The sequence below is a fragment of the Pseudoflavonifractor phocaeensis genome, assembly GCF_016901955.1.
Classification (GTDB): Bacteria; Bacillota; Clostridia; order Oscillospirales; family Oscillospiraceae; genus Flavonifractor; species Flavonifractor phocaeensis_A.
Genome location: NZ_JACJLC010000016.1, coordinates 1 through 51,281 on the forward strand (window position 1 = coordinate 1; position 51,281 = coordinate 51,281).

The window sequence follows — 51,281 nt, forward strand, 5'->3', positions numbered from 1 at the left end:
ACTACTGCTTAGGCTTTTAGCATAACTTCATTTTTCGCCCGCTTTTAGGGGGCGTGGTCTTATGCGCTCTTTTTCGGAATGGTACTTAAATCACAATGTTTCAACCTTCATCACCTCCTTATGTTTGAGGGATTTGCCCTCTCGATGGGTCTATCATAGCATGAGCCAGCGGAATACCCCATGCCGGAAACGGCAAGGTTTCTTGCTTCAACAGCAACCCTAAAATGGGAGGGTAAATTGTTCGGGTGGATCGTCGTTTTCGATCTCCCGGACCCAATCAGGAGTTGGTTTAGGCGGGGGAAATATGTAGTCCAGGGCGGGGCCGTGGTCCGTGGGAGGCTTGTCCTGATGATATTCAATCACATGGTGAATTCTACGAAGAAACGCTTTCCAGGTGGCCGGTTCATTCTCCTGCACATTTTTGTATTGCTGAGAGAGGTCTATATTTGATATGAGATAAACCGTGGTGTAACAGGCTTGACGCTGGGAATATCTGGCAGGTAATGCCAGCGGATACCCGTCCAGGTAGTCCAACATATCACCGACCATAAGAGAGGAGCGAAATTCATCGAACAATAAAACCGGCTCCTGAGCATAGCGGTCAAATGGGTGGGTGTAATCTGTCACCCGGTAGACATTGGAATAACCATGCTTTTCCATAACCCCTCTGGTTTTGCCGGTTGCAGTGGGGCCGAAAATATAGGTCACATCCAGTTGCCGAAATTCGTCCCGGTATCTGGCCTCTAAAATATCCTGCCTGATTTTATCCATACGGGAGATATGGATTGCAAGGTCTGGATTTTGAGCCATGATCTCGGCGTTGCTAAGACCGTCTGAAATCATGTGGTAAAGCTGGGCTATGTCTGAGCGGTAGCCTTGGCCGGGTTCGTCTGGCAGCTCTCCCCACTCCTCAAAGGTGCCGGGGGTGCTGGTGTCGGCCTTAGGATCATCAGCCCACCGACCTGACTTGGCGATATAGTCCCGATTTTCTGAGGGAGAACCGTGGGCCTGTTCTATATGTGCGTCAGGGAATAGCTTTTTGATACGACTGAATTTAGCGGGGGATTTTAGCTGTATGAATATATGGGTGTGAGGAGTATGGCTTTCTAGCCCGACTTCATCAGCCATGCAATAATAGACGGCTGATTTTAACTGCCCCAAACACAGCTTGATCTTGTCATGGTCAAACTGCTTGTCCTGAGGGTTGTTTATCGTGATCTGCCACTTGCGGGCTTGTGGGTCTTTCATTGGTATCACCTCCAATCTGGTAGGTATAGTGCAAGTATAAGTTGAGTGTTGGAGATAGGTAATGCCAGAAACGGAAATGTAAATATATAGAAATAAACTACAAAATACAAAGGTAGCCTAGAGGTAATACTTGCTCTAGGCTACCAGGGCGGCACATTCCCCGCCCTACGGGCGGAAGTTCCACACAACGACAAGAGCAGCCGCCTCCGCTTACGCTCCAGCGTCCGCCCTTGCCGTCGGCGGCGTTTGGAACGCCGCAGCGGTTAGTTGGTTATATTGGTGCCGCCCTTAAGTAAACACGCTGACATAGACATCATGGAAGTTCTCTAATGGCGTGCTTTTACCTGTCCCATCCACCGGATCAAAACGGAACACCTGAGACGGAAACTCCTCGATCCCATAGCAATGCGGCTTAACAGAATTGCTAATCTCAGAATAATGGTTCATGAGACGGCAAAAATCGTCCTTCGGAAACGCCTCGTCATCTCTAAGGCGTATAGCAAAAGAATAAATTGTATGCGGCCCACAACGCTGGATATACCCAGGCTCAGACAAGTCCAAATCTTGGATTCTAAAACCCAGATTAGATATGGCAAGCCATGTCATGGCGATAACAGTGATGTCCTCAGTCGATAAGTTATTCATGATAAATACCTCCTCAAATTGAAATGGTAAGGGATATCCTGCCGTTGCTTGCATCACGGGCGTCTACAATATAGGCAGGGGCAAGCCCAAGTGCAACGCAGTAATTCGGCAACGTCGAATTGAGCTTACGAACGATTTGCTCTATTGGGGTTGAATCATAACTAAAATTGCCAATGCCTCCGTTCATGCTACATCTTCTGTCAAAAAAGTACGTAAAGAAAATTTTTCTGTTTTCACAGATGATTCCTTGACCATCCGGTGCCACGTGCTGAGGGAGGTCCCCAGGACGGCACAGTCCACAACTTGAATAGTTGTTGCCCACGCACCGGATAAGGGCACGCAGATATCCCCCATAAAAATCCCAATCCTGAGGGGTAGGGATAAATATGATCTGCTGATTCTGCTTGGTACCAATGTGAAACCGGTCAGCAACATAGGCTGCTGCAACCAACGCTGCAATCAGCACCAGTGGAACTATAATGATAAAAGCAAAAAATTTCATAGCATTTTTTCCTCCTTAATTTTTACAGTGACTTTTGTACCGTGGTCATGGACAGCGGTCACAGAAAGGCCGTCCGGGAGAACGGCGTTAAGGGCCGCTTGCACAGCCACAGTGTCAATGTGCGGCAGCGTTTTGGGACGAGGCCCTCTGTGCTTGTACTCGTTGCCGTAGGGAGCTAAATTGACTGTGATGGAGTTATCTGGGTTAACTTGCGGGCTTAACTCCCTGGCCGGGTATTTGATGTAGGCCAGAGACCGGAGGGCCAGGGGCCTGGTGGGGGCGTTGATAACCTCCACCAGGGCCCTTACAATTCGGTCACTCAATGATGATGTCATCATCGAGTTTGATAGTGGCAACCTTACCATAGCGATTGTAAAAAATTGTAATCTCTTGGCCGACAGCGGGCGTGAATCCCAAAGCTGCTAGCTTGGCAGCGGAAAGGAAAATACGCTCGGAGCTCTCTCCCTGACCTCGCTTAGGGTCAATGGGATCAGAAACAAAGATGGTGGTTCCAGATACGACAGAACCATCAGACCCCTTAAATGATGTGGTTGACACTCCGATTACTTTAGACATGGTTTTCATTCCTCCTTATATGTAATATCCCTTGGTGAGTTCCCTCCCTTGCGGGAGGTCTTGCACCGGGAGGGAGAGGGGGAGGCCCCGGAGGGCCTATCCCGTTCTCCACGATACCATTGTCCCATACTAATGGCCTATTAGCATTGCCGGAACCGGCAACCTTGTAGTTAAGAGGCCATCAAGTCATCCACCAACTTGTTGAGGTCCAGGTGATATACATACCGAAGAGCGACCATCAGTTTCAAGTTGACATGGCGCTTGTCCTTTCCAGACTTAGCAAGGATTTTCGACAAATGCGCTTCGTTACGGATGATAGGGTACAGCCTTTGAGCAACACTTGCCTGAGTGTCAGTTCTGATAACAACATCCTGGATAGCTTTATCAAGGACCTTTTGAATACTGTTGATTTTTTCGACCTCCCTATCCTCAAAACCATTGATGATATTGCGACCTTGATGGAGACGGGCGGTCTCTCGCTTTTCCTCATGAGCCTGTGTATTGTTAGTAGTACAAGAATTGTTAGGATTTCGGGTGTCCATGGTGGTACATGACCACCGCCGGCGGGGTTTTTCTCCTTTTCAAATGTTGTTCAACGTTGTGATTACAGTATACGCTTTTCGTTTTTCGCAATTTTTAGACACGTATCCCTTCATTTGGCATATACGTTCTGAATAATTTTACTGATGTACCCGAAGCTGTAATGAACGTATTAAAAAGAAAGGCTGTCAATACTGGAAAAATGACGAAATTTGGGAACAAAAAAGAGGCCCCCGGTTAGGGAGCCTCTGAAAGGTGTGTATATCGTTTTACGGAGTGTGCGCCAGTTGCGCCAAGGGCGCACAGATGGGCGGGGCGAGATCAGGAGGTTAGAAGCAGTCAGAGGACTGCCAGCGTTCGCAAGTTTAACACCTCCTGTTTTAAATGGTTGGAGAGGGCTGACATAGCAGCCCTCTCCTGTATTTCTTGGTTGTATTAGGGGACCCACATACCTCCATTATCAAATATGACTCCACCATGCTGCTCAATAAATTCTATATTTTTTTCATAAATTTCCTGTTCCTCAGGAGTTATGTCACTACTAGGGGCCTGTGTGCTTGGCGTCTGAGTACTGGGAGTCTGTGTGCTTGGAGTTTGTGTGCTGGGTGTCTGAGTACTTGGTGTTGATGTATTAGGTTTGCTAGTCTGACCACTATTGCCGCTGCTGGTGTTACCGCCTGTACTGGGCTTGGTGGTTTGACCACCACTGCTCTGATTACCACCGCTGCTAGTGTTGCCACCTGTACTGGGCTTGGTGATGGTCAGATAACTGCTATTCACATATGCCACGCTGTCCCCATAAACAATCCTTGACCAACCGTTGTCCCCAACTCCAGTACGGGTAACAGAGGCACCAGCAGAAAGGCTTCCCACCTTATCACTGTCAGCAGAGTAGCTAGAGCGTACATTGACCGAAGTGGTAGCGTATACCGTTTCGTTGACCTCTGTGAACTTGGGGCCAACCTCCTCAGGCACAGGCGTTTCCTCTGGTGTCTCTTCCTGAGGCTGGGCTGTTTCGGGTGTGGTTTCAGGCGTTGTTTCCTGGGTGGTTTGGGCGGTGGTCTGCTCAACCTCGGGGGTGCTGGTGTCCACGGGCTGGGTGACTTCCGGGGTGCTGGTGTCCTGGCTGTTGTCGGCGGCGTTGTCGCTGGAACCACCGCAGGCGGTCAAGGACAGGGCCAGGGATAGGGACAGGCCAAATAGTAAAGCCTTTTTCATGATGGATTCCTCCTGTGCCGTCAACGGTGACGGTTTTTATTTCCTCTCAACGGTCCGGCCCGCTGGGGGTGGGATTGCTCCCGGTCCCCCGTTGGGCGTTTCCGCCGAGATAAATAAAAGCGGTGCAGGTTTCCCTACACCGCATTGAGGTACGACACAAAGCCCATTAGAACCACCTTGTAAAATGGACCCAAAGCGGCTATAATGAGAAAAGGCGTAGCGAAATGCTATTGTGTGGGAGGACCTATCTCCTGCATAGGGGCATGGGGAGGTGCGAACTCTCCATGTCCTGCCTCTATTTATCTCGATGGCACTATTTTACTCCATAACGGGAAAGATTGCAAGGTCATTTGAAACGGTCCGAAATGGGCCGTTTTTTGTTGTTCAGAGGGTGGCTGTGTGTGGTGACGGCGGCTGGGTGGCCCGCCACGGGTGGGGTCTGGGTGCTGTACGGAAAGCTGGGTGCAAGGCGGGGAATAAGGTTGGTTCCGCTCCATGGAATATCCCCGCTGTGGGTTTAGGGAGAGATGGGAAAACTGGTCCCCGTGGGATATTCCGTCGCTGTGATCCCCCGAGGGGGATAGGGTTTTGAATGTGCACTTTCAAGATTCTTCTTTTTCACCGTCTGCTTCCAACAGGCTAATGATATAGGCGTTTAAGCTCATGCCATGGGCAGCGGCTTGGGCCTTATACTTTTCTTTCTTTTCCTTCTTCAAATCTAAGCTGATTCGAGCGTAACTCTCTTTTCTATATTTGAGGGTTGCGTTTTTTTGTGCCTCAGAATATGCCATAAAATCACCTCGTTTTTCATAGTTTATCATATACGGCGGTATATGTCAAGGTGCACAATTACGGTGGTATATATTCTGCAGAAATATATACTGCGGTATATTTACTTTTTATATACGGTGGTGTATAATTAGGTATAGAAAAAAGGAGTTGATCCTATGAAACAGACCACAAAAATGAGCCGGGCCGTCAGCCAATTAGAGCATATCTATAACGCATTGAATACAGACTTTTTTCAAAGTGAGCTGCCTATCCCCATTATTACAGTACAAAGCAAACCGGGAACCTACGGACACTGCACCACCAGCAAGGTATGGCAACGCAAAGACGGCGGTGCTTATGAACTGAACATTGCCGCCGAGGTCCTAAACTATCCGATTGAAGAAACCCTGGATACCATGCTCCATGAAATGGTCCATCTGTATTGCCGGGAAAACGGGATTAAGGAAGTCAGTCGGGGAGGGAAATACCACAACAAGAGATTCAAGGCCGAGGCTGAGCGGCGGGGGCTTGTCTGCATCCCCTGTGGACAATACGGATGGAATACCACCCCAAGCGATAAGCTCGTTGAATATGCACTTTCAAAAGGCTGGAATGAAATCAAAATTGGGCGTGGCAGTTTACCCCCCATCATTCGCACAGGGGCCAGCGGTACAGCCCAAACCGGAGCGGAAACGACCGGCGGCGGAAAGCGACCCAGCAGCACAAGGAAGCTGCAATGTCCGAAATGTGGTTGCAGCGTGAGAGCCACAAAAACAGTCAGAATCATGTGCATGGACTGCATGGAACAAATGATAGAAATTTGAATGTGCACTTTCAAAAACTCCTCAGGGAATCGCCCCCTGGGGAGTTTAAATATAAACAAAAAAGACCGACACCCAAATCAAATGAGTGTCGGCCTTTCTGTTACCGTACTAGTAGCATTCCCGTAAAAACATTGTGTGTAAACGGTGTGTAAGCTCAAAATAATTCAAACTTTTTCGCTAAATAATGGTGAAATTTTATAGCGAATCAACCGATTCTATCATATTCTCACGGGATTTATGCCTGTTTTTAGTACATCCCGCCCATGTCGGGAGCAGCGGGGGCGGGAGCGGGGGGCTGGGGCTTGTCGGCCACCAGGGACTCGGTGGTCAGCAGGGTGGCGGCGATGGAGGCGGCGTTCTCCAGGGCGGAGCGGGTCACCTTGGTGGGATCCACGATGCCGGCGGAGATCATGTCCACGTACTCCTCGTTGTAGGCGTCGAAACCGTAGCCGGTCTTGTCGGCCTTCTTCACATTCTCCAGCACCACGGAGCCGTCGATGCCGGCGTTGGTGGCGATCTGACGCATGGGCTCGGTGAGGGCCTTGGCGATGATACGCACGCCGGTCTTTTCGTCGCCCTCGGTCTCAGCCAGCAGCTTCTCCACAGCGGCCACGGCGTTCACGTAGGCGGTGCCGCCGCCGGCCACGATTCCCTCTTCCACAGCGGCACGGGTGGCGTTCAGAGCGTCCTCGATGCGGAGCTTCTTCTCCTTCATCTCCACCTCGGTGGCGGCGCCCACCCGGATGATAGCCACGCCGCCGGCCATCTTGGCCAGGCGCTCCTGCAGCTTCTCCCGGTCGTAGTCGGAGGTAGTGGTCTCGATCTGGCTACGGATCTGGTTGGTGCGGTTCTTGATGGCCTCGGAGGTACCGGCGCCGTCCACGATGATGGTGTTCTCCTTGGAGACCTTCACCTGGCGGGCCCGGCCCAGCATATCCATGGTGGCTTCCTTCAGCTCATAGCCCATGTCGGCGGTGATGACGGTGCCGCCGGTGAGCACAGCGATATCCTCCAGCATCTCCTTGCGGCGGTCGCCGAAGCCGGGGGCCTTGACGCACACCACGTTCAGGGTACCGCGCAGCTTGTTGACGATGAGGGTGGACAGGGCCTCGCCCTCCACGTCCTCGGCGATGACCAGCAGCTTCTTGCCGGACTGCACCACCTGCTCCAGGATGGGCAGCAGCTCCTGAATGTTGGAGATCTTCTTATCGGTGATGAGGATGAGGGCGTCGTCCAGAACAGCCTCCATCTTCTCAGTGTCAGTGACCATATAGGGGGTGATGTAGCCCCGGTCAAACTGCATGCCTTCCACGACCTCGGAGTAGGTCTCGGCGGTCTTGGACTCCTCCACGGTGATGACGCCGTCATTGGACACCTTCTCCATGGCCTCGGCGATCAGCTTGCCCACGGTCTCGTCGCCGGAGGACACGGTGCCTACCCGGGCGATGTCGTCGGAACCGTTGACCTTCTTGGAATTGGCCTTGATGGCCTCCACAGCGGCGGCGGTGGCCTTGGCGATGCCCTTCTTCATGACCATGGGGTTAGCGCCGGCGGCCAGGTTCTTCAGGCCCTCCCGGATGATGGCCTGAGCCAGCAGGGTGGCGGTGGTGGTGCCGTCGCCGGCCACGTCGTTGGTCTTGGTGGAGACTTCCTTCACCAGCTGGGCGCCCATGTTCTCAAAGGGGTCGTCCAGCTCGATCTCCTTGGCGATGGTCACACCGTCGTTGGTGATGAGGGGAGCGCCGAACTTCTTGTCCAGCACCACGTTGCGGCCCTTGGGGCCCATGGTGATCTTCACGGTGTCGGCCAGCTGGTTGACGCCCCGCTCCAGAGCGTGGCGGGCCTCCTCGCCGTAGCAGATGATCTTAGCCATAATACATTACCTCCAATTTGAGTCGGGCGGAAGCCGCCCGGAAGATTTCATGTCACAGAGGACGGACGCACAATGTACGCCCCTACAGGATCAATTACTCGACAATCGCCAGGATGTCGCTCTGACGAACGATGGTGTACTCCTCGCCGTCGATCTTGACCTCGGTTCCGGAGTACTTGCTGGTGATGACCTTGTCGCCCACCTTCACGGTCATGGTGACTTCCTTGCCGTCCACCAGACCGCCGGGGCCCACCTCGATGACTTCGGCCACTTCGGGCTTCTCCTTGGCGGAGCCGGTGAGGATAATACCGCTCTTGGTCTTCTCCTCAGCTTCCACCAGCTTGAGGACCACACGGTCGGCGAGAGGCTTGAGTTTCATAATGGGTTCCTCCTTACATGTATGACTAGATTTTCTTAATTAACCGATTTAAGCTTTAGCACTCATTTTGTCGGAGTGCTAACTACGTGTATGATAATACCCCTCTCCGCAAAAAAAATCAACCCCCTTTTTTGAGAAAAGAGGGTCGTTTTTTAAAAAGTTTAATTTTTGTTCACAAACTCGCGCATGGAGTGCTAATCTTATGCTCCCCTACGACTTCCCCACCTGTCGGAACCCACAGGATATCCGGGGGATAAAAGAACCACACCTTCTTTTCCGACAGACGGACGGAGACCTCCGTGCCCGTCACCAGCTCCCCGTCCACATTCACTTGGGTGGTCCGGTCACACAGCACCCGCATCTCCCGTCCTCGGCGGAGGATGACCCTTGGGATCTCCCCCACCTTCCCCCGGGCATACTTTTGGATGAGGGCTAGCACGGTGACCCGGGACACCGCCGGCACCACAATGAAATCCAGCAGCCCATCGTCGGGTCGGGCCGTGGGGCTTGGGTTAAACCCACCCCCATAGTACCGGCCATTACAGGCGCACAGCAGGGTGAATCGGCCTCCGGGCAGCATCTCTCCATCAACGGTCACCCGGTAGGGCAGGTGGATGCCTCTGGCAATGGTCTCCAGAGCGGACAGCCGGTAGGCCATGGAGCCGCTGACCAGAGGAAGGTTCTTGAACTTGGCCGCTCCAAAACCGATGCGGGCATCAAAGCCCACCGAACATACGTTGAGAGACAACCTACCATTACAGTCAATGAGATCCATACGAATCTGGGGGCCATGGGTCAGCCGGTCCGGCTGGAAAAGTCGGACGGCCTCCGCCCCAAAAATCCGCAGGAAGTCATTGCCCGAGCCCAGGGGCACGTGGGTCACCGCCACATGGTCCAGCCCGGCAGCCCCGTTGACCACCTCATTGAGGGTGCCGTCCCCACCGCAGGCATACACCCGCAGGGGGTCCCCCAAACCGGCGGCCTCCTTTACCAGCCGGGTGGCGTGGCCGGGGCCGGCGGTGCATACCGCTTTCCAGGGCTCTCCCCGGCCCGCCATGGCCCCCCGGGCCAGCTCCGCCATCTCCCGGCTGCGGTCACGCTTGCCCGCCCGTGGATTGATGATAAACAGGTGTCGCATGGCTCCTCCTCTCCGGCGGATGCCGTTTCCCTTACCGGCGGCGATCCACACCGTACTGGAATAGGTCGCATTTCAGCATTCCGTTGTACAGCTTGCGCTTTTTGTCCGCGGTCTTGCCAAAGGTACGCTCAAATTCCGTGTGGGAGGACAGGACGCTGACCTGCCACCCCTGGGGCAGGGCGGAAGCCGCCTTGCCAAAGGCCTTGTAGAGCTCCTCCGCCTCTTTTTTCTCCAAAATCCGTTCCCCATAGGGAGGATTGGTGACCACCCGGCCAACAGGGGCATCCCGGTGAAACTTCACGGCGTCAGCCACTTCAAAGCGTACCACGTCCTCTACATCGGCTTTCACCGCGTTATCCCTGGCAATGGCTACCGCCTTGGGGTCCATGTCTCCCCCCCAGATCTCATAGTTACCGCAGTACTCCTTGTCCATGGCCTCGTCGGCGGCTTGTAACCACAGGTTGCTATCCAGCCACTTCCACTTCTGGGCGGAGAAAGCCCGGCTCAGGCCGGGAGCCCGGTTTTTGGCAATGAGAGCGGCCTCAATGGGAATGGTGCCTGAGCCGCAAAAGGGGTCACAGAAGGGATCTCGCCCCCGATAGTGGGAGAGGATCACCATGGCGGCGGCCAGGGTCTCCCGCAGGGGAGCAGTCACTCCCACCGCCCGGTAGCCCCGCTTGTGGAGCCCGGCACCAGAGGTGTCCAGCATCAGGGCCACCTGATCCTTCATGATGGAGAACTGCACCTGGTACAGCGCCCCGGATTCGGGCAAGGTATCCATGCCGTATTTCTCTCCCAGTCGGGCAGCGATAGCCTTTTTCAGTACCCCCTGAATGGCCGGCACCGCATGGAGCTGGGAGTTGAGAGAATAACCCTTTACTGGAAAGGCCCCCTCCCGGGGAATAAAATCCTCCCAGGGCAGTGCTTTCGCTCCCTGAAACAGGGCCTCAAAATCGGTTGCCTCATACCGGCCCACCACCAAGAGAACCCGTTCTCCGGTGCGCAGGTTCAGGTTGGCTCGTGGGATGTCCTCCGGCCCTCCCTTGCAGCACACCCGGCCGTTCTCCGCCCGCACCTCCGGCAGCTCCAGCCGCCGCAGCTCGTTGGCGCACAGGCCCTCCAGGCCGAACAGGGTGGGGATCATCAATTCCAGTTCTCTCATAGCAGGCTCCTTGTCATATCCAGTCATTATGTGAAGTATACCCCATTTGCCTCCGGATGGCAAATCCGGAAACGGATTTTCCTTTTCTTTTTTACAGAAGTATGCTAGGATACGGAGTATAGAAAGGAGGGCGCCTATGCCCATACCAAGTATCTGTTGGCTCGCTGCGTTGATCGTCCTGATCCTGGTGGAGGCCGCCACGGTGGGCCTGGTGTCCCTGTGGTTTGCCCTGGGGGCCCTGGCCGCTCTGCTCACCTCCTTCTGGGTGAACAGCATCTGGGTGCAGCTGGGGGTCTTTCTGGCGGTGTCCCTGGTGACCCTGCTGGTGATCCGCCCTCTGGCCCGCCGGTACATCACCCCCCGGCAGGTGGCCACCAACGCCGACCGGGCAGTGGGGGCCGAGGGGATCGTGACCCAGGCCATCGACAACCTGAAGGCCAGCGGCCAGGTCTCCGTCCTGGGCAGTGTGTGGACCGCCCGGGCCCAGGGGGACGTATTCATTCCCGCCGGGACCACCGTGAAGGTGCTGCGCATCGAGGGGGTCAAGCTCATCGTCTCCCCCGTCCGGGAGGAGGTCCCACAGTAACCCATCCGTGTACTTTGTCTTTAGGGAGGAATTAGGTATGCCGTTGTTTGAGTCCATTCCCGTGATCCCCATTATTATTGTGCTGCTGGTGGCTCTGCTCATCGCCATTCTGGCCGCCAACCTGAAAATCGTCCAGCAATCCAAGGTCTACGTCATTGAGCGGATGGGCGCCTTCCACGCCGTGTGGGGGGTGGGCGTCCACTTTAAGCTTCCCTTCATCGAGCGGGTGGCCAAGGTGGTCTCCCTGAAGGAGCAGGTGGTGGACTTTGCCCCCCAGCCTGTCATCACCAAGGACAACGTGACCATGCAGATCGACACGGTGCTCTACTTCCAGATCACCGACGCCAAGCTGTACACCTACGGGGTGGAGCACCCCATGAGCGCCATTGAGAACTTGACGGCCACCACCCTGCGCAACATCATCGGCGAGCTGGAACTGGACCAGTCCCTCACCAGCCGGGATATCATCAACTCCAAGATGCGATCCATCCTGGATGAGGCCACCGATCCCTGGGGCATCAAGGTCAACCGGGTGGAGCTGAAGAATATCATCCCGCCCCGGGAGATCCAGGACGCCATGGAGAAGCAGATGAAGGCCGAGCGGGAGCGCCGGGAATCCATCCTCCAGGCCGAGGGCCAGAAGCAGTCCCAGATCCTGGTGGCTGAGGGTGAGAAGCAGTCCCTGATCCTCCGGGCGGATGCCGCCAAGCAGGCCGCCATCATGAAGGCCGAGGGCGAGGCTGAGGCCATTCTGAAGGTACAGCAGGCCACCGCCGAGGCTCTGAAGCTGCTCAACGAGGCCAGCCCCACCGAGCAGGTACTGAAGATCAAGGCCCTGGAGGCCTTCCAGGCCGCCGCCGACGGCAAGGCCACCAAGATCATCATTCCCTCGGAGATCCAGGGCCTGGCGGGGTTGTGCGCCTCCGCCAAGGCGGTGTTGGAGTCCGCCTCTGATTCCGCTAAAGCCTGAGCCATTCCACCCACCGCCCTGCCGCTGCCCCGGCAGGGCGGTTTTTTGTCCCTCCTCCGCCGGCCGCTGCCCACAAAACGCCCCCTGCGTCCCGGCTGGTACCGGGACGCAGGGGGCGGGCTTTCAGCTATCCGATTTCTCTTATTTGCACCAGGTGATATTGTCCCTCTCCCGCTCCGGGGCGGCGGGACGTTCCCCCGCAGCATAGCCCAGGGCCACGCCGATCAGGGGCTCATAGCCCTCCGGCAAACCCAGCCGGGCCCGCACCTCCGGATTGGCAAAGGCAATCATGGGCCCCATGAGGAAACAAGACCCCAATCCCAGCTCTGTGGCAGCCAACATCATGTTTTCTGCTGCGCAGGACACATTGGCCATATTAAAGCCCTTTTCATCGTTGCCGCCGGGAGCGGAGAGCACCACCAGGACAGGCGCGCCATACAGAGGATGGAACCCCTCCTGGGCGGCCAGATTTTCCAGGAAAGGCACGCCGGAGTGCTTCATTCCCTCTACCGCCGCCCTGTCCACAGCCTGAATCTGTGCCTGCCCTTCAAAGACGCTCATATGGAACTGTCCGAATATAGGAGCCTGGTTACCTGCCCGGAGTACCGCCTCCACCTTTTCCCGCTCCACGTCCCACGCCTCATAGGCTCGGATGCTCCGGCGGGTCTCAATCGCTTGCTGTACATTCATTGGTAAATACCCCTTTCTTTTTTTGTGCTTCTGGATATAATTATAGGTACCGGCAAAAAAAGCACAAGTACGCAATATTTTTTTACCCAGTAAGCAAAAACTTAGTAAGGAGGGATATCCATGGAGGGTTGCCCGGTCAGATTCGCCTTGGGGCTGGTGAGCGGCAAATGGAAGCTGCGCATCCTATGGGAATTGAACCAGCAGGAAATCATTCGCTTTAACGAGCTTCAGCGCAGGCTCCCCGGCATCTCCAGCGTGATGCTCTCCAAATCCCTGGATGAGCTGGAGCAGTGCAGGCTGGTCCATCGGGAGCAGTACCCGGAGATCCCGCCCAAGGTGGAATATTCGCTGACTGAACTGGGCCGCTCCATAGACCCTGCCTTAAAGGCTCTGGGGGCCTGGGGCGCTCAGGCCTACGAGCAGATCCACGCCAACTGATTTCTGCCGGCACGCAGAACAAAAAAACACAAGGCTGTCGCGGCAAACTGCGACAGCCTCGTGTTTTTATATGTATATGTAGCCGAATTTTGTCAGAATTCCTCTTCCTCTTCTCCCCCAATAGGCGGCGGCACAGTAGGATTGTCCCGCTCAAAGTTATCAAAGTAATCCACATCCTGGAGCTCTGGCTTGCGGTGACGGATGGCTTCGGTAATAATGGGATAGAGCACGATGGCCAGCAGGCCTCCGGAAAAGCCATTATTATACAGGTTAAAGCCCTCCACCGGAGTGCCTGCCCGAAGCACCACTGAGGAGTGAAGGAATCCGGCCAGGATTCCAAAGGGCCAGCCGAAATAGCCCGAAATGGGAGCCAGGGTGGTACCGAACAGCAGCGCCAGTTGGACGCCACTGTCGTTGATATGCCAGTGCATACAGAAACTACCCAGCACCACGCCCAGCATAATGGGGATGATATTACGGGCGTGCTTACCAAATCCGGAGAATCCCATGATAGTGAAAATGCCCCCTATGGTTGGTCCGTTGAGATCTCCGCCGGTGGCCAAGATAAAGCCCATGCCAATGAGCCCGTTGATCCCCATGCTGATAAGGGTGGCGGGAGCGCCCAGCATCCGCAGGTAATCGCTGGGGGCCCGGCCGGTGGTGAGGAGCAGCCGGCGATAGCCGGCCCAGGCGGCCCAAGCGGGCCGGCCGCTGAAAAACAGACCCACTACGATGAGCCCCACGCACAGCACGCCCAGACAGATGCCCAGCTGGGCGTTGTAGCCGGTGGCCCAATGGTGGGCTACCGTGGGGTTCGCCCCCAGGGAGGTCATCACCGGCACCAGGATGGTGGCCAGAAGGCCGCAGGCAAAGCCCATATTGTACAGGTTCATACCATTCTGGATCTTATATGTATAAGCTGACATGGGGGGCAGCACAAAGCCGATGACCGCCCCAATGAGGATAGCCCACCAGATATTGCCCCAGCCGTTGTCCAGGGCCACATAGCTCACCACCGGCGAAAGCGCGGTAGCCAACAGGGACACCGAGGCATATTTACCGAACTCTTCCCGCCGTACCTTGGCGTACAGGAAGGTGCCGCCGATGATAGGCCAGATGTTGGCAATGTTCTTGCCGAAGAGGGCAAACCCCGCCATCAGGCCGATCTCTACCAGCGTAAACCCGTTGAGAGGATCCTTACTCAGATGGAGGATCCCCAGACTGATGAGCACCACCAGAGCGGCATTGACAAAGGCGGCCCCAATGCCGGCAATCTGGATATAATCGGTGATAAGAGCGTCCTCCGTGAGGATGATCTTCCACAGGCCAGGCAGGATAGTTGCCGGATCTCCCAGGATCAGACCGATGGCCGTCAGATAACAGGCAAAACAAATGGCTGCGGGATAGATCTTGTGGTAACGCATGGTGTTCCCCTTTCCTGCAGTCGTTCCCGCTCCTACAGCCCGGCGAAATAATCCCGGGTCTGTTGGGCGTTGCGCATCACTTCTTCTTTCAGGGCGGGAAGGCTCTCAAACTTCCGCTCCCCCCGCAGCCGCTTGTAAAACTCCATCCGCACGGTCTGGCCGTATAGATCTCCGCTGAAGTCCAGGATGAATCCTTCCACAGTGACCCGATTTCCATCGTCCACCGTGGGGCGCACTCCCACATTGGTCACCGCCAGACGATGATCCCCGTTTTCAAACCACACTTTTGTGGCATACACCCCGTAAGCTGGGATGAGCACCCCAGGCTGGAAGCGCAGGTTTACCGTGGGAAACCCCAGCGTAGAACCCAGTTTCTTCCCGTGGGCCACCTGGTCGGTTAGGGTGTGGGGATGGCCCAGGAACTCGTTGGCCCGCTCCATCTCCCCCTGGGCCACCAGGGTACGGATGTAGGTGGAGGAGATAGTGATATGATCCCGTTCCACCTTGGGAATCACATCGCAGCCCAGACCCAGCTCCCGGCACAGCCCCTGGAGCCGGACAGGGTTACCCTCCCCCTTGTAGCCGAAATGGAAATCGTGGCCCACCACCAGGTGGACCGCCCCGTGCTGAGCCACCAGATAATCAGTAACAAAATCCCGCCAGGGCAGGTGCATCATCCGCTCGTCAAAGCGGGCCACAATCACGTCCTGGATACCGTAGTACCGGCGCATCAGCTCCGCCCTGTCCAAAGGAGAGCTGAGCAAAGGCACCACCGGAGCATTGAGGATCAGGTTTTGGGGGTGGGTATCAAAGGTGACCGCGGCAGGTACGGCCTTCAATGCCGCAGCCATCTCCCCCACACGCCGCAGTAGGGCTCCGTGGCCCAGATGGACCCCGTCAAAAAAGCCCAGGGCGATCACCCGTTTCGTCTGTGTTTCCTTCACGCTGCTACACCTCGAAAAAACTCTTAATGGTAGTCAATTTATTCCCCTTTACCTGGCTCAGGGCCAGAAAGTTCCCGTCTACCCCGTATAAACGGTACTCACCATCCCCCGGCGGAACGGGCAGGGTGAGCACCGCACCGTTGCGCACCTTGCGCTCCGCCTGGTGGCTTTTGAGTACCAGCATGGGCCGTGCGGCAAAACAGCTGTCCACCGGCACCAGCAGCTCAGCTGGGTCGGCAGTGGCCTGGAGCTTCTCCAGGGTGACCGCCCCCTCCAGACCGTAGTCTCCCACCTGAGTCCGCCGCAGGGCTGACATACAGCCCCCACAGCCTAAAGCCTGACCGATGTCGTGGCAGAGAGTGCGCACATAGGTACCCTTGGAACAGACCACCCGCAGGTACCAGGTATCCTCCTCCTCGGGGAACCCTTTCGGGGCTGTCTCCAGCAGCTCCAGGCTGTAAATGGTCACCGTTCTGGCAGTGCGCTCCACCTCCTGGCCCGCCCGGGCCAGCTGGTAAAGCTTTTTCCCCCTGATCTTGATGGCCGAATACATGGGCGGAATTTGGGAAATCTCCCCCTGGAAGGCCGCCAGGGCCTTCTTCAGCGCCGCCCGATCAACCTGGACCGGCCGGGTTTCCGTTACCTCGCCAGTGGTATCTTGGGTATTTGTGATAACACCTAGTTTTAACGCGGCAAGATATTCCTTTTTACCCTCGACAGCATATTCCACCGCCCGGGTGGCCCGGCCCACGAACACTGGCAGCACTCCGGTAGCCATGGGATCCAGCGTCCCTCCGTGACCCACCCGCTTTTCATGGAGGATGCCTCGGATCTTTGCACATACATCCATGCTGGTCCACCCTTGCGGCTTGTCGATGATCAAAACGCCGTTAGCCATCCGCTTCCACCTGCCGAATGGCCTCCAGAATGGCAGCCTCAGCCTCCTCCGGCGTACCGGGTACGGTGCATCCGGCGGCAGCGGCATGGCCGCCGCCGCCCAGCAGGGCACAGACGCGGGTAGCATTCAGGCCGCCGCTGGTGCGAACAGACAGCTTGCTGCCTCCCTCCTCCAGCTCCCGGATGGTCACCGAAGTCTCCACCCCTTCAATCTGGCCCAAAAAGGCAGCAATATCCTCCACGTCCCGTTCCTCAGCCCCAGCTTTTTCCATAAGGGCCAGGGACACTGTGGCCACAGCAATCTTTCCACCTTGGTAGCGATGCATTCCCTCCACAATATACCGCTCCACCTGGAGTCTGGGCCAGGTCTTGGTGCGGAAGTGGAGCTTGTTCAGGGGAAACACGTCTAGACCGGTATCCATCAGGGCAGCGGCCACTCGGTGGGTGTCCGCCGTGGTATTGCCGTACTGGAAGCAGCCGCAGTCAGTGGACACCGCCACATACAGGGGCAGGGCGGTCTCCATATTGATCTGGCCCAGCTCTTTCAAAATCTCATAGAGGATCTCTCCACAGGCCGCCCGTCCGGCGTCGAGACAGGTCTTCCTGGCAAAAAACTCCTGGGAGGGGTGGTGATCGATGGCCAGATCAATGCCTCGCTCCAGCCAGGCCTTTCCCTTCTCGGTGAATAGGCTTCGGGCGGCGATATCTACGCTGACCACGGTCTCCGGCTCATAGTCCTCTGGGGCCAGCAGTCCCTCCAGATAGGGGGTGAACAGGCTGGTCTCCCCGACGCCGGGGCAGATGTGGGCGGTTTTGCCCAGTCCCCGTAGCCCCTTGCACAGGCCGGCGGCACAGCCAATGGTGTCCCCGTCGGGGCGCTTGTGGGTGAGGATCAGATAGCGGTCATGGCATTTGAGCCATTCCGCCGTCTCACGCACTGTCATGGCTCACTCCTCCTCATCCAGGTTAATGTGGGCGTTGGCGGGGTTGGCAGGCTTCACTACAGTTTCGTCCCGCAGCAGGCTGAGGATGTGAGCCCCCTTCCCAATGGAGTCGTCCTCTACAAACTGGAGCTCCGGGGTATACCGCAGCTGGAGGGCCCGGCCCAGTTCCCGCCGCAGATAGCCCCCGGCGGATTTCAGGCCCTTGACCACTTCCTTCACGTCGCTCTTGTCCAGCACACTGACATAAATTTTGGAATACCGCAGGTCGGAGGTGGTATCCACCCCGGTGATGGACACCAGCCCATGGACCCGGGGATCCTTCACAGTGCGGATAAGAGCGGACAGCTCTCTCTGGATCTCCTCGTTGATGCGTCCGATGCGATTACTTGCCATACTTTTCTCCTATCAAGTATACAGACCCGTCCCCTCCTCAAATGACTTGGGGACGGAACGGGTCTGATTGAATTGTGTCCTGCCTCGCCTTCCCCCTCCAGGGGGGAAGCTATTTATACCTCGATCTGCTCCATCAGGAAGGCTTCGATCACGTCGCCCAATCCCAAACAATGCCACGCATTGTTTGGGAACCCTGCTCCTGCACTCGCTCGGACGAAATGAATTCGCCCTGCGCCAAGGTTTTGCCCAATGGCAAAACGCTTGTACGGCGTAAACGCCGTCCCGCCTGCGGCGGGGCTCAAGGAGGGCGACTAAGAAATCTGGCCTGATAATAGGCCGGTCACTTACACCTCAATCTGCTCCATCAGGAAGGCTTCGATCACGTCGCCCTCCTTGATATCCTGGAACTTCTCAAAGGTGATGCCGCACTCGTAGCCGGCGGCCACCTCCTTCACGCTGTCCTTGAACCGCTGAAGGGAGGCGATAGCCCCATCGTAAATGACCACATTATCCCGGAGCAAGCGCATATTGGCGCCCCGCTGCATCTTGCCGCCCGTGACATAGCAGCCGGCCACCATGCCCACGCCGGTGATACGGAACACGTTGCGTACCTCGGCCTGGCCCAGCTCCACTTCCTTGAACTTGGGAGCCAGCATACCCTTCATGGCGGTCTCAATCTCGTTGATGCAATCGTAGATCACCCGGTACATCCGCATATCCACCTTGTTACGGGCAGCGGTATCCTTAGCATTATTATCGGGACGGACGTTGAAGCCCACGATGATAGCGTTGGAGGTAGTGGCCAGCATGACGTCGCTCTCGCTGATGGCGCCCACGGCGCAGTGGATGACCCGCACTCGCACCTCGTCGTTGGAGAGCTTCTCCAGACTTGCCTTCACGGCCTCGGCGGAGCCCTGGACGTCGGCCTTGACGATGATGTTCAGGTCCTTCATTTCGCCCTGCTTGATCTGGCTGAACAGATCCTCCAGGCTCACCTTGCCCACGGGGGCGGAGGAGGCCATCTTCTGCTCGTGCTTGCGCTGCTCCACCAGCTCACGGGCCATGCGCTCGTCAGCCACAGCGTGGAAGTCGTCGCCGGCGCCGGGCACCTCGCCCATGCCGATGATCTCCACAGGCACGGAGGGGCCTGCTTCCTTCAGCTTCTCGCCCTTGGCGTTGGTCATGGCCCGGACACGGCCCACAGCGGTGCCGGCGATAATCACGTCGCCCTGATGGAGTGTACCGTTCTGCACCAGCAGGGTGGCCACAGGGCCGCGGCCCTTGTCCAGACGGGCCTCGATGACGGCACCGTGGGCGGAACGGTTGGGGTTGGCCTTCAGCTCCTGCATCTCGGCGGTCAGGTTGACCATCTCCAGCAGGTTGTCGATGCCCTCGCCGGTCTTGGCGGAAATGGGGCAGATAATGGTCTCGCCGCCCCACTCCTCAGGCACCAGCTCATACTTGGTAAGCTGCTCCTTGATGCGCTCTGGGTTGGCCTCCGGTTTATCCATCTTGTTGATGGCCACGATAATGGGAATATTGGCAGCCTTGGCGTGGTTGATGGACTCGATGGTCTGGGGCATGATACCGTCGTCGGCGGCCACCACCAGGATGGCCACGTCGGTGATCATGGCGCCCCGGGCCCGCATGGCGGTAAAGGCCTCGTGGCCGGGGGTATCCAGGAAGGTAATGAGCTTGCCCTGAACCTCCACCTGATAGGCGCCGATGTGCTGGGTAATGCCGCCGGCCTCGCCGGCGGCCACGTGGGCGTTGCGGATATAGTCCAGAAGGGAGGTCTTGCCGTGGTCCACGTGGCCCATGACTACCACCACGGGAGCACGGGGGAGCAGATCCTCCTCCTTATCCTCCGCGGTGTCGATGAGGCGTTCCTCGATGGTGACAATGATCTCCTTCTCCACCTTGCAGCCCAGCTCCTCGGCAATGATGGCGGCAGTGTCAAAGTCGATGATGTCGGACAGGGAGGCCATGACCCCGTTCTTCATCAGGGTCTTGACCACCTCGGCGCCGGTCTTTTTCATGCGGCTGGCCAGCTCTCCCACCCCGATCTCGTCGGGGATCTTGACGGTGAGGGGGGTCTTTTTGGCGATCTCCAGCTGGAGCCGGCGCATCTTCTCCTGCTCCTCCTGGCGGCGCTTGTTGCCGCCCTGGAAGCCGCCCTTGCGCTGGTTGCGGCCCTGGAACTTCTGCTTCCCGGCCTGCATTTGCTTGGTCTTGCCGGCGGCCAGGTTCTCCAGCCGCTCGTCGTACTTCTCCAGGTTCACCTGGCCGCCCTTGCGGGTGTCCACCACCTTCTTCTCGGGCACACGGGTGGTGGGCCGGTTCTGCTGGGGCTGCTGCTGGGCGGGCTGTGCCTTGGGCTGCTCCACCTGGGCCTTGGGGGCGTTGTCCCGGTTGGGCTTGCTGTTTCCCTTGGGAGCCTGCTGGGTATGCTGAGCCTTGGGTTGCTCCGCCTGGGCCTTGGCGGGGGCCGCCTTGGGCTCCCGGTAAACGTCGGCATAAATGCTCTCAATGCTCTCCACCTGGTTTTTCTGGGTGAGGCACTCAAAAATAAGGGACAGCTCCTTTTCGCTCAGGGGCTGCATATGGTTCTTGGGCGCAGTCGCATATTTGGTCAGGATATCAGTGATCTCCTTGGAGTTCTTGCCAAAATCCTTGGCCACCTCGTGTACACGGTATTTGTTGTTCAGCAAATAAGCCACCTCCAACTGGTCAGCTTGCGCCAATAGGAAAACGCGGCGGAATCACCGCGCTTTCTTATTGGAACAAGCCTTTTGTTCCAATGCGTCTCAGCCATCTCTGTATCATGGCCGCTGTTTTTTTATGGTCAGTTTGCCCTTGAGGGCAAACTTCTTGGGTTCTTTCTGGGCCTTGGGAACCGGTTTGGTTTCCCTGGGCGGGGGTGTCCAAGGCTTCTGGGCCTTGCGCTGGAGCTTTTTCTCGTGGGCCCGCTGCTCCTTCTGGCGCTGGAGGGCCTTGCCTGCAGCTACCTTCAGCTCCTCCGCCGCGGCGGCGCAGGCTGACGGGTTTACCTGGGCCAGCTTTTCCGCAATGGCGGCGGCCAGGCCGATGTCGGTGAGGGCCAGCATGGTGCAGGCGGAGCGACCTACGGCCCCGCCCAACTCCCCCTTGGTGTAGGGGGTGGGCAGCACCGGCACCTTGCCGGCCTCCCCAAAGTGGGCGGCCCGGCGCAGGCTGTTGTCCGCCCCGTCTGCGGCAGTGAGGATCACCTTGGCCTGTCGGGCCCGGGCGGCGGCGCCCACCGGCTCCTCTCCCACCTCGATCCGGCCCGCTTTGCGGGCGATGCCCAGCAGATGGAGCACGCTATCCATCCTGGTCACCCGCCTTCATCTGCTCCTCCAGAGCGGCGTACACCTCGTCGGGCATCTGGGCGGAGAAGGCCCGCTCCAGGGCCCTGGCCTTCCGGGCCTTTTTCAGGCACTCCGGGTTAGGGCACACATAGGCCCCCCGGCCGGGTTTTTTACCCCGGAAATCCAGGGAGACCTCTCCCTCCGGACTTTTCACCACCCGGATCAACTCTTTCTTGGGTTTCATCTCCCGGCAGCCCAGGCACTGGCGCAGGGGTATTTTCTTGGGCATGCTTCCTCGCCTCCTCGTCGACACAAGCTCCATATCCTTCGCTTCGCCGTTTCCGGCAAAGCTCACTCATTCCGCTGTGTCTCCTCTTCCCACCGAACCCGCTGCGCTGGGCTTCGGCGGGGGACCGGCGGGGGGACACGATCTGCCGCCCCCGCAATCATCAAAACCACCGCAGGGGCGGCTTTTATGGCCGCCCGTCCACCAGGCTTATTCCTCGATCTGCTCCTCGTCCTCCAGGATCACATCCTCCTCGTCCTCCACCACATCTTCTTCCACGGGAGCGGACTGGGGCTTGATGTCGATCTTCCAGCCGGTGAGCTTGGCGGCCAGCCGGGCGTTCTGGCCCTCCTTGCCGATGGCCAGGGAGAGCTGGTCGTCTGGCACCACCACCCGGCAGTTCTTGCCCTCCTCATGGATCTCCACGCTGATGACGTCGGCGGGGGACAGGGCAGCGGCGATGTAGACGGCGGGGTCCTCAGACCACTTGACGATGTCCACCTTCTCGCCCTTTAGCTCCTCCACGATGTTGTTGACCCGCTGGCCTCTGGGGCCCACGCAGGCGCCGATGGGATCCACGTCGGGGTCGGCGGACCAGACGGCCAGCTTGGTGCGGGAGCCGGCCTCCCGGGCGATAGATTTGACCTCCACGGTGCCGTCGTAGATCTCGGGCACCTCCAGCTCGAACAGCCGCTTCACCAGGCCGGGGTGGGTGCGGGAAATGAGGACCTGGGGCCCCTTGGTGGAACGACGGACCTCCACCACATACACCCGAAGGCGCATACCCTCCACATATTCCTCGCCCTTGACCTGCTCGCCAGCGGCCAGGAAGGCCTCGGTGGCCTCGCTGCCCGAGCCGATGCGCAGGCTGGCGGAGCCGGAGCGGGGGTCGATGCGGGTGACCACGCCGGTGAGGATCTCGTGCTCCTTGGAAGAGAACTCATCATAGATCATGCCCCGCTCGGCCTCCCGCATACCCTGGATGATCACTTGCCGGGCGGTCTGGGCGGCGATACGGCCAAAGTCCCGGGTCTTGATCTCGATGCGGATCACGTCCCCCAGCTGGGCCTGGGGCAGCTTGGAACGGGCCATCTCCAGGCTCATCTCGGTGCAGGGGTTATCCACCTCCTCCACCACGTCCTTCTTGACGAACATGCGGACGGTACCGGCCTCCTCATCGGCCTCCACCACGATGTTGTCCCCGGCGGTCTCATGATCCCGCTTGTAGGCGGACACCAGAGCCTGAGTGATCTTATCCAGCATATAGGCCTTGGGGATGCCCTTTTCCTTTTCAATCAGGTTAATCGCGGCGAAAAATTCCTTTCCGTCCAGCTCGTTGGTCTTCTGCGCCTTGGCATTTTTCTTCGGCATAGCTCAATATCTCCTTTTAAAACCGCACATATAGCCGCACCTGGGCCACATCCTTCTTGGGGAAGGTTCTGGGGCCGTCGCCACCGTCAATGGTCACGTCGCCGTTTTCATAGCTGACCAGGTTCCCTACATGATCCTTTCGACCATCCACCGCCCGGTAGAGGCGCACCTCCACCTCGCTGCCCAGGAAGGCGGCAAAGTGCTCCGGCTTCTTCAGGGGCCGGTCGGCGCCGGCGGAGGATACCTCCAGCACGTAGCTGCCCTCGATGGGGTCGGCCTCATCCAGGGCGTCGGACAGGGGGCGGCTCACCGCCTCGCAGTCATTGATGGAGACGCCTCCCTCCTTGTCGATATACACCCGCAAAAACCACTGGCCCGCCTCCCGGACATATTCCACGTCCCACAGGGAGCAGCCGGCCCCCTCCACCAAGGGGGCTGCCAGAGCGGAAACCAGTTCTGTGACCTTGGCCATACGCAACCTCCGAAGGGGCTGTAAATAATTTACATACCCCGTTTTTTCAATAAGAAAGAGCGGAGCCGCAACCCCACTCTCACCGTACACCTACTACTATCGTATGTACTATACCACAAAACCCAGGCCGGCGCAAGACTTTCTGACGATTTTCTGTCAGTTTGTTTTTTATAAGGTATGGCGTTGACATAAGTGTAAGGTTTGGTAAAATGGTAAGTACATTCCTGAAGGAGGATGCAGTATGAACGGAAACCAGCAGGCCATGGAGATTCTGGCCCAGGTGAAAAAAGCGGTGGTAGGCAAGGACGACATTCTGGCTAAGGTGCTCCTGGCCATCCTGGCCAGGGGCCACATTTTATTGGAGGACATTCCCGGTGTGGGCAAGACCACCATGGCTCTGGCCTTCTCCAAGGCCCTGAGCCTGCGCTACAACCGGGTGCAGTTTACCCCAGACGTAATGCCCTCGGACATCACCGGCTTTTCCATCTACAACAAGGCCACCGGGGCCATGGAGTACCAGCCGGGGGCGGTGCTGTGCAACCTGTTCCTGGCCGACGAACTCAACCGGGCCACCAGCCGCACCCAGTCCGCCCTGCTGGAGGCCATGGAGGAGGGCCAGGTCACCGTGGACGGGGTGTCCCACCCGGTGCCCCAGCCCTTCCTGGTCATCGCCACCCAGAACCCGGCTGGGGCCTCGGGCACCCAGCTGCTCCCCGACTCCCAGATGGACCGGTTCATGGTGCGGCTGTCCATTGGCTACCCCGCCCCGGCGGACGAGCTGGACATGGTCCGCCGCAAGCAGGGAGGCAACCCCCTGGACCAGGTGGAGCGGGTGCTGGACCTGGACGGTCTGTCCGCCCTGCGGGACATGGCTGATCGGGTGTATGTATCCGACCAGATCCTGGACTATATCATCCGCCTGGTAAACGCCACCCGCCACCACCCCATGATCGTCCAGGGTGCCAGCCCCCGGGCCTCTCTGGCTCTCACCGCCATGGCCAAGGCGGCCGCCCTGGTGCTGGGCCGGGACTACGTGAACCCGGAGGACGTGTCCCTGGTGTTTGCCGACGTGGTGTCTCACCGGCTCATCCTCTCTCCCCGGGCGGAAGCCAGCGGAGCCTTCGGCGGGGCGGCGGAGCTGCTGGGTCAGGTTCCGCCGCCCAAAATCGGGTAAGGCCATGTGGAGCCGCCGTATCTTTTACGCCCTGCTCCTGCTGGGGGCGGTGCTGTTCCAGATTGTGTTCCGCTTCTACCTGGCCACCTATCTGTTGGTATTGGTGATCCTGCTCCCCCTACTCTCCCTGCTACTGGCCCTGCCGGGGCTGGGACGGGCCGTTCTCCGGGTTGATCTCCCCTCCTCCACCGCCGTCAAGGGAGAGCCTCTCCGGTTTACCTTTCCCCTCTCCGCTCCCGTCCTTGTGCCCCTGCTCCGGCCCAGGGCCCGGGTGGTCTGGGTCAATCAGCTCACCGGAGAGACCGGTAGCGCCAAGCTGGACCTGGCCCCTGGCCAGCCCGGCGTTCTCACCCTCCCCGAGCCCCACTGCGGCCGGGTTGTATGTCGGGTGGAGCGGGCCTGGCGGTGCGATCCGCTGGGACTCTTCCCCCTACCGGTAAAAAAGGGGCCGGAGGGGGCGGTTCTGGTGCTCCCCACCCCGCTGGAGGTGGAGCACGACCCCTCCCTGGCCGGCGGCCACAACCAGGGGGCAGTGCTGAAGCCCCGGCCCGGCGGAGGTCCCGGAGAGGACTACGACCTGCGGGAGTACCGGGCGGGGGACCCTCTCCGCTCAGTCCACTGGAAGCTGTCCTCCAAGTGGGACGAGCTGGTGGTACGGGAGACCCTGGAGCCCCAGCAGGCCGCTATCGTGGTGACCTATGACCATTTCGGCGCTCCGGAGGTGCTGGACCGTACCTTCGCCCAGCTGTACGCCCTGTCCCGGTGGCTGCTGAGCCAACAGCGGCCCCACCACATCCAGTGGGCCGCTCCTCTCACCGGAGTGCCGGAGGACCGGGCAGTGGACGGGGAACGGTCCCTGCTGTCCTGCCTAGAGGCGGCCTTCTCCACCCCCGCCCCCCAGTCGGGCCGGTCCATCCTGGACGGGGCATTGAAGGCCCCCGGTGGGGTGGGCAAGGTGCGCCATCTCCACGTGACCCCCGACGGGGTGGAAGGAGGGCGGACATGAAGCATCGCAAGCACACCCCACCCCGCCGCCCCACCCCCCTGGAGCTGGCGGTGGACTTTCCCATTCTCTTTTTACTGCTGGCCGGCGCCCTGTGGTCCTTCCTCACCGCCGCCCAGATCCAGCCGGAGCTTCCCCTGCTGCTGGGGGGCTGTGCCCTGCTGGCCCTGGTGTACACCCTGATGTGCGCCCTGCCCGGCCGGTGGCTGGCCGCCGCCATGGCCGCGGCCATGGCGGCTATCGGCATCGCGGTGTGGCAGCTGTGGGAGACCCTGCGGCTGGGGGAGATCATCCTGCGCTGCGGGGTGGTGAACACAGTAAGCACCAGCCTGGAGCTGGACCACTTCATCGTCCCCATTCAGGATCTACCCGAAGGGGTGTGGCTCCACGCCGCCACCGTCCTGGCCTTGGTCACCGGAGCGGTGCTGGGCCTGCCCCTGGCCCTGCTGGTGGTCCGGGGGCGGCGCTTCCTGCCGGTGCTGATCCTCACCCTCCCCTTTGTGGCCCTCCCCCTGTGCATTTCGGTGACCCCCGACTGGGGTCCCCTGTTGATGCTGCTGCTGGCCTGGTGCGTTTTGGGGCTTACCGCCCTGCCCCGCAGACAGGACCCCCGCGGAGCCACCCGTCTCACCCTGGCTGTGCTCCCCCTGACCGCCCTGGTGCTGGTGGGGCTGACCTGGGCCATGCCTCAGAGCAGCTACCAGCGCCCCCAGTGGGCCGACCATGCCCTGGATAGTCTGAACAACTGGGTCACCCACCTGGACATCCAGCTCTTTGACGGCAGGGGTCCCTTCGGCTTCGGCAGCGGCGGCTCCTTCACCGACGCCGACGGCAAGGTGGACCTGTCCGACGCCGGCCCCCTCCGGTTCTCCGGCCGCACGGTGCTGGAGGTGGACACCGATCTCCGGGGCCGCCTCTACCTGCGGGGCTTCTCCGGGGCCCAATATGACGGCACCGGCTGGTTGCCCCTGGAGGATTCCGACTACAGCGCCATGTTCCTGGACCCGGACTCGGAGGACATCCCGCCCTACAGCTATTCCAGCGTCTACTTCCCCTCTCTGGAGGGCTGGCAGCCCATGAACTTCCCCGCCCTGGCCCAGCGGAACTCTTTCCCCGGCTCGTCCTACGCCAAGGTCACCATCCGCAACATCGGGGCTGACCCGGGCTATGTGTACACCCCCTACCATATCCTCTCCAAGCCCGACGAGCTCAGCGGTGCCAAATTTGTCAACGACGCCTACCTGGCCCGGGGGGAGGACGTGTGGACCCACACTTTGTATGTCCAGCCCGGCTGCAATCCCCTGTCCATGGCCCAGATCCCCGACGAGGCCGAGGAGGCCCTCTGGACCTATGAGAACTTCGTGTACAGCTACTACACCTCGGTGCCAGAGGACTGCGCCCAAGCCCTGGATGAGACCCTCCGGGGCATCAATGATTTCCTGTTGGCCAACCCGGACAATGAAGCCTGTCAGGAATATCTGCATCTGGTGTCCCCCGAGTCTGTCCAGGACCACCGGCAGTTCCAGCGGCAATACCCCCTGACCATCGCCAAGGTTGTGGCCGCCTACCTGGAGGAAATCGCAGAGTACGACCCGGATACCCCCCTCACCCCGGAGGGGGAGGAATTTGTATCTTACTTCCTCACCGAGAGCCACCGGGGCTACTGTATGCACTTCGCTTCCGCCGCCGCCCTGCTGCTGCGGTATATCAACGTCCCCACCCGGTATGTCACCGGCTATGTGGCCGACGTGCCCGCCTCCGGCCACGTGAAGGTCCCCGACTCCGCCGCCCACGCCTGGATCGAGGTCTACATTCCCGGCTACGGCTGGGAGCCGGTGGAGGTCACCCCGGCCTACGCCGGCGGCACCCCCGGCCAGACCGCCACGGCGGAGCCTACACCCACTCCCACGGCTACCCCCACGCCTACCGCTACCCAGACGCCCCAGGCCAGCGCCGCCCCTACCCCAACGCCCAGCCAGGCGCCCGGAGCGGATGAGCCCCGGCAGAAGCCTTTGGACCTGCGGCTGGTAGTCATCCCCCTGGTGGTGGTGCTGATCCTTCTGGCCTTCCCCCTGGCCCGGAATCTGGTGCGCCGCCGCCGGGAGAAAAAGCTGAAGGGACCCGACACCAACCAGGCAGTGATTTACGCCTACCTGTACCTGAAAAAGCTGGAACGCTGGGGCGGCCAGGTGCCCGAGGAGGTCTTTGCGCTGGCCAAAAAGGCCAGATTCAGCCCTCACACTCTCACCGAGGCGGAGCGGGCCGTGGCGGTAGACGCCGCCCACGCCATCTGGGCTCAGGTGGACCAGTCCCTGCCCTGGTATCGGCGTCTGGCGTGCCGGTACCTGCTCTTCCTGTGCTGACCCGTTCCCAGAGCAATGCCCTTTCTCGACAATGGATCTAGCCAAAACAACCTAAAAAAGCTTGCGGGGAACCACCGTACGGTGGTTCCCCGCAAGCTTTTTTATTTCACTGTTTCCCGGCGGACGATGTGATCCGCTCAGTCCTCATCCACGATGAGGCCGTAGCCGCCGTCGTTGCGCTTGTAGACCACGGCGAACCGACCGTCGTTGTCGGTATCCTTAAAGGCGAAGAAGGTGTGGGCCACCAGATTCATCTGGAGCACCGCCTCATCCACCGTCATGGGCTTGATGGGGAACTTCTTGGTGCGGACGATCTTGAACTCCTCTTCGTCGGTCTCGGGAACAAAGGAGGAGATCTCCTCGGCGTCCACGCTGCGGGTGAAGGCGTCCTGACGCAGGCGCTTCTCCAGGCGGCTCTTGTTCTTGCGCAGCCGCCGCTCCACCGAGGACACCGCGGCGTCGATGGTGGCGAACATATCGGAGGTGCTCTCCGCCACGCGGATGATGGTACCGCCGGAGCGGATGGTCAGCTCCACGTTGTTGCGGTCCTTTTCCACGCTGAAGACGATGGCGGCCTCCGTATCCGCCTTAAAATAACGGTCTAACTTGCCCACCTTCTTCTCAGCGTAGGCATGGACCTTGTTGGGCAGATTGACTTTCTTGTCCGTGAACACGAACTTCATCGTTTTCAACTCCTTCCACCCTCCGGGGAGGGATGTGGATCCCCGGCCTTGGACCGGTTCCCTGCTTTGATTATACCATGAAGTCCGCAGATTGTCACAACATATTTCAAAAGTTTTGTGAACTTTGCCCAGCGGCTTACAGAGCCGCCAGGGTGGCCCGGACGGCCATCAGGGTGGCCTCCAGCTGGGCCTGCCCATGGGCCTCCGAAACGAACATGGCCTCAAACTGGGCAGGAGCCAGGGCCACTCCCCGCTCCAGCATCCCCTGGAAGTAACGGGCGTACATAGTCACGTCGCTTCCCTTGGCATCCACGAACCGGGTCACTGCCGTGGGGGTGAAGAAGGGGGAGAGGAGGGAGCCGATCTGGTTGACCACCACCGGGGCCCCAGTCTCCGCCACCGCCTGCCGCATCCCCTCCGCCAGCCATTTGGCCTTGGCGGCGATGTGGTCATACACCTGCGGATGCTCCTTCAGGTAGGTGAGCTGGGCCAGACCGGCGGCCATGGCCACCGGGTTACCGCTGAGGGTGCCCGCCTGATACACCGGGCCGCAGGGAGCCACCTGCTCCATCAGGGCCCGGCTGCCGCAGTAGGCGCCCACCGGCATACCGCCGCCGATGATCTTGCCGAAGGTGACCAGGTCAGCGCGTACGCCGAAATATTCCTGGGCGCCCCCCAGGGCCAGGCGGAAGCCGGTGATGACCTCATCGAAAATCAGCAGAGCGCCGCTCTCGTCGCACAGCTTGCGCAGACCCTCCAGGAACCCGGGCGCGGGGTTGACCACGCCCATGTTGGCGGCCACCGGCTCCACAATGATGCAGGCGATCTGGCCGGGCCAGGCGTTGAGCAGCTCTTCTACGGAGGAGAGGTCATTGAACTGAGCGGTGAGGGTGTGCTTCACGATATCCTCGGGCACACCGGCGGAGGAGGGATGGCCTCCCGCCAGAGCGGAGGAGCCGGCGTTCACCAGCAGGCAATCGGAGTGACCGTGGTAGCAGCCCTCAAACTTGATGATCTTGTCCCGGCCGGTGGCCCCCCGGGCCAGCCGGACGGCGGACATGACCGCCTCGGTGCCCGAGTTGACCATCCGTACCATCTCGATATTGGGCACCAGCTCTGTCATCAGCCGGGCGATCTCCACCTCCCGGCGGGTGGGGGCCCCAAAGGACAGACCGTCCTTCACGGCACGCTCCACCGCCTCCCGGATGACGGGATGGTTGTGGCCCAGGATCATGGGGCCCCAGGAGCAGACGTAGTCGATATATTTCTCCCCGTCCTCGTCCCAGATGAAGGGGCCGTCGGCTTTCGTAATGAAACGGGGTGCCATACCCACCGCACGGTAGGCCCGCACCGGGGAGTTGACCCCGCCGGGCAGTACCTTGACGGCCTGCTCAAACAGTTCTTCCGAGCGTCCCATCAGCCGATCTCTCCCTTCATGATCGCCTGGGCGATCTCCTTGGCGTAGTAGGTGATGAGCATATTGGCTCCCGCCCGGAAGATGGAGACGGCGGTCTCACACATGATGCGGTACTCGTCAATGAGCCCGGCGGCGGCGGTGGCCTTGATCATGGCGTACTCCCCGGACACCTGGTAGGCGCACATGGGCAGATCGTAGGCGTCGGAGCACTCCCGGATCACGTCCAGGTAGCTGAGGGCGGGCTTGACCATGATGATGTCGGCACCCTCCTCAATATCCAGGGCGCACTCCTTCATGGCCTCCTTGCGGTTGTGGGGGTCCATCTGGTACCCCTTCCGGTCCCCGAATGAGGGGGCGGAGCCCGCCGCCGAGCGGAAGGGGCCGTAGAAGGCGGAGGCGTACTTGGCGGAGTAGGCCATGATGGGGGTGGAGGTGTAGCCGTGCTGGTCCAGGATAGCCCGGATGGCAGCCACCCGGCCGTCCATCATGTCGGAGGGCGCCACCATATCCGCCCCGGCCTGGACGTGGCTGAGGGCGGTCCTGGCCAGCACCTCCAGGGTCTTGTCGTTGTCCACCTCATGGCCGCAGAGGATGCCGCAGTGGCCGTGGTCGGTGTACTCGCACATGCACACGTCGGTGATGACGTAGAAGTCGGGGTGCTCCCGCTTGATGGCCCGGATGGCCTCCTGTACCACACCATGCTCGTCCCAGGCGGAGGAGCCGATGGCGTCCTTGGCAGCGGGCAGACCGAAGAGGATGCAGTGGTTCACGCCGGCGGCCAGGCACTCCTCCACCGCCAGGTTCACACTGTCGATGCCGTAATGGTTCTGGCCGGGCAGGGCCTCGATGGGCCGGACACCCTGAAGGGTCTCGTCCACAAAAATGGGGTAGATCAGGCTGTCGGGGGACATACGGGTCTCCCGGCACAGGCGGCGCACTTTATCGTTGCCCCGCAGGCGGCGGGGCCGTTGGATCAATTCCATATCAAACACCTTCTGTTATCAATTCCACCAGGGCATCCATGGTGGCCGCTCTGGCTGTTTTGACCGGGATGCCATGCTTCTGGGCTTCGGCAGCGGTCTGCGCTCCGATGCACATACCTACCATGTTGGAGAAGTCCGCGTCCGCTCCCACAGAGGATACGAAGCCCTTCACCGTAGAGGCGGAGGTGAAGGTGACCAGCAGTCCGTCCGTCCCCTCCAACGCCTCCCGCAGCTCCTGAGAGCGAGGATTTTCGTACACCGTGCGGTAGGTGGCAATGTCGTCATAGCCAATGTTACGCCTGGCCAGCTCCTCTGTCAAGGCGGGAGAGCCCTCCTCCGCCCGGAGGATGAGCACGTTCCCACCGGCGGGCAGACCGGCGCCCAGGTGGGCGGCGTCGTATACCTCCGGTACATAGTCGGCCTTCAAGCCGTACTTCTTCAGCTCCCGGCCAGTGCCGGGGCCGATGGCGGCCAGCTTCACATTCCCCAGGGCCCGGGCGTCTTTTCCGCTGGCCTCCAGCCACCGCCACAGGGCGTCCACCCCGGCGGGACTGGTGAGAGCCAGCCATTCATAGTCACCCAGCCGCTCCATGGCGTCGTCCAGAGCCGGACAGGGATCCAGGGGCAGGGTGGCAATGCAGGGATACTCCCACACCTCCGCACCTAGGTCCCGCAGCCGAGCGGACAGGGTGCCCGAACGCTCCTTGGGTCTTGTGACCACCACGGTTTTCCCCTTCAGGGGCAGGTGATCGAACCAGTCAAAGTCCTCCGCCAAGGCGCATACCTTGCCCACCACAATGACGGCAGGGCTCTCCACCCCAGCTTGTTCCGCCCGCTCCGCCAAGGTCTCCAAGGTGGCAGAAATCCGTCGCTGGGCAGGGGTGGTGCCCCGCTCCACCACGGCGGCGGGCATATTGGGCCCCATGCCCGCTGTCAAAAGCCCCTGACAGATCTGCGGCAGGGCGGACACGCCCATCAGAAAGACCAGGGTGCCCTTGGTACGCACCAGGGCCTCAAAGTCGATGTCCAGCGCCTTCCCTGCCCGCTGGTGGCCGGTGATGATATGGAGAGAGGAGCAGCAGTCCCGGTGGGTCACCGGGATGCCCCCATAGGCGGGCGCGGCGATGGCGGAGGTGATACCGGGCACCTCCTCAAAGGGGATGCCATGCTCCGCCAGCAGCTCCAATTCTTCTCCGCCCCGTCCAAACAGGAAGGGGTCACCCCCCTTGAGTCGCACCACATTTTTCCCCTCCAGGGCCTTGTCCAGCAGGATCTGGTTGATCTGGTCCTGGGGCACCGGGTGGCGGGCGGCCTGCTTGCCCACGTTGATTTTCTCTGCCCCTTCGGGCATCAGGGCCAGAATGGCGGGGCTCACCAGCCGGTCGTACACCACCACCTCCGCCCTTTCCAGGGCCTTCAGCCCCTTCCGGGTCAGCAGACCGGGATCCCCCGGCCCCGCTCCCACCAGGGTCACTTTTCCGGGCACAGGCACCCCTCCTTCATCTCATTTGCCAGGGAAACGGCCAGAGCCTCCCCCCGATCCCTGGGGCCGGTGACGGTCCGGCGGAGGACCTTCCCTGCCCCGTCCACATACAGCCCTGTGATCAAAATATCCTCATCATGAAGTTGGGCGTGGGCGGCGATGGGGGAGGAGCAGCCCCCATCCAGGGCCCGGACAAAGGCCCGCTCGGCCCTGGCGCACAAAGTGCCCTCCTCGTCCACCACCCCGTCCAGATAGTCCAGGTTTTCCCCCGCCCGGGTCTGGAGGGCCAGAATGCCCTGGCCGGCGGCGGGAATCATCTCCTCCACGGAAAAATATCGAGTGATCCGGTGTTCCAGCTCCAGCCGTTTCAGCCCGGCGGCGGCCAGCACCAGGGCGGAAAACTGCCCCTCGTCCAGCTTGCGCAGCCGGGTGAGCACGTTGCCCCGCACCGGGGCCACCTCCATCCGGGGAAACAGGGCTTTCAGCTGTACCGCCCGCCGGGCGGAGGCGCAGCCGATAGGCTTGGTTTCATCCAGCTCCGTCACCCCCTCCGGTAGCACCAGCACGTCCCTTGGGTCCTCCCGCCGGGAGAACCCCGCCAGAGGGATGGCCGGGTTTTCCTCCATGGGCAGGTCTTTGCAGGAGTGGACCGTCAGGTCGGCCCGCCCTTCCAGCAGGGCGGCGTCCAGTTCCTTCACAAACAAACCCTTGCCGCCGATCTTGTCCAGGGTACGGTCCAGGATCTTGTCCCCGGTGGTTTTCATGGTCACCAGCTCCAGGACAACGTCCGGATGACTGGCCCGGATGGCGTCCATCACCAGCTCCGACTGAATGACAGCCAGCTTGCTCTCCCGGCTGCCTACCCGTATGGTCTTCATTCCAATCCCTCCAGTACGGCCCGGATGGCCTTGGCGGCCCGGGCGGTGCGTGCGTGGTCATCGCCCCGTCCGGCTACCCCGGCCACAATATTCTCCCCGGTGCACACCGCCGGGAAAAAGAAGGTGCACTCGTCGGGGGCGTCAGCCACACTGACAGGGATGCCCAGCGCCCGGGCCTCCTCCCCCACCGCCCGGTTGACGCTCCGATCGTCGGTGGCGGCCACCGCCAGCACCGCCCCGGCCAGATCGCCGGGGGAGTAGGGCCGCTGCTGCCAGTGTATGTGTCCGTCCAGGGGTTTACAACAGGGGGCAATGAGAGTAACCTCCGCCCCGAACCGGGCCAGCACTCCAGCCCGCCGGCAGGCCACCGCCCCGCCGCCGATGATGACGGCCTTTTTCCCCATCACGTCGATGAACAGTGGAAAACGGAAGGGCCGCTCCTCGGGCATAGCCCACCGGGGCTTTGCCGCGGTATGGACTTCGATCTTCTCGGCGCAGCGGGCGATGTCCTCCGGGGTGAAGTTCTCCTTCAGTCCCCCCGCCAGCAGATCCACCGCCCGGCTCACCGCCAGCTCCACCAGATCCCGGGCCTCGGGGCCCTCCAGGTCAGTGGACATCACTCGGGCGGCCACCGCCTGCTTCACCCGCTCCAGGCCGGGCAAACAGTTTTTGTAGTTCTCCCACTGGGCCAGCCGGTCCAGGTATTTTTCCACAATGTCCGCCGCCTCTGTGGGGATCTCCCGGCTGGCGGTCACCCCCAGGTCGTCCACGTTGTACAGGGTGAAACCGGGCAGCTCCCCCACCCCCGGCTCGATGTCCCGGGGGATGGCAAGGTCGGCCAGCACCTTTGGTGGATGGGCCAGCTGGGCCAGAGCGTCAGCCACCACGGTGTAGTGGGGGCTGGTGGTGGCGGAGAGCACCAGGTCCATCCCCTCCATGGCCTCGTAGCGATTCTCATAGGGGGTGACGGCGCAGCCCGGCGGCACCACCGTCTCCCCGTGGTGGTAGCTGCGCAGGGTGATGGTCACCGCCGCCCCCCGCTGGCGGAGCAGGGAGGCGGCCAGCCGGCCCATCTCCCCGTTGCCGATGACCAGGGCCCGCTTCCCCGTCAGCCCCCCCAAATGGGCGGATAACCGCTCCACTCCGCTCTGGGCGGCCGACCGGGGCACGCCGGTGAGACGCACCTTGCTTTTGATCTCCTTTCCGGCGGCGGCGGCGTTGCGGAAGAGGGTCTCCAGCACCCCGTCGGCGGCCTCCACCTCCCGGGCGGCCTGGACGGCGGCCTTGACCTGGGTGACGATCTGGTCCTCCCCCCAGATCTGGGAGCGCAGCCCCCCGGCCACCTCCATGAGATGGCGGGCGGCCTCCTCCCCCCGGCGGGTGACGAAGGCGGGAGCAAAGGACTCATATCCCACGCCAGCCAACTGACACAGCAGCCGGTCGGGAGCAGGGGCCTCCTCCCCTGTCCAGGACAGGTAGAGCTCGGTACGGTTGCAGGTGGACAGCAGCACGCACCCCGCCACCCCCGGCTGGCGGCGCAGCCGCCGGTCCAGCTCCAGTACCTGGCTGCGGGTGAAGGACAGGGCCTCCCGCAGATGGATGGGGGCACGGTGCCAGTCCAGGCCGGACATGATCAGCTTCAAGCCTCTTCCCCCCTCTTGACCAATACCACGGAAAAGTAGCCGCTGCCCTCCTCCAGGTCGGCGAATCTAGGGCACACCAGCTCCCCCTCCATGCCGCAGTTGGCCACCAGGGAGGCACGGTCCAGCAGGCCGTGGACGGCCAGGGTGTCCTTCAGGGCCCCGATCTCCCGCCCCGCCTTCATGAACACCAGGTTGGCGTCCACCTCCAGGCAGTCGGACACATCCTTGTGGGAGGCGGGGACGATGAGCAGCCGCTCACTCTTCTCGCACAGGGCGGTGTTCAGCCGGGCGGCCACGGCACAGAAGGAGGGAACCCCGGGGATGATCTGGGCGTCATACCCCCGGGCCGCCACCTTTTTGTGGAGGTAGAGATAGGTAGAGTACACCGTGGGGTCCCCCAAGGTGATGAAGGCCACGTCCTTCCCCCGGTCCAGGGCGGCGCACACCCGGTCGGCGTTCTGTTCGTAGGCAGCGTCCAGGGCGGCGTGATCCCGCACCATGGGGGCATCGCAGGTCAGCAGCTCCTTGCCCTCCGCCAGCTCACCCACGATGTGCAGGGCGGTCTTTTCCTCCCGGCCGGCGTCGGGCACCGCCAGCACCGGGCAGGCCCGGATGATCCGCTCCGCCTTTTTGGTGATGAGCTCCGGGTCCCCGGGGCCCACTCCCACGCCGTACAGTGTTCCGCTCATACTGTCTCCTCCTTGAGTAACCGTAAAATCTCCCGCCGGGCCGCCCCGATGGTGGCGGCGGAGCCGTCGGCGTCCAGGCCGTCCACGTCCCGCAGCACCTCCATCAGGTGGGCGATCCGGGGCAGCCGCAGGTGGTTGGCACGCAGGGCCGCCGGGTCGGAGATCAGCTCCTCCGGCGTACCCGCCAGCAGCACCTTCCCCTCCCCCAGCAGATAGGCGTAGTCGCAGTACAGGGGCACGATGTCCATATCATGGGTGGCGATGAGGATGGTCATGCCCAGGCTGTCCCGCAGTCCGGCCAGCAGGCCCATGATGTCGCTGACCCCCTGGGGGTCCAGACCTGCGGTGGGCTCGTCCAGGATGAGTACCTCCGGCTCCATGACCAGCACCCCGGCGATGGCCACCCGCTTTTTCTGGCCGTAGGACAGGGCGTGGGTGGGTTTGTCCCGGAGTGCGGACACCCCGGTGCGCGCCATGGCCTCCTCCACCCGGCGGGCCACCTCCTCCCTGGGCAAACCCAGGTTCACCGCCCCAAAGGAGATATCCCGGTACACGTCGGCGGAGAAGAGCTGGTCGTCCGGGTCCTGGAACACGATGCCCACCTGCCGCCGCAGCTCCAGCAGGCCCTTTTTATCATAGCGTACTGGCTCTCCATCCAGCAGCACCTGGCCGCTGCCGGGGGTGAGCACCCCGTTGAGGTTGAGAAACAGAGTGGACTTCCCCGCCCCGTTGGCCCCCAGGATGCCGGTGATGGTGCCCCGCTCCGCCCCCAGGGTGATGTGGTCCAGGGCCATGGTGCCGTCCTCATAGGTATAGCACAGCTCTTTTGTCTCGATCAAGGGATTCACGCTACCGCCATCCTTTCCAACAGCCAGATCCCCAGCTGGCCCGCCGTCACCAGGGCGGTGAGGGGGAGCAGCCCCCACCCGGGCCGATATGCATCCGTCAGGGTGGACAGGCTGCCGGTATAGCCCCGGGACTCCAGGGCGGTGTAGATCCGGTCTGCCTTCCGCCAGGCCCGGAGGAACACCATGGAGGCCAGTGTGCCCAGGGAGGACAGGGACCGCCGCAGGCCCACATAGCCCAGCCGGGACTGCTGGGCCACCCGGATGTTGGCCGCCGTCTCCCACAGGACAAAGATAAACCGGTAAATCAGCTCCATCAGCTCCACCATCAGCCGGGGCACATGGAGCCGTTCCAGGGCCATGTTCAGGTCGGTGACCGGGGTATTGAGGGCCAGAAAGTACATACACCCCACGGCTCCCAGGGCCTTGCAGAAGATCCGCGCACCCAGCAGCAGCCCCTCCGCCGTCACGCCCCACAGCCGCCCTCCCACCGGGATGGCGGCCAGCACAGGGGTGTCCGGGGGGTGGCTGCCCACCATGATGGTCAGGCAGCCCACCACCAGAAATACCAGGGGGACCTTTAAAAAACGAAGAAACACCCGGGGCGGCAGTCCACCCAGGGCAGTGACCAGCACTCCCATAACGGCCAGGGTGGCCAGCCCCACCGCCACACTGTCGCAGCACAGGCAGACCACCAGGGCTACCGCCGTCAGCAGCAGCTTGGGCAGGGGAGATACCCGCCGCAGACGGGACTGATAGGCGTAGCGGTCGGTGCCCATATCAGTCCTGCCCTTTCCGGTCGGACTTTTTGGTGATGCGGCCCAGCACGAAGCCCACAACCCCCGCCCCAATGGCGGCCTGGAGGGCAAAGAGCAGGGACTCCACCTCCCCGCTGGCGGGCTCCAGGATAGGCTGGAACCAGGGCTCGTAGCCGGGGTTCAGCTCGGTGATGGCCTCCTCGGCCTGGCCGTCCGCCCCGCCGAACTCGGCGTTGGGCAGCAGCCACAGGGGAACCGCGGCGATGACCACCACCAGCAGGAGCAAAATCAGGTTTTTCTGCCAAACTTTCATACCAGTTCCCTCCTTACAGCACCGCCAGCTGGCGCAGCTCGTCCTTGCTGTACTTTTCCAGCACGTTGAAGATGACCACGGTGAGCAGCCCCTCGGCAATGGCCAGCGGGATCTGGGTAACGGCGAAAATGGCCAGGAACTTCACCATGCCCCCGTTAATGACGCCCAGCTGCACCGAGGTGACCACATAGGTAAACAGATCTCCCAGAGCAGCGGCGGCAAACACCGCCACTGCAGCGGGGGCTTTGACCTTCCGCAGCAGCTGATAGACCAGCCAGGCCAGGATGGGCCCGGCGATGGCCATGGAAAACAGGTTGGCCCCCAGAGTGGTAAGGCCCCCGTGGGCCAGCAGCAGAGCCTGGAACAGCAGCACGATGAGCCCCAGCACCGCCATGGTCATGGGCCCGAAGAGGATGGCCCCCAGGCCCACACCAGTGGGGTGAGAGCAGGAGCCGTTGAAGGAGGGCAGCTTCAGGGCGGAGAGCACGAAGGCGAAGGCCCCGCACATGGCCAGCAGGATTTTGGCCCTGGGGGCCTGCTCCACCTTCCTTTTGATGGCAAAGAAGCCGGCCACCACAAAGGGGACGCACACCGCGCCCCAGCCGATGGCCCAGGGTACGGGCAGCATACCCTCGGCGATGTGCATGGCGGAGGCACTCATGGTGGTGAGCCCCAGCAGGGCGATGAGCAAGGCCATGGCCCGTGCCGTCCGGACAGTGGTTTGTTTCATACAGTCTCATCCTTTCCTATCACTCGTAGGCTGATGGGTTCCACCGGGCAAGGTTTTCCGGCTTGAGCCTCTCTGCCGCCACGCGTCTTCCCGGGTCTCCCCAGTGACATAGTGCCCGGCGGCTCTTCTCTTACGGCAGCGGGACTGCGCGGGAGTTCCACCCGACTTCCCTTTTCCCGGCTATATCTATGATAAACAGGCTTACGCCTGGGCCTGTCTGGCGTGGGACACAAACAGCGCCCGCACCTGGGGGTACTCCCCCAGGCCGGTGAGGACGCACTCCACCTCATAGCCCTGCCCCTCCAGGATGCGCTTCCAGGAGTCCTCCTCCCCCGCCAGGTCGTTTTTGGCGTGGTCGCCGGCCACCGTCATCAGAGGCCTTAGCTCCACCCGCTTCACCTGGGGCCGCTCCTCCAGCCGCCGGAGGACGGCGGCAAAGTCGGGGTAGCCCTCCACGGTGCCCACAATAACGTCGGGCCGTCTCAGATCATGAAAGGCGTACTCCATCAGGGCGTAGGCGGAATTGGCCTGGTGCTCCGAGCCATGGCCCATATACACCACCGCCCGGTCCTCCTGCTGGGGCGGCAGCACCTCCAGCAGGGCCCGGCCCAGGGCCAGATAGTCCTCCGCCGCCGTCAGCAGGGGCGCTCCGATGGTCAGCCGGTCAAATGTTTCCCGGTATGGCTCGGCCTGGGCCATCAGCTTGTGGTACTCGTCTCCGTTCATGATGTGGGTGGGCTGGAGCAGGATATCCGTGTACCCTTCTCCCGCCAGCCGCTCCAGGGCGGCGGGCACATTGTCCATGTCCACCCCCCGCTCCCTCCACCGGCGGAGGATCATTCCGCTGGTGAAAGCCCGGCGCAGAGTACGCTCCGGAAATGCGGCTTCCAGATCGGCCTCGATGGCGGCGATATTCTTTTCCAACGTATCAGCGTAGCTGGTGCCGAAAGACACCGCCAGCAGGGCTTTTCGTTCCATGGTGTTTCCTCCTGTGTTCATTCACGGGCGTTGCCGCTGGCCTGGTAGAGCAGGGCGTTGCAGATGGCGGCGGCGATGTTGCTCCCTCCCTTGCGGCCCCGGGCCACGATATGGGGCACGTCCATGGACAGCAACAGCTCCTTACTCTCCACCACGTTCACAAACCCTACTGGCACCCCGATCACCAGGGCAGGACGGAATTTCCCCTCATCCATCAGCTCACAAGCCCGCACCAGGGCGGTGGGAGCGTTGCCAACGGCTAGGATCACCGGCCCCTCCAGCGCCGCCGCCCGCTCCATGGACACGGTGGCCCTCGTCTCTCCCCGCGCTTTGGCCTCCGCCGCCACGTCCGGGTCGGACATAAAGCACACCGCTCTCCCGCCGAACTTCTCCAGCACCCTTTTATTAATGCCGGAGAAGGCCATCTGGGTGTCGGTAACGATGGTACAGCTCTCCTTGATTGCGGCGATGCCTTTTGCCACCGCGTCAGCGGAAAACACCAGGTTATCGGCGTAATCGAAGTCGGCACTGGTATGGATGGCCCGTTTGATGACGGGCAGCTGTTCGGGGGAAAATACCCGTTCTCCCAACTCCTGGGCAATGAGCTCCATGCTCCGGGCCTCAATGTCAGCGGGTGCCACCCGCTGCAGGTGGATCTTTTTCATGGTCGTATCTCTCCTTGTGAGGGCGGGTCTGGGACCCGCCCCTACGGGTATATGGGGCGGTAGGGGCGGGTCCCAGACCCGCCCACCGTCATTCCTCCCCGTTCAGAATCCGGTAAATCTGTTCCATATCCAGACTGGCCCGCAGGCCCGCCGCCAGCTTGTCATACTGGAGCTGGGCATAGGCCTGCCAGTCCACGCTGGCAGCCTGCCGGTCCATGCCCTTGGCCCGCAGCAGGCAGTTCACCAGGGCGGCGGCGCACTCGGCCTTGTCAAAGATGCCGTGGACATAGCAGCCCCACACGTTTCCGGCGGCCAGGCCGTCGGTGTGGGCCGCCCCGTTCTGGTCGGTAAAGCTCATCAGAGGGGCTGCGATACTGCTGGTACGGCCCATGTGGATCTCGTACCCCTCAAAGGAGACGCCTTCCATCTCCCCGAACATCCCCGCCGGAGCCCGGAAGCGCCCGGCCACCTGAGTGCGGGTCTTTTCCCCCTGAAAGACGGTATCCGCGGGCAGCAAGCCCAGGCCCTTCAGGGTACCGCCGCTCTCCACCCCCTCAGGATCGGAGACTGCGTCCCCCAGCATCTGATAGCCGCCGCAGATGCCTACCACCGCTCCGCCTTTGGCGGCGTGCTTCAAAATGCCCCCCTCCAAGCCGCTCTGCCGCAGCCAGCGCAGATCGTCCATGGTGTTCTTGGTACCGGGGAGGATCACCAAATCCGGGTTCCCCAGCTCCTTCACGCTCCCCACATACCGGAGGGTGACCTCGTCCATGCGCTCCAGGGGATTGAAGTCGGTAAAATTACTGAGCCGGGGCAGGCGGATGACGGCGATATCCACCAGACCCACCTTGCCGGTCTTGGACAGGCGGCTGGACAGGGAATCCTCGTCGTCCACGTCCACGTCCAGCATGGGCACCACGCCCAGCACCGGCTTGCCGGTCAACTCCTCCAACTGACCCAAGCCAGGGCGAAGAATATCCATATCTCCCCGAAATTTGTTAATAATGAGGCCACGGATCAAGTCCTGCTCGTCCGGTTCCAACAGCTTTACCGTACCGTAGAGGGAGGCGAACACGCCCCCCCGATCAATGTCCCCACACAGCAGCACCGGGGCATGGGCCCGCTTGGCCATGCCCATGTTGACAATGTCGTCCTGCCGCAGGTTGATCTCCGCCGGGCTGCCCGCCCCCTCAATGACAATGATATCGTACTCCGCCGCCAGAGATTCATAGGCAGCCATCACCTCGGGAATGAGGGTCTTGCGGTAGTGGAAGTACTCCCCCGCCGGCATAGTACCCCTGGGCACCCCGTTCACGATCACCTGGGAGCCCACATTGCTGGTGGGCTTGAGCAGGATGGGGTTCATCCGGGCGTCGGGCGCCACCCCGGCGGCCTCGGCCTGCACCACCTGAGCCCGGCCCATCTCCAGCCCGTCGGGGGTAATGGCGGAGTTTAGGGCCATGTTCTGGGACTTGAAGGGGGCCACCTTATAGCCGTCCTGCTTAAAGATACGGCACAAGCCCGCTGCCAGCAGGGATTTGCCCGCGTTGGAGGCGGTACCCTGGAGCATGATCGCCTTCGCCATCACAGCACCTCTTTCAGGGCGGTCAGCAGCCGCCGGTTCTCTTCCCCGCTTCGTACACACACCCGGTACCAATCGGGGCCCAGGTTCTGGTAGTTGCCGCAGGCCCGGATCAAAACACCCTTTCGGATCAGCCTTTCCTTTAGATCCGTTACCTTTTCAACCCGGAACAGCAGGTAGTTGGCCTGGGATGGCGCCACGGCGCATCCCAGGTCCGTCAGCTCCGCCGCCAGGAGGGGCCGCTCCCGCGCCACCAGGGTCCGGGCCTGTTCCGGCCAGCTGGGGCAGAGGGTAAAGGCGGCCATCCCCGCCGCCTGAGCGGGGGCCGACACGCTCCAGGGCTGAGCAAATCTGCTCAGCCGCTCCAGCAGGTCGGGATCCGCCGATAGACCGTAGCCCAGCCGCAGCCCCGCCATTGCATAGCTCTTGGTAAAGGCCCGCAGCAGAAACAGCTTGGGGAATTTTGTCAAATAAGGAGCCAGCCCGTTCCCACCCCCGTCGGCCAGGGGAAGAAAGCACTCGTCCACCGCCAAAACAGCCCCCACCCTTTGGCACCGCTCCGCCGCCGCCAGCAGCAGCTTCTGGGGAACAAGCCGCCCGGTGGGATTATTGGGGGTGCACAGAAACACCAGCTCCATACCGGGTGTGATGGCTTCCAGAATCTCCTCGTCCAGGTCAAAATCCCGGGCTCCATCCAGGGCATACCGCTCCACCTGACAGTCCACGCAGGCCAGGGCCCCCTCATACTCGGAAAAGGTGGGGGCGGTGACCAGGGCGCGCCGGGGCCGGAGCGCAAAGGCCAGCCGGAAGATGAGATCGGCAGCCCCATTGCCGCAGAGGATTTGTTCCTCCCACACCCCGTCGTGGGCGGCGATGGCCCGTCTCAGATGGCGGCACAGTGGGTCGGGATAGGGGGCAAAGTGGGCCGCCGCCGCCGCCCGCCCCACCGCCGGAGGCATGCCCAGGGGATTTAAGTTGGTGGAAAAATCCAACACCGCCCCGCCATAACCGGCCTGGGCGGAGAACAGATCCCCACCGTGGACGTATTCCATGGTTTGTTCCTCCTTTATGGGAACAGCAAAATCAGCAGGGGCAAGCCGCAGAAGAGCAGCAGGGCAAAAAAAGCGGTGGCATACAAGATCCGCCCGGAGCGCAGGATATCCAGGGGCTCGATGGGCCGCTGGTCGTCCCCGATGTAGGGCTTCTCCACCAGCTGGCCGAAATACCAGTTGGGCCCCGCCAGCCGCAGCTGAAGGGCACCGGCGCAAGCAGCCTCGGTATGGGCGGAGTTGGGGGACTTGTGATTCTTTCGATCCCGCAAAAAGATCCGCCATGCGTTTTTCCCGTCGTACCCCGCCGCGACGGCTCCCAGGCACATAAGCACCCCGGCGATCCGGGCGGGGACAAGGTTCAGAATATCGTCCAGCTTGGCCGCAGCCCGGCCAAACCAGAGATACTTGTCGTTCTTGTATCCCACCATGGAGTCCATGGTGTTGACCGCCTTGTAGAGCATTCCCAAGGGTGCTCCACCGATGGCCAGGAAAATAAGGGGGGCAATTACCCCATCGGAGGCATTCTCCGCCACCGTCTCCACCGCCGCCCTTGTCACTCCCGCCTCATCCAGGCTGGCGGTATCCCTGCCCACGATCATGGACACGGCATGTCTGGCCTGGTTCAGATCCCCGATTTTCAGGGCATCGTATACCTTCCGGCTCTCGGCGGCCAGAGATTTTGTGGCCAGCAGCTGGTAGCTCAGCAGGCTCTCCACCCCCAGGGCCAGCCAGGGGCTCACCTGGCCGCAGACCCACAGCAGCAGTACCGTGAGGCCAGTGGGGATGGCCAGGGTGAGGATCACCAGCACCACACCTGCCGCCAGCTCTCCCCCGGGGGACTTTGGAAAGACCCGCCGCAGCCCCCACTCCAGCCCGGCAATCAGGGCCCCAATAGCCCGCACCGGATGAGGGGCCCAGTGAGGATCCCCCAGCAGCAGGTCCAGACAGAAGCCGACAAGCAGGGCCAGCAGATGACCAACACCCCAGTTCATCCCTTATACTCCTCCAGCACCGTCAGCTCCAGGGTGTCCGGATCCAGGACCATGCGGAAGCCTCCGCAGTTGGGACACATCCAGCCATAATACTCCCGAACGGGACGGCCGTATTTGCTCAGCAGGCCCATGAGAGCACCCCCGTGGGACACCACCCCCACCCGATGATAGCCGTGGGAAACGGCGTCCGCCGTCAGCTTCTCCAGGCCAACGGATACCCGCTCCACCACCTGCTCCGCACTTTCACCCACCGGCATGGCGGCAAAATTCAGGTGCTTCCCCGACTGTCCAATCCAGACCTGGTACAGAGGGTCGTCCTTCAGCTCCTCATGGTTCTTCCCCTCAAAGGGGCCGAAATCGCTCTCCCGCAGTTCGTCCACCACCGTCATTTTTGTGCCCGGCCAGAGGAGTTCCGCCGTCTGGCGGCAGCGGGTCAGAGGGGAGCGGTAGATATGCTCTACTCGGGGTAGCGTAGGACCTACTCGCCGGGCCAGTGCCTCCCCCTGGGGGGCCAGGGGGAGATCCAGAGTACCCACAAACCGCTTTTCCAGGTTGCCCTGGGTAGTGCCGTGGCGAATGAGGATCAGTTCCATGTTGACGAATCTCCTTTCAGGGTCATAGACAGGCCGCAGAACATACGCTCCACCCGCTCCGCCCGGGCCGCCAGGCGGCAGCACAGCCGCCCCACCGCCTCCCGCCAGGCCCGCTGGGCTGGGTCCATGGGTACCACGCCGCAGCCCACCTCGTCGCAAATGAGGATGATATCCGGATTGGCAGCCAGCAGCGCCTCCTCGTCCAGCTCCGGCCAGCCCTCCACCCCGTCGAAGATGGGCAAATGCTCCGCATCCTCCGGTGTGTGGGCCACCTGGTCTGGGGAGTATCCGGTCTTTCGCAGCACATAGTCCAGCTTACCCTGGGCTGCGCCGCCGATGATCAAGATCATAATACCGCCACCACCCTCTGGGCAATCACCACGGCCAGCACCATGGCCAGCTCGCAGGTCTGTAGGAAAAAGCCCGCCAGGTCGCCGGTGACACCACCAAACTGTTTTTGACTCATTCTGTGGTAATACAGGCAGGCCAGCCCCGCCCCCAGCAGGGCAGCCCCGCCGGTGAGGAAAGACAGCCACAGCATGATCCCGGCGCACAGGATCACCCAGAACGCCAAGATCCCCCGGGCCTTGGCGGTGTCCATTGGCCCGGTAAAGGTGGCCAGCATACCGGTGCCCCGGGCGTTGGGCAGGGTCACGGCAAACAGCCCCGACAGACTGCGGGCCAGGGCAGGGCCCAGAGCCAGCACCAGAATGGCTGATCCTGCTGTCTCCACTTCACACCAGAGGGCAAAAAACACCAGCAGATAGAGCCCACAGCAGATGATGGCAAAGGCCCCGGTATGAGAATCCTTTAAAATTTCCAGCTTCCGCTCCCGACTCTGGTGGGAAGAGAGGGCGTCGCAGGTGTCACAGAAGCCGTCCAGATGGATGCCCCCGCTGAGGGCGATGGGGATGAGCAGGGCGATGGCTCCAAAGAGAGCGGGGCCGATGTGTAAAAACTCCGCCAGGGCCATCCAGCCATACAGGACAGCTCCGATGACCATCCCCACCAAGGGGAACCAGCACAGGGCCCAGGCCAGGGTCTTCTCCTCCCAGTCCATCCTGGGCATGGGAAGCTTGGAGTACATAGCAAAGGCGATGACAAGACTTTTCAACGAGCCGCCTCCTTCCAGGTCACGGGGAGACCGCACACCACTTCGTATACCCCGTCCGCCCGGGCGGCCACCGCCCGATTGAGCCGGGCCAGCTCCGCCAGATAGGCCAGGGTGGTTGGATCGTAGTCCATGCCATCGGAAAACAGCTCATTGGCTACCACCACCAATAGGGCGGCCCGTCCGGCGGTCTGTTCCACCCCCGCCAGCACCCGGTCAAAGGCCTCCGCTCTCCCCTGGGAGAAATATTCGTTCGCGAACAGGTTGGTCAGATCCTCCAGCAGCACAGCGGAACCGGGGGGCGTTTCCAGCCTGTCCAGGCCGGTGGGACACTCCAGGGTGGAAAACCCCTTCCCCGCCCGCATAGCCCGGTGGCGGGCTACCCGGCGGGTACCCTCCTCATCCCACACCTGCATGGTGGCCAGATAAATACGCTCGCTCAGGCCGGAGGACACCACCAGGGACTCGGCAAACTCCGACTTGCCGCTGCCCGACCCGCCGGATACCAAAATCAGCATCGCAATTCCCACCTCAGGTCAAAGGTTGGTAGGCTTCAATATCAGTCGCCTCGAAGGTGGTCATCTCCCGGTACACCGCCAGACCCATGTCCAGCAGGGGCGTCACCGCTACCGCGCCGGTACCCTCCCCCAGCCGCATACCGGCGTACAGGAAGGGCTCCAGACCCAGCTCGGCCAGCACCAGCTTGCTGGCCGGCTCGTCAGAGGCGTGGGAGCCCAGCATATAGTCGGTACAGGTGGGGCACAGCCGGGCGGCGATAAGGGCGGCCACCGAGGAGATAAAGCCGTCCACCAGCACCGGAACATGGCACAGGGCTCCGCCCAGAAACACTCCAGCCAGCCCTGCCAAGTCCAGTCCCCCCACCTTGCTCACCACGTCCAGGGGGTCGCTGGGATCGGGCTGGTTGAGGGCAATTCCCGTCTCGATGGCGCGGATCTTCCGCCGCAGGCCCTCGCTGGACAGCCCGGCTCCCCGGCCGGTCATCACCACCGGCTCCTTGTTCAAAAACACGCAGGCCACAGCGGAGGAAGTGGTGGTGTTGCCGATGCCCATCTCCCCGGTGGCCAGGAGCTTTACACCCTTGGCGCACAGGTCACGGGCTACTTCCACACCGGTGAGCACCGCCCGCTCCGCCTCCTCCCGGGTCATGGCGGGGCCCTGGGTCAGGTCGGCGGTGCCCCGACGGATGTTTTTCTGCAAAATCCTGTCCCCTTTGAGGGGCGTGGCGCATCCGATATCCACCGGCACCACCTCTACCCCGGCATGGCGGGCCATGACACACACACTGGTGTCCCCCGCGGACATGTTCTCCGCCACAATAGCGGTGACCTCCTGGCCGGTCTGGGTAACTCCCTGGGCCACCACACCGTTGTCGGCGCACATCACCACCACGGCTCTCCTGGAGATATCCACATCTGGGGTACCCGTCATAGCGGCAATCCGGATAACAGCGTCCTCCAACGCCCCCAGGCTGCCCAGGGGCTTGGCGATGGAGTCCCAGCGGTCCCGGGCCGCCGCCGCGGCCTTCTGGTCTGCGGGAGCAATGGAGCGGAGCACTTCTGCCAGCGTCATAGCGATGCCTCCTGTTTCTGATAGCGGCGAGCCGCCGCTGCGAAATTGCGGGCCAATTCCGGTCTGGCCCAGAAATGAAAGTGAGGAAATCCAGCGTACAGGGTGGGAGTGTGCCAGGCGCAGGCCCAGCCCCGGTGACTCAACGGCTTTTGGGCCCGGAAATCCGCCCCGGGGATGGTGCTGTCCCAGTAGTGGAACTCGTGAGCGGGGAAGGATTCTCCCGCCCTGCACAGCAGGCCATCCTTTTGAGCCGTCAGGGTCACATACCCGAACCGGCCCAATCTGCCGGTATTGTGGGCCTCTGCCTGGAATACCCCGGCCATGGGCCAGGGCTTCCCTTCCCTGTCTGCCAGAGTATTCTGAAGATAGAGAAATCCGCCGCACTCGGCTATGGTGGGCAGGCCGCCGACCACAGCAGCCCGGATGGACGCCCGCATGCGCGCATTGTCCACCAGCTCTTTGGCGAACTCCTCCGGGTAACCGCCTCCCAGATAGAGGCCGCAGGTGCCCGCGGGGAGGGTCTCGTCCTCCAGCGGAGAGAACTCCACCAGCTTCGCCCCCATCTGCTCCAGCAATTCCAGGCCGTCGGCGTAGTAGAAGCAGAAGGCCTTGTCCTTAGCCACCGCGATGACGGGCTGACCCTCCACCGGCTCCGGCAGTTCCACGGGCTTGGGGTTAAGCGCCGGGGCGGAGGCAGCCAGGGCCAGCAGGCCGTCCAGATCCAGGCTCTTTTCCGCCTGAGCGGCCAGCTTTTTCAGCTTTTCCCTCAGATCTGCCACCTCGGCGGCGGTAACCAGCCCCAGATGGCGGCTCTCCAGGGCACAGTCGGGGAGATTAGGCAAATAGCCATATACGGTAATACCGGTCCCCTTCTCAATACATTCCTTCAACCGGGGATAGAGCATGGGGGACACCCGGTTGAGAATCACGCCCTTGATGCCGCTGTCGGGGCAAAAGGTCGCCAAGCCATGGACCACCGCCGCAATGGTGCAGGCGCTCCCCCGGCCATCCACCACCAGTACCGCCGGCGTACCCGTTACTTTCGCCAGCTGCCAGGCGCTGGCCTCATGACTCAGGGCGATGCCGTCGTAGTAGCCCATGACCCCCTCGATGAGGGCCAGCCCCGCCCTGGCGCTGTTTTGTTCCAGCAGATACCGGGTCTTGTCCTCTCCCAGAAAGAAGAGGTCCAGATTTCGGCTTTTTGCTCCGATGATCTCGCTGTGGAACATGGGGTCAATATAGTCCGGGCCGCACTTGAAGGCCACCGGATTGACACCCCGGTCCATCAGGGCCTGGAGGAGGGCACAGGTCACGGTGGTCTTGCCGCCCCCGCTGGCGGGGGCGCACAGCAACAGCCGGGGGGCGCTCATGCCCGCCCCTCCCCGGAGAAGATCCAAACCGGATTCTGGGCGTCCATCAGGTGGTAACGGCCCGCCTGCCGGGTGCGGGTGGCGGACACCTGCACCATGTCGGCCCCCTCCAGGCCCGCGAAGAGCTTTGCCGCCTCCGCCACCGTCTCCAGGGTCACGGCGGTGCATACCACCCGGGCGGCAGGATTTTTCTCAAAAATCACATCCAGAATGGCGCTCAATCCGCCAGAGGTACCCCCAATAAACACCCGGTCGGGGGCGGGCAGGTCCGCCAGGGCCGCCGGGGCAGTTCCCCGGACGATGGTCAGACTGGCGGCGTTATGGTGTACCTTATTGGCCTCCAGCAGAAGGACGCCCTCCGGACTTTTCTCCACAGCGAACACCCGGCCAGCGGGACAGGCCAGGGCGCACTCCATGGACACTGAGCCGGTGCCTGCCCCTACGTCCCACACCACGCTGTCCGCCTTCAGCCTCAGCTTGGACAGGGCCAGGGTGCGCACCTCCTCCTTGGTCATGGGTACGTCCCCCCGGAGGAAATCGTCGTCGGGCAGGCCATGGGTGGTGTAGGGGCGGGTCATGGGACAGGGATTCTCCGCCAGCAGCACCGCCAGGTCCGCAAACTCCTGTCCCGCCAGCTCCGCAGCGGTGCCGGTGACGATGCGCTCGTCGGGGTAGCTCAGCCGCTCCCCCACCGAGACTGTGATGTGCCCCAGGTCCCGGTCCACCAGGTTCCGGCAGATGTCCTGGGCCTTCGTGCTGCCTCCGGTGAGGGCAAAGACCCGTCTGCCGCACTGGATCTCCCCCGCCACGTTGTGGCTGCGCCCGTGGGCACTGAGGATCTTGGCGTCCTGCCAGTCGGTGTGGAGCTTGGCGCAGAAATAGCTCAGGGAGGAGATCCCCGGTAGGGTAACCACCTCATGGCCCTTCAAAAACTCCCACAGCTGCTTGGCTCCGCTGTAAAAGCCGGTATCTCCTGACAGCAGTACCCCCACCGGCTCCAAAGGCTGATGGGTGATGTAGGCGGCGATCTGGGCCCCCACGATGAGGGGCACGCAGGTGTGGCTGTCCGCCCAGGGCTCCAGCAGCCGGGGGGCCCCCACCAGTAGAGGACAGGCCCGGATGGCCTCCAGGGCCTCTGCCGTCATGGTCTGGGGATTACCCATACCCGCCCCGATGAGATAGACCTTCATGCCCGTCCCTCCTTCAGCCTCTCCTGGATCTCTTCCATGGTCAGTCCGTCCTCCCGGCTGGGCCGCTGCACCACCAGCAGGGCACACCCCGCCGCCCGGGCGGCCTCCGTCTTGGCCCGGAAGCCCCCGTAGCCGCCGGTGTCCTTGGTCACCAGGATCTTGATGTGATATTGCCGTAAAAGGGCCACATTCAGCTCTTTGGAGAAGGGCCCCTGCATGCAGATGATGTTTTTGGGCGGAAAGCCCAGCTTTAGGCAGCGGTCCAGGGAATCTGCCATGGGCAGCACCCGGGGATAGCACCGCTCCACCAGGCCGGGCTTTGCAAAGGCGTCCAGCTCCTTGCTACCGGTGGTGAGCAGTACGTTGCCCGGCAGCCGCTCCAGCATGTACGCCGCACCAGCCATGTCTCCCGCCTTATGGCACAGGTCTTCCCCGTCGGACAGCCGCACCAGCCGGAGGCAGGGCAGACCCGCCACCTCCGCCGCCCCTTTGATATTGGCGGTCACCTCCACGGCGTAGGGATGGGTGGCGTCCACCACGTGGGTGAAGGGCCGGGCGGCCATCAGCTGTTCCATTTCCGCCCGATCCAGACGGCCCACATGGGCCTCCGCCCCAGGAGGCAGGAGGGTCTCGCCGTACTCGGTGGCCACGCACACCAGGGTGGGGATGTGCTGATCCAGCAGCCACTGGGCCAGCTCCCGGCCCTCGCCGGTGCCGCCAAAGAGCAGGATCTCCATCTTACTCGCCCCGCTGGAGATAGCCACGGGGAGTGACCATCTTCCCGCCCACCACCTTGGTCTGGCTGTTGCCGATGAACACGGTGGTGAACATATCCACCTGGGTGTCCCGCAGCTGAGCCAGGGTGAGAAGCTGCCCCTCCTCCCCTTTCCGGCCGATGTTGCGGACAGTGCCGCACACGGTATCGGGATCCTTATCCCGCAGCAGGATGTCGCAAGCCCGCTGGAGATAGTCGGGACGGTTTTTGCTGGAGGGGTTGTAGAGGCAAATGACAAAATCCGCCTGGGCGGCGGCGCTCAAACGCCTCTCGATCTTCTCCCAGGGAGTGAGCAGGTCGGACAGGGAGATGACGGCAAAGTCGTGGGTCAGGGGCGCTCCCAGCACGGCGGCGCCTCCGCAGGCGGCGGTGATGCCGGGCACCACTTCGATCTCGATGGGGTCATACTCCTGGGCCACCTCGTAAATGAGGCCCGCCATGCCGTACACACCGGAGTCTCCGGAGCACACCACGGCCACGTTTTTGCCGGTACAGGCGGCCTCCACGGCAGCCCGGCAGCGGTCTACCTCCCGGCGCATGCCGGTGGACAGCACCTCTTTCTCGGGGAAATCAGGCCGTACCAGGTCGATATAAGCAGTATAGCCCACGATAAGGTCGCAGGCCTCCAAAGCGGCTCTGGCCCGGCCGGTGAGATCCACGCCGCCGCCGGGGCCCAATCCGATGACAGTTATTTTCATATATATGACCATTCCTTTCCGCTGCGCTCCAAGGCACCAAAGAGGATGAAACACAGTGCCCCTAACGCAGCAAGTCGATATTTGTTAGAATGTACTTGAGGAA

The 51,281-nt window shown here is 61.6% G+C and carries 55 protein-coding genes and 1 riboswitch; of the genes, 7 read left to right on the forward strand and 48 right to left on the reverse strand.

The window, feature by feature from the left end:
* Window positions 1-219: 219 nt before the first annotated feature.
* From H6B51_RS05510 to H6B51_RS05545, 8 genes are all read right to left on the reverse strand, one after another.
* Entirely contained in the window at window positions 220-1,248 is a 1,029-nt protein-coding gene (locus tag H6B51_RS05510) for a replication protein (protein ID WP_204882729.1), read from the reverse strand.
* Between the two features lie 288 nt (window positions 1,249-1,536).
* Window positions 1,537-1,893: a hypothetical protein gene (locus H6B51_RS05515; RefSeq protein WP_204882730.1), complete on the reverse strand. Its 357-nt coding sequence runs from the start codon at window positions 1,891-1,893 to the stop codon at window positions 1,537-1,539.
* Between the two features lie 13 nt (window positions 1,894-1,906).
* The gene (locus H6B51_RS05520) at window positions 1,907-2,395 is read right to left on the reverse strand and encodes a hypothetical protein (protein WP_204882731.1); all 489 of its coding nucleotides are present in this window, start codon (window positions 2,393-2,395) and stop codon (window positions 1,907-1,909) included.
* Complete coding sequence (locus H6B51_RS05525) at window positions 2,392-2,718, reverse strand: hypothetical protein (protein WP_204882732.1); 327 nt, start codon at window positions 2,716-2,718, stop codon at window positions 2,392-2,394. Before H6B51_RS05525 ends, H6B51_RS05520 begins: the two co-directional genes overlap by 4 nt.
* A complete protein-coding gene (locus H6B51_RS05530) occupies window positions 2,711-2,971 on the reverse strand; it encodes a hypothetical protein (RefSeq protein WP_204882733.1) in 261 nt (86 codons plus the stop codon). The genes H6B51_RS05525 and H6B51_RS05530 overlap by 8 nt, the downstream gene beginning before the upstream one ends.
* A gap of 170 nt (window positions 2,972-3,141) precedes the next feature.
* Complete coding sequence (locus H6B51_RS05535; RefSeq protein ID WP_204882734.1) at window positions 3,142-3,513, reverse strand: hypothetical protein; 372 nt, start codon at window positions 3,511-3,513, stop codon at window positions 3,142-3,144.
* Window positions 3,514-3,946: 433 nt separating this feature from the next.
* A complete protein-coding gene (locus H6B51_RS05540) occupies window positions 3,947-4,729 on the reverse strand; it encodes an SH3 domain-containing protein (RefSeq protein WP_204882735.1) in 783 nt (260 codons plus the stop codon).
* 602 nt (window positions 4,730-5,331) lie between these two features.
* A complete protein-coding gene (locus H6B51_RS05545; protein ID WP_204882736.1) occupies window positions 5,332-5,520 on the reverse strand; it encodes a hypothetical protein in 189 nt (62 codons plus the stop codon).
* A 156-nt stretch (window positions 5,521-5,676) separates the two neighbouring features.
* Here H6B51_RS05545 and H6B51_RS05550 point away from each other — a divergent pair, with 156 nt between their 5' ends.
* The gene (locus tag H6B51_RS05550) at window positions 5,677-6,324 is read left to right on the forward strand and encodes a SprT-like domain-containing protein (RefSeq protein WP_204882737.1); all 648 of its coding nucleotides are present in this window, start codon (window positions 5,677-5,679) and stop codon (window positions 6,322-6,324) included.
* Window positions 6,325-6,571: 247 nt separating this feature from the next.
* On the opposite strand, the gene groL is transcribed toward H6B51_RS05550, so the two are convergent.
* The 4 genes from groL to H6B51_RS05570 form a co-directional block, all read right to left on the reverse strand.
* Window positions 6,572-8,197 (reverse strand): chaperonin GroEL, encoded by a 1,626-nt coding sequence (groL, locus tag H6B51_RS05555; protein WP_204882738.1) that lies wholly within the window; start codon window positions 8,195-8,197, stop codon window positions 6,572-6,574.
* 94 nt (window positions 8,198-8,291) lie between these two features.
* Entirely contained in the window at window positions 8,292-8,576 is a 285-nt protein-coding gene (locus H6B51_RS05560; protein ID WP_204882739.1) for a co-chaperone GroES, read from the reverse strand.
* A 172-nt stretch (window positions 8,577-8,748) separates the two neighbouring features.
* The gene (locus tag H6B51_RS05565) at window positions 8,749-9,714 is read right to left on the reverse strand and encodes a diacylglycerol/lipid kinase family protein (protein ID WP_204882740.1); all 966 of its coding nucleotides are present in this window, start codon (window positions 9,712-9,714) and stop codon (window positions 8,749-8,751) included.
* A 31-nt stretch (window positions 9,715-9,745) separates the two neighbouring features.
* Window positions 9,746-10,876, reverse strand: coding sequence for a THUMP domain-containing class I SAM-dependent RNA methyltransferase (locus H6B51_RS05570; protein ID WP_204882741.1), 1,131 nt, complete (start codon window positions 10,874-10,876; stop codon window positions 9,746-9,748).
* A gap of 136 nt (window positions 10,877-11,012) precedes the next feature.
* Here H6B51_RS05570 and H6B51_RS05575 point away from each other — a divergent pair, with 136 nt between their 5' ends.
* Together H6B51_RS05575 and H6B51_RS05580 are read left to right on the forward strand one after the other, a co-directional pair.
* Window positions 11,013-11,462, forward strand: coding sequence for an NfeD family protein (locus tag H6B51_RS05575; protein WP_204882742.1), 450 nt, complete (start codon window positions 11,013-11,015; stop codon window positions 11,460-11,462).
* Window positions 11,463-11,499: 37 nt separating this feature from the next.
* Window positions 11,500-12,432 (forward strand): SPFH domain-containing protein, encoded by a 933-nt coding sequence (locus H6B51_RS05580; protein WP_204882743.1) that lies wholly within the window; start codon window positions 11,500-11,502, stop codon window positions 12,430-12,432.
* A 141-nt stretch (window positions 12,433-12,573) separates the two neighbouring features.
* On the opposite strand, the gene H6B51_RS05585 is transcribed toward H6B51_RS05580, so the two are convergent.
* Window positions 12,574-13,122 (reverse strand): nitroreductase family protein, encoded by a 549-nt coding sequence (locus H6B51_RS05585; protein ID WP_204882744.1) that lies wholly within the window; start codon window positions 13,120-13,122, stop codon window positions 12,574-12,576.
* A gap of 120 nt (window positions 13,123-13,242) precedes the next feature.
* On the opposite strand from H6B51_RS05585, the gene H6B51_RS05590 reads away from it, so the two are divergent.
* Window positions 13,243-13,560 carry a winged helix-turn-helix transcriptional regulator gene (locus tag H6B51_RS05590; RefSeq protein ID WP_204882745.1) on the forward strand — a complete coding sequence of 106 codons (318 nt, stop codon included), beginning with the start codon at window positions 13,243-13,245 and terminating at the stop codon, window positions 13,558-13,560.
* A gap of 92 nt (window positions 13,561-13,652) precedes the next feature.
* On the opposite strand, the gene H6B51_RS05595 is transcribed toward H6B51_RS05590, so the two are convergent.
* The 10 genes from H6B51_RS05595 to H6B51_RS05640 form a co-directional block, all read right to left on the reverse strand.
* Window positions 13,653-14,984 (reverse strand): DUF1576 domain-containing protein, encoded by a 1,332-nt coding sequence (locus H6B51_RS05595; RefSeq protein WP_204882746.1) that lies wholly within the window; start codon window positions 14,982-14,984, stop codon window positions 13,653-13,655.
* A 32-nt stretch (window positions 14,985-15,016) separates the two neighbouring features.
* Window positions 15,017-15,928 (reverse strand): riboflavin biosynthesis protein RibF, encoded by a 912-nt coding sequence (ribF, locus tag H6B51_RS05600; protein WP_204882747.1) that lies wholly within the window; start codon window positions 15,926-15,928, stop codon window positions 15,017-15,019.
* 4 nt (window positions 15,929-15,932) lie between these two features.
* Complete coding sequence (gene truB / locus H6B51_RS05605) at window positions 15,933-16,826, reverse strand: tRNA pseudouridine(55) synthase TruB (RefSeq protein WP_204882748.1); 894 nt, start codon at window positions 16,824-16,826, stop codon at window positions 15,933-15,935.
* Window positions 16,819-17,769, reverse strand: a complete 951-nt coding sequence (locus H6B51_RS05610) for a DHH family phosphoesterase (RefSeq protein ID WP_204882749.1) — start codon at window positions 17,767-17,769, stop codon at window positions 16,819-16,821. Before H6B51_RS05610 ends, truB begins: the two co-directional genes overlap by 8 nt.
* A gap of 3 nt (window positions 17,770-17,772) precedes the next feature.
* Window positions 17,773-18,162 carry a 30S ribosome-binding factor RbfA gene (gene rbfA / locus H6B51_RS05615; protein ID WP_204882750.1) on the reverse strand — a complete coding sequence of 130 codons (390 nt, stop codon included), beginning with the start codon at window positions 18,160-18,162 and terminating at the stop codon, window positions 17,773-17,775.
* 344 nt (window positions 18,163-18,506) lie between these two features.
* Window positions 18,507-20,870 (reverse strand): translation initiation factor IF-2, encoded by a 2,364-nt coding sequence (gene infB / locus H6B51_RS05620; RefSeq protein WP_335342113.1) that lies wholly within the window; start codon window positions 20,868-20,870, stop codon window positions 18,507-18,509.
* A gap of 114 nt (window positions 20,871-20,984) precedes the next feature.
* A complete protein-coding gene (locus tag H6B51_RS05625) occupies window positions 20,985-21,512 on the reverse strand; it encodes a L7Ae/L30e/S12e/Gadd45 family ribosomal protein (RefSeq protein ID WP_204882751.1) in 528 nt (175 codons plus the stop codon).
* Window positions 21,505-21,780, reverse strand: coding sequence for an RNase P modulator RnpM (gene rnpM / locus H6B51_RS05630; protein ID WP_204882752.1), 276 nt, complete (start codon window positions 21,778-21,780; stop codon window positions 21,505-21,507). The genes H6B51_RS05625 and rnpM overlap by 8 nt, the downstream gene beginning before the upstream one ends.
* Before the next feature lie 207 nt (window positions 21,781-21,987).
* A complete protein-coding gene (gene nusA, locus H6B51_RS05635) occupies window positions 21,988-23,148 on the reverse strand; it encodes a transcription termination factor NusA (protein WP_204882753.1) in 1,161 nt (386 codons plus the stop codon).
* Between the two features lie 16 nt (window positions 23,149-23,164).
* Complete coding sequence (locus tag H6B51_RS05640; RefSeq protein ID WP_204882754.1) at window positions 23,165-23,620, reverse strand: ribosome maturation factor RimP; 456 nt, start codon at window positions 23,618-23,620, stop codon at window positions 23,165-23,167.
* A gap of 241 nt (window positions 23,621-23,861) precedes the next feature.
* Between H6B51_RS05640 and H6B51_RS05645 the strand changes: the two genes are divergently transcribed.
* The 3 genes from H6B51_RS05645 to H6B51_RS05655 are packed head-to-tail and all read left to right on the forward strand — an operon-like array spanning window position 23,862 to window position 28,160.
* Window positions 23,862-24,794, forward strand: coding sequence for an AAA family ATPase (locus H6B51_RS05645; RefSeq protein WP_204882755.1), 933 nt, complete (start codon window positions 23,862-23,864; stop codon window positions 24,792-24,794).
* A gap of 4 nt (window positions 24,795-24,798) precedes the next feature.
* On the forward strand, window positions 24,799-25,800 hold the full coding sequence (locus H6B51_RS05650) for a DUF58 domain-containing protein (protein ID WP_204882756.1): 1,002 nt from the start codon (window positions 24,799-24,801) through the stop codon (window positions 25,798-25,800).
* Window positions 25,797-28,160 carry a transglutaminase TgpA family protein gene (locus tag H6B51_RS05655; protein WP_204882757.1) on the forward strand — a complete coding sequence of 788 codons (2,364 nt, stop codon included), beginning with the start codon at window positions 25,797-25,799 and terminating at the stop codon, window positions 28,158-28,160. Before H6B51_RS05650 ends, H6B51_RS05655 begins: the two co-directional genes overlap by 4 nt.
* A 137-nt stretch (window positions 28,161-28,297) precedes the next feature.
* Here H6B51_RS05655 and hpf read toward each other — a convergent pair whose 3' ends face one another.
* The 25 genes from hpf to cobJ form a co-directional block, all read right to left on the reverse strand.
* Window positions 28,298-28,843 carry a ribosome hibernation-promoting factor, HPF/YfiA family gene (hpf, locus tag H6B51_RS05660; RefSeq protein WP_204882758.1) on the reverse strand — a complete coding sequence of 182 codons (546 nt, stop codon included), beginning with the start codon at window positions 28,841-28,843 and terminating at the stop codon, window positions 28,298-28,300.
* 136 nt (window positions 28,844-28,979) lie between these two features.
* On the reverse strand, window positions 28,980-30,260 hold the full coding sequence (gene hemL / locus H6B51_RS05665; protein ID WP_204882759.1) for a glutamate-1-semialdehyde 2,1-aminomutase: 1,281 nt from the start codon (window positions 30,258-30,260) through the stop codon (window positions 28,980-28,982).
* The gene (gene hemB, locus H6B51_RS05670; protein WP_204882760.1) at window positions 30,260-31,243 is read right to left on the reverse strand and encodes a porphobilinogen synthase; all 984 of its coding nucleotides are present in this window, start codon (window positions 31,241-31,243) and stop codon (window positions 30,260-30,262) included. The genes hemL and hemB overlap by 1 nt, the downstream gene beginning before the upstream one ends.
* 1 nt (window position 31,244) lies before the next feature.
* Window positions 31,245-32,729, reverse strand: coding sequence for a uroporphyrinogen-III C-methyltransferase (gene cobA / locus H6B51_RS05675; RefSeq protein WP_204882761.1), 1,485 nt, complete (start codon window positions 32,727-32,729; stop codon window positions 31,245-31,247).
* Complete coding sequence (gene hemC / locus H6B51_RS05680) at window positions 32,714-33,604, reverse strand: hydroxymethylbilane synthase (RefSeq protein ID WP_204882762.1); 891 nt, start codon at window positions 33,602-33,604, stop codon at window positions 32,714-32,716. Before hemC ends, cobA begins: the two co-directional genes overlap by 16 nt.
* Window positions 33,601-35,247 carry an NAD(P)-dependent oxidoreductase gene (locus tag H6B51_RS05685; RefSeq protein ID WP_243421156.1) on the reverse strand — a complete coding sequence of 549 codons (1,647 nt, stop codon included), beginning with the start codon at window positions 35,245-35,247 and terminating at the stop codon, window positions 33,601-33,603. The genes hemC and H6B51_RS05685 overlap by 4 nt, the downstream gene beginning before the upstream one ends.
* Complete coding sequence (gene cobI / locus H6B51_RS05690; protein ID WP_204882763.1) at window positions 35,244-35,936, reverse strand: precorrin-2 C(20)-methyltransferase; 693 nt, start codon at window positions 35,934-35,936, stop codon at window positions 35,244-35,246. Before cobI ends, H6B51_RS05685 begins: the two co-directional genes overlap by 4 nt.
* The gene (locus tag H6B51_RS05695) at window positions 35,933-36,784 is read right to left on the reverse strand and encodes an ATP-binding cassette domain-containing protein (RefSeq protein ID WP_335342111.1); all 852 of its coding nucleotides are present in this window, start codon (window positions 36,782-36,784) and stop codon (window positions 35,933-35,935) included. Before H6B51_RS05695 ends, cobI begins: the two co-directional genes overlap by 4 nt.
* Window positions 36,781-37,560, reverse strand: coding sequence for a cobalt ECF transporter T component CbiQ (gene cbiQ, locus H6B51_RS05700; RefSeq protein WP_204882764.1), 780 nt, complete (start codon window positions 37,558-37,560; stop codon window positions 36,781-36,783). The genes H6B51_RS05695 and cbiQ overlap by 4 nt, the downstream gene beginning before the upstream one ends.
* A gap of 1 nt (window position 37,561) precedes the next feature.
* Complete coding sequence (locus H6B51_RS05705; protein ID WP_204882765.1) at window positions 37,562-37,852, reverse strand: energy-coupling factor ABC transporter substrate-binding protein; 291 nt, start codon at window positions 37,850-37,852, stop codon at window positions 37,562-37,564.
* Between the two features lie 13 nt (window positions 37,853-37,865).
* The gene (locus H6B51_RS05710) at window positions 37,866-38,582 is read right to left on the reverse strand and encodes an energy-coupling factor ABC transporter permease (protein ID WP_204882766.1); all 717 of its coding nucleotides are present in this window, start codon (window positions 38,580-38,582) and stop codon (window positions 37,866-37,868) included.
* A gap of 34 nt (window positions 38,583-38,616) precedes the next feature.
* A riboswitch (cobalamin riboswitch) is annotated at window positions 38,617-38,803 on the reverse strand.
* Window positions 38,784-39,560: a sirohydrochlorin cobaltochelatase gene (locus H6B51_RS05715; protein WP_204882767.1), complete on the reverse strand. Its 777-nt coding sequence runs from the start codon at window positions 39,558-39,560 to the stop codon at window positions 38,784-38,786. Its footprint overlaps the riboswitch before it by 20 nt.
* Window positions 39,561-39,577: 17 nt before the next feature.
* On the reverse strand, window positions 39,578-40,225 hold the full coding sequence (locus tag H6B51_RS05720; RefSeq protein ID WP_204882768.1) for a precorrin-8X methylmutase: 648 nt from the start codon (window positions 40,223-40,225) through the stop codon (window positions 39,578-39,580).
* Between the two features lie 88 nt (window positions 40,226-40,313).
* Window positions 40,314-41,810, reverse strand: a complete 1,497-nt coding sequence (locus H6B51_RS05725; RefSeq protein ID WP_204882769.1) for a cobyric acid synthase — start codon at window positions 41,808-41,810, stop codon at window positions 40,314-40,316.
* Window positions 41,810-42,859 carry a threonine-phosphate decarboxylase CobD gene (gene cobD / locus H6B51_RS05730; protein ID WP_204882770.1) on the reverse strand — a complete coding sequence of 350 codons (1,050 nt, stop codon included), beginning with the start codon at window positions 42,857-42,859 and terminating at the stop codon, window positions 41,810-41,812. Before cobD ends, H6B51_RS05725 begins: the two co-directional genes overlap by 1 nt.
* A gap of 14 nt (window positions 42,860-42,873) precedes the next feature.
* Window positions 42,874-43,851, reverse strand: coding sequence for an adenosylcobinamide-phosphate synthase CbiB (gene cbiB / locus H6B51_RS05735; RefSeq protein WP_204882771.1), 978 nt, complete (start codon window positions 43,849-43,851; stop codon window positions 42,874-42,876).
* Window positions 43,848-44,444 carry a histidine phosphatase family protein gene (locus tag H6B51_RS05740; RefSeq protein ID WP_204882772.1) on the reverse strand — a complete coding sequence of 199 codons (597 nt, stop codon included), beginning with the start codon at window positions 44,442-44,444 and terminating at the stop codon, window positions 43,848-43,850. Before H6B51_RS05740 ends, cbiB begins: the two co-directional genes overlap by 4 nt.
* A complete protein-coding gene (locus H6B51_RS05745) occupies window positions 44,435-44,794 on the reverse strand; it encodes a bifunctional adenosylcobinamide kinase/adenosylcobinamide-phosphate guanylyltransferase (protein WP_204882773.1) in 360 nt (119 codons plus the stop codon). The genes H6B51_RS05740 and H6B51_RS05745 overlap by 10 nt, the downstream gene beginning before the upstream one ends.
* A complete protein-coding gene (locus H6B51_RS05750; protein WP_204882774.1) occupies window positions 44,791-45,558 on the reverse strand; it encodes an adenosylcobinamide-GDP ribazoletransferase in 768 nt (255 codons plus the stop codon). The genes H6B51_RS05745 and H6B51_RS05750 overlap by 4 nt, the downstream gene beginning before the upstream one ends.
* Window positions 45,555-46,073 (reverse strand): bifunctional adenosylcobinamide kinase/adenosylcobinamide-phosphate guanylyltransferase, encoded by a 519-nt coding sequence (locus H6B51_RS05755; protein ID WP_204882775.1) that lies wholly within the window; start codon window positions 46,071-46,073, stop codon window positions 45,555-45,557. The genes H6B51_RS05750 and H6B51_RS05755 overlap by 4 nt, the downstream gene beginning before the upstream one ends.
* 13 nt (window positions 46,074-46,086) lie before the next feature.
* Window positions 46,087-47,145: a nicotinate-nucleotide--dimethylbenzimidazole phosphoribosyltransferase gene (gene cobT / locus H6B51_RS05760; RefSeq protein ID WP_204882776.1), complete on the reverse strand. Its 1,059-nt coding sequence runs from the start codon at window positions 47,143-47,145 to the stop codon at window positions 46,087-46,089.
* On the reverse strand, window positions 47,142-48,515 hold the full coding sequence (locus tag H6B51_RS05765) for a cobyrinate a,c-diamide synthase (protein WP_204882777.1): 1,374 nt from the start codon (window positions 48,513-48,515) through the stop codon (window positions 47,142-47,144). Before H6B51_RS05765 ends, cobT begins: the two co-directional genes overlap by 4 nt.
* Window positions 48,512-49,705: a precorrin-6y C5,15-methyltransferase (decarboxylating) subunit CbiE gene (cbiE, locus tag H6B51_RS05770; RefSeq protein ID WP_204882778.1), complete on the reverse strand. Its 1,194-nt coding sequence runs from the start codon at window positions 49,703-49,705 to the stop codon at window positions 48,512-48,514. The genes H6B51_RS05765 and cbiE overlap by 4 nt, the downstream gene beginning before the upstream one ends.
* Entirely contained in the window at window positions 49,702-50,469 is a 768-nt protein-coding gene (cobK, locus tag H6B51_RS05775; protein ID WP_335342112.1) for a precorrin-6A reductase, read from the reverse strand. The genes cbiE and cobK overlap by 4 nt, the downstream gene beginning before the upstream one ends.
* Window positions 50,444-51,178: a precorrin-3B C(17)-methyltransferase gene (cobJ, locus tag H6B51_RS05780; protein ID WP_204882779.1), complete on the reverse strand. Its 735-nt coding sequence runs from the start codon at window positions 51,176-51,178 to the stop codon at window positions 50,444-50,446. The genes cobK and cobJ overlap by 26 nt, the downstream gene beginning before the upstream one ends.
* Between the last annotated feature and the right edge of the window lie 103 nt (window positions 51,179-51,281).

Bases quoted from the DNA above. Each gene is read 5' to 3' on its own strand.
- H6B51_RS05740 (WP_204882772.1), bottom strand. From the start codon at position 44,444: ATGGAACTGATCCTCATTCGCCACGGCACTACCCAGGGCAACCTGGAA.
- cbiQ (WP_204882764.1), bottom strand. From the start codon at position 37,560: ATGGGCACCGACCGCTACGCCTATCAGTCCCGTCTGCGGCGGGTATCT.
- H6B51_RS05640 (WP_204882754.1), bottom strand. From the start codon at position 23,620: ATGGCCAAGGTCACAGAACTGGTTTCCGCTCTGGCAGCCCCCTTGGTG.
- cobJ (WP_204882779.1), bottom strand. From the start codon at position 51,178: ATGAAAATAACTGTCATCGGATTGGGCCCCGGCGGCGGCGTGGATCTC.
- cbiE (WP_204882778.1), bottom strand. From the start codon at position 49,705: ATGAAGGTCTATCTCATCGGGGCGGGTATGGGTAATCCCCAGACCATG.
- H6B51_RS05725 (WP_204882769.1), bottom strand. From the start codon at position 41,810: ATGGCGAAGGCGATCATGCTCCAGGGTACCGCCTCCAACGCGGGCAAA.
- H6B51_RS05625 (WP_204882751.1), bottom strand. From the start codon at position 21,512: ATGGATAGCGTGCTCCATCTGCTGGGCATCGCCCGCAAAGCGGGCCGG.
- rnpM (WP_204882752.1), bottom strand. From the start codon at position 21,780: ATGCCCAAGAAAATACCCCTGCGCCAGTGCCTGGGCTGCCGGGAGATG.
- H6B51_RS05570 (WP_204882741.1), bottom strand. From the start codon at position 10,876: ATGAGAGAACTGGAATTGATGATCCCCACCCTGTTCGGCCTGGAGGGC.
- hemB (WP_204882760.1), bottom strand. From the start codon at position 31,243: ATGGAATTGATCCAACGGCCCCGCCGCCTGCGGGGCAACGATAAAGTG.
- truB (WP_204882748.1), bottom strand. From the start codon at position 16,826: ATGGCTAACGGCGTTTTGATCATCGACAAGCCGCAAGGGTGGACCAGC.
- hemC (WP_204882762.1), bottom strand. From the start codon at position 33,604: ATGAAGACCATACGGGTAGGCAGCCGGGAGAGCAAGCTGGCTGTCATT.
- H6B51_RS05755 (WP_204882775.1), bottom strand. From the start codon at position 46,073: ATGCTGATTTTGGTATCCGGCGGGTCGGGCAGCGGCAAGTCGGAGTTT.
- H6B51_RS05645 (WP_204882755.1), top strand. From the start codon at position 23,862: ATGAACGGAAACCAGCAGGCCATGGAGATTCTGGCCCAGGTGAAAAAA.
- H6B51_RS05590 (WP_204882745.1), top strand. From the start codon at position 13,243: ATGGAGGGTTGCCCGGTCAGATTCGCCTTGGGGCTGGTGAGCGGCAAA.
- cobI (WP_204882763.1), bottom strand. From the start codon at position 35,936: ATGAGCGGAACACTGTACGGCGTGGGAGTGGGCCCCGGGGACCCGGAG.
- H6B51_RS05510 (WP_204882729.1), bottom strand. From the start codon at position 1,248: ATGAAAGACCCACAAGCCCGCAAGTGGCAGATCACGATAAACAACCCT.
- nusA (WP_204882753.1), bottom strand. From the start codon at position 23,148: ATGCCGAAGAAAAATGCCAAGGCGCAGAAGACCAACGAGCTGGACGGA.
- H6B51_RS05595 (WP_204882746.1), bottom strand. From the start codon at position 14,984: ATGCGTTACCACAAGATCTATCCCGCAGCCATTTGTTTTGCCTGTTAT.
- H6B51_RS05585 (WP_204882744.1), bottom strand. From the start codon at position 13,122: ATGAATGTACAGCAAGCGATTGAGACCCGCCGGAGCATCCGAGCCTAT.
- H6B51_RS05580 (WP_204882743.1), top strand. From the start codon at position 11,500: ATGCCGTTGTTTGAGTCCATTCCCGTGATCCCCATTATTATTGTGCTG.
- H6B51_RS05655 (WP_204882757.1), top strand. From the start codon at position 25,797: ATGAAGCATCGCAAGCACACCCCACCCCGCCGCCCCACCCCCCTGGAG.
- H6B51_RS05530 (WP_204882733.1), bottom strand. From the start codon at position 2,971: ATGTCTAAAGTAATCGGAGTGTCAACCACATCATTTAAGGGGTCTGAT.
- H6B51_RS05550 (WP_204882737.1), top strand. From the start codon at position 5,677: ATGAAACAGACCACAAAAATGAGCCGGGCCGTCAGCCAATTAGAGCAT.
- groL (WP_204882738.1), bottom strand. From the start codon at position 8,197: ATGGCTAAGATCATCTGCTACGGCGAGGAGGCCCGCCACGCTCTGGAG.
- H6B51_RS05540 (WP_204882735.1), bottom strand. From the start codon at position 4,729: ATGAAAAAGGCTTTACTATTTGGCCTGTCCCTATCCCTGGCCCTGTCC.
- H6B51_RS05710 (WP_204882766.1), bottom strand. From the start codon at position 38,582: ATGAAACAAACCACTGTCCGGACGGCACGGGCCATGGCCTTGCTCATC.
- H6B51_RS05650 (WP_204882756.1), top strand. From the start codon at position 24,799: ATGTGGAGCCGCCGTATCTTTTACGCCCTGCTCCTGCTGGGGGCGGTG.
- H6B51_RS05765 (WP_204882777.1), bottom strand. From the start codon at position 48,515: ATGAGCGCCCCCCGGCTGTTGCTGTGCGCCCCCGCCAGCGGGGGCGGC.
- H6B51_RS05565 (WP_204882740.1), bottom strand. From the start codon at position 9,714: ATGCGACACCTGTTTATCATCAATCCACGGGCGGGCAAGCGTGACCGC.
- hemL (WP_204882759.1), bottom strand. From the start codon at position 30,260: ATGGGACGCTCGGAAGAACTGTTTGAGCAGGCCGTCAAGGTACTGCCC.
- H6B51_RS05705 (WP_204882765.1), bottom strand. From the start codon at position 37,852: ATGAAAGTTTGGCAGAAAAACCTGATTTTGCTCCTGCTGGTGGTGGTC.
- H6B51_RS05715 (WP_204882767.1), bottom strand. From the start codon at position 39,560: ATGGAACGAAAAGCCCTGCTGGCGGTGTCTTTCGGCACCAGCTACGCT.
- H6B51_RS05520 (WP_204882731.1), bottom strand. From the start codon at position 2,395: ATGAAATTTTTTGCTTTTATCATTATAGTTCCACTGGTGCTGATTGCA.
- H6B51_RS05535 (WP_204882734.1), bottom strand. From the start codon at position 3,513: ATGGACACCCGAAATCCTAACAATTCTTGTACTACTAACAATACACAG.
- hpf (WP_204882758.1), bottom strand. From the start codon at position 28,843: ATGAAGTTCGTGTTCACGGACAAGAAAGTCAATCTGCCCAACAAGGTC.
- H6B51_RS05515 (WP_204882730.1), bottom strand. From the start codon at position 1,893: ATGAATAACTTATCGACTGAGGACATCACTGTTATCGCCATGACATGG.
- H6B51_RS05610 (WP_204882749.1), bottom strand. From the start codon at position 17,769: ATGACAGTGCGTGAGACGGCGGAATGGCTCAAATGCCATGACCGCTAT.
- H6B51_RS05745 (WP_204882773.1), bottom strand. From the start codon at position 44,794: ATGATCTTGATCATCGGCGGCGCAGCCCAGGGTAAGCTGGACTATGTG.
- H6B51_RS05560 (WP_204882739.1), bottom strand. From the start codon at position 8,576: ATGAAACTCAAGCCTCTCGCCGACCGTGTGGTCCTCAAGCTGGTGGAA.
- H6B51_RS05720 (WP_204882768.1), bottom strand. From the start codon at position 40,225: ATGAAAAAGATCCACCTGCAGCGGGTGGCACCCGCTGACATTGAGGCC.
- rbfA (WP_204882750.1), bottom strand. From the start codon at position 18,162: ATGGCAAGTAATCGCATCGGACGCATCAACGAGGAGATCCAGAGAGAG.
- cbiB (WP_204882771.1), bottom strand. From the start codon at position 43,851: ATGAACTGGGGTGTTGGTCATCTGCTGGCCCTGCTTGTCGGCTTCTGT.
- H6B51_RS05545 (WP_204882736.1), bottom strand. From the start codon at position 5,520: ATGGCATATTCTGAGGCACAAAAAAACGCAACCCTCAAATATAGAAAA.
- cobD (WP_204882770.1), bottom strand. From the start codon at position 42,859: ATGGAATACGTCCACGGTGGGGATCTGTTCTCCGCCCAGGCCGGTTAT.
- H6B51_RS05575 (WP_204882742.1), top strand. From the start codon at position 11,013: ATGCCCATACCAAGTATCTGTTGGCTCGCTGCGTTGATCGTCCTGATC.
- cobT (WP_204882776.1), bottom strand. From the start codon at position 47,145: ATGACGCTGGCAGAAGTGCTCCGCTCCATTGCTCCCGCAGACCAGAAG.